This is a genomic window from Neobacillus sp. PVCKKU3 (assembly GCF_058323225.1).
Window position 1 is genome coordinate 115,344 of sequence record NZ_JBLVQN010000006.1, and the last position, 57,671, is coordinate 173,014.

General features: G+C 40.8%; 58 protein-coding genes and 1 riboswitch (2 of these 59 cut by a window edge). Of the genes, 32 read left to right on the forward strand and 26 right to left on the reverse strand.

All coding sequences use genetic code 11. The features are described 5' to 3' along the window. Positions 1-116, reverse strand: the 5' portion of a protein-coding gene (locus ACNQGS_RS06155; protein ID WP_213141124.1) for an inorganic phosphate transporter. Its footprint begins 886 nt before the window's first position; only the first 116 of its 1,002 coding nucleotides appear in the window; its start codon is at positions 114-116; its stop codon lies off the left edge, out of view. 11 nt (positions 117-127) lie between these two features. Further along, positions 128-745, reverse strand: a complete 618-nt coding sequence (locus ACNQGS_RS06160) for a DUF47 domain-containing protein (protein WP_491486566.1) — start codon at positions 743-745, stop codon at positions 128-130. A gap of 309 nt (positions 746-1,054) precedes the next feature. Between ACNQGS_RS06160 and ACNQGS_RS06165 the strand changes: the two genes are divergently transcribed. Continuing rightward, complete coding sequence (locus tag ACNQGS_RS06165; protein ID WP_213141333.1) at positions 1,055-1,309, forward strand: GlsB/YeaQ/YmgE family stress response membrane protein; 255 nt, start codon at positions 1,055-1,057, stop codon at positions 1,307-1,309. A gap of 38 nt (positions 1,310-1,347) precedes the next feature. On the opposite strand, the gene ACNQGS_RS06170 is transcribed toward ACNQGS_RS06165, so the two are convergent. Further along, positions 1,348-2,271, reverse strand: coding sequence for an RluA family pseudouridine synthase (locus ACNQGS_RS06170; RefSeq protein WP_491486567.1), 924 nt, complete (start codon positions 2,269-2,271; stop codon positions 1,348-1,350). A 127-nt stretch (positions 2,272-2,398) separates the two neighbouring features. Here ACNQGS_RS06170 and ACNQGS_RS06175 point away from each other — a divergent pair, with 127 nt between their 5' ends. Together ACNQGS_RS06175 and ACNQGS_RS06180 are read left to right on the forward strand one after the other, a co-directional pair. Next, positions 2,399-2,797 (forward strand): YhcU family protein, encoded by a 399-nt coding sequence (locus tag ACNQGS_RS06175; RefSeq protein ID WP_491486568.1) that lies wholly within the window; start codon positions 2,399-2,401, stop codon positions 2,795-2,797. A gap of 198 nt (positions 2,798-2,995) precedes the next feature. Further along, complete coding sequence (locus ACNQGS_RS06180) at positions 2,996-4,738, forward strand: phospho-sugar mutase (protein WP_491486569.1); 1,743 nt, start codon at positions 2,996-2,998, stop codon at positions 4,736-4,738. 117 nt (positions 4,739-4,855) lie between these two features. Here ACNQGS_RS06180 and ACNQGS_RS06185 read toward each other — a convergent pair whose 3' ends face one another. Continuing rightward, a complete protein-coding gene (locus tag ACNQGS_RS06185; protein ID WP_213141120.1) occupies positions 4,856-5,110 on the reverse strand; it encodes a YhdB family protein in 255 nt (84 codons plus the stop codon). A 198-nt stretch (positions 5,111-5,308) separates the two neighbouring features. Here ACNQGS_RS06185 and ACNQGS_RS06190 point away from each other — a divergent pair, with 198 nt between their 5' ends. The 12 genes from ACNQGS_RS06190 (at position 5,309) to ACNQGS_RS06245 (ending at position 18,956) form a co-directional block, all read left to right on the forward strand. Then, positions 5,309-6,718 (forward strand): SpoVR family protein, encoded by a 1,410-nt coding sequence (locus tag ACNQGS_RS06190; protein WP_491486570.1) that lies wholly within the window; start codon positions 5,309-5,311, stop codon positions 6,716-6,718. Positions 6,719-6,840: 122 nt separating this feature from the next. Then, positions 6,841-7,596: a GTP cyclohydrolase II gene (locus ACNQGS_RS06195; protein WP_491486571.1), complete on the forward strand. Its 756-nt coding sequence runs from the start codon at positions 6,841-6,843 to the stop codon at positions 7,594-7,596. Further along, positions 7,589-8,683, forward strand: a complete 1,095-nt coding sequence (gene ribD / locus ACNQGS_RS06200) for a bifunctional diaminohydroxyphosphoribosylaminopyrimidine deaminase/5-amino-6-(5-phosphoribosylamino)uracil reductase RibD (RefSeq protein ID WP_491486572.1) — start codon at positions 7,589-7,591, stop codon at positions 8,681-8,683. The genes ACNQGS_RS06195 and ribD overlap by 8 nt, the downstream gene beginning before the upstream one ends. 188 nt (positions 8,684-8,871) lie before the next feature. Next, positions 8,872-10,047 (forward strand): hypothetical protein, encoded by a 1,176-nt coding sequence (locus ACNQGS_RS06205; RefSeq protein WP_491486573.1) that lies wholly within the window; start codon positions 8,872-8,874, stop codon positions 10,045-10,047. 98 nt (positions 10,048-10,145) lie between these two features. Continuing rightward, complete coding sequence (locus tag ACNQGS_RS06210; protein ID WP_491486574.1) at positions 10,146-11,099, forward strand: NAD-dependent epimerase/dehydratase family protein; 954 nt, start codon at positions 10,146-10,148, stop codon at positions 11,097-11,099. Next, on the forward strand, positions 11,083-12,015 hold the full coding sequence (locus tag ACNQGS_RS06215) for a lysylphosphatidylglycerol synthase transmembrane domain-containing protein (protein ID WP_491486575.1): 933 nt from the start codon (positions 11,083-11,085) through the stop codon (positions 12,013-12,015). The genes ACNQGS_RS06210 and ACNQGS_RS06215 overlap by 17 nt, the downstream gene beginning before the upstream one ends. 2 nt (positions 12,016-12,017) lie before the next feature. Beyond that, positions 12,018-13,511, forward strand: a complete 1,494-nt coding sequence (locus tag ACNQGS_RS06220; RefSeq protein ID WP_491486576.1) for an alkaline phosphatase family protein — start codon at positions 12,018-12,020, stop codon at positions 13,509-13,511. Beyond that, on the forward strand, positions 13,471-14,232 hold the full coding sequence (locus ACNQGS_RS06225; protein WP_491486577.1) for a glycosyltransferase family 2 protein: 762 nt from the start codon (positions 13,471-13,473) through the stop codon (positions 14,230-14,232). The genes ACNQGS_RS06220 and ACNQGS_RS06225 overlap by 41 nt, the downstream gene beginning before the upstream one ends. Before the next feature lie 100 nt (positions 14,233-14,332). After that, a complete protein-coding gene (locus ACNQGS_RS06230) occupies positions 14,333-15,088 on the forward strand; it encodes a hypothetical protein (protein WP_491486578.1) in 756 nt (251 codons plus the stop codon). 39 nt (positions 15,089-15,127) lie between these two features. Further along, positions 15,128-16,051 (forward strand): FTR1 family iron permease, encoded by a 924-nt coding sequence (locus ACNQGS_RS06235; RefSeq protein ID WP_491486579.1) that lies wholly within the window; start codon positions 15,128-15,130, stop codon positions 16,049-16,051. Between the two features lie 68 nt (positions 16,052-16,119). Continuing rightward, positions 16,120-17,589: a hypothetical protein gene (locus tag ACNQGS_RS06240; protein WP_491486580.1), complete on the forward strand. Its 1,470-nt coding sequence runs from the start codon at positions 16,120-16,122 to the stop codon at positions 17,587-17,589. Positions 17,590-17,615: 26 nt separating this feature from the next. After that, the gene (locus ACNQGS_RS06245) at positions 17,616-18,956 is read left to right on the forward strand and encodes a UDP-glucose dehydrogenase family protein (protein ID WP_491486581.1); all 1,341 of its coding nucleotides are present in this window, start codon (positions 17,616-17,618) and stop codon (positions 18,954-18,956) included. A gap of 33 nt (positions 18,957-18,989) precedes the next feature. Here the strand turns inward: ACNQGS_RS06245 and ald are convergent, their stop codons facing one another. Both ald and ACNQGS_RS06255 read right to left on the reverse strand, forming a co-directional pair. Further along, on the reverse strand, positions 18,990-20,123 hold the full coding sequence (gene ald / locus ACNQGS_RS06250) for an alanine dehydrogenase (RefSeq protein WP_491486582.1): 1,134 nt from the start codon (positions 20,121-20,123) through the stop codon (positions 18,990-18,992). Between the two features lie 131 nt (positions 20,124-20,254). Further along, the gene (locus tag ACNQGS_RS06255) at positions 20,255-21,430 is read right to left on the reverse strand and encodes a PucR family transcriptional regulator (RefSeq protein ID WP_491486609.1); all 1,176 of its coding nucleotides are present in this window, start codon (positions 21,428-21,430) and stop codon (positions 20,255-20,257) included. Between the two features lie 216 nt (positions 21,431-21,646). Between ACNQGS_RS06255 and ACNQGS_RS06260 the strand changes: the two genes are divergently transcribed. After that, entirely contained in the window at positions 21,647-22,450 is an 804-nt protein-coding gene (locus tag ACNQGS_RS06260; RefSeq protein ID WP_491486610.1) for a 5'-nucleotidase, lipoprotein e(P4) family, read from the forward strand. A 104-nt stretch (positions 22,451-22,554) separates the two neighbouring features. On the opposite strand, the gene ACNQGS_RS06265 is transcribed toward ACNQGS_RS06260, so the two are convergent. From ACNQGS_RS06265 to ACNQGS_RS06280, 4 genes are all read right to left on the reverse strand, one after another. Continuing rightward, on the reverse strand, positions 22,555-22,923 hold the full coding sequence (locus ACNQGS_RS06265; RefSeq protein WP_491486583.1) for a cytochrome-c oxidase: 369 nt from the start codon (positions 22,921-22,923) through the stop codon (positions 22,555-22,557). A 148-nt stretch (positions 22,924-23,071) separates the two neighbouring features. Beyond that, on the reverse strand, positions 23,072-24,328 hold the full coding sequence (locus ACNQGS_RS06270; RefSeq protein WP_491486584.1) for a DUF445 domain-containing protein: 1,257 nt from the start codon (positions 24,326-24,328) through the stop codon (positions 23,072-23,074). A 132-nt stretch (positions 24,329-24,460) separates the two neighbouring features. After that, a complete protein-coding gene (locus ACNQGS_RS06275; protein ID WP_491486585.1) occupies positions 24,461-25,021 on the reverse strand; it encodes a DUF3939 domain-containing protein in 561 nt (186 codons plus the stop codon). A gap of 148 nt (positions 25,022-25,169) precedes the next feature. Continuing rightward, positions 25,170-25,466 carry a HesB/YadR/YfhF family protein gene (locus ACNQGS_RS06280; protein ID WP_491486586.1) on the reverse strand — a complete coding sequence of 99 codons (297 nt, stop codon included), beginning with the start codon at positions 25,464-25,466 and terminating at the stop codon, positions 25,170-25,172. Positions 25,467-25,700: 234 nt separating this feature from the next. On the opposite strand from ACNQGS_RS06280, the gene ACNQGS_RS06285 reads away from it, so the two are divergent. Next, positions 25,701-25,997 (forward strand): hypothetical protein, encoded by a 297-nt coding sequence (locus tag ACNQGS_RS06285; RefSeq protein ID WP_241114024.1) that lies wholly within the window; start codon positions 25,701-25,703, stop codon positions 25,995-25,997. A gap of 49 nt (positions 25,998-26,046) precedes the next feature. On the opposite strand, the gene ACNQGS_RS06290 is transcribed toward ACNQGS_RS06285, so the two are convergent. The 5 genes from ACNQGS_RS06290 to ACNQGS_RS06310 form a co-directional block, all read right to left on the reverse strand. Then, a complete protein-coding gene (locus tag ACNQGS_RS06290; protein WP_213116725.1) occupies positions 26,047-26,232 on the reverse strand; it encodes a hypothetical protein in 186 nt (61 codons plus the stop codon). A gap of 114 nt (positions 26,233-26,346) precedes the next feature. Further along, complete coding sequence (locus ACNQGS_RS06295; protein WP_491486587.1) at positions 26,347-27,702, reverse strand: hemolysin family protein; 1,356 nt, start codon at positions 27,700-27,702, stop codon at positions 26,347-26,349. A gap of 62 nt (positions 27,703-27,764) precedes the next feature. Continuing rightward, positions 27,765-28,199: a MerR family transcriptional regulator gene (locus tag ACNQGS_RS06300; protein WP_423801429.1), complete on the reverse strand. Its 435-nt coding sequence runs from the start codon at positions 28,197-28,199 to the stop codon at positions 27,765-27,767. 146 nt (positions 28,200-28,345) lie between these two features. Beyond that, positions 28,346-29,653 (reverse strand): hemolysin family protein, encoded by a 1,308-nt coding sequence (locus tag ACNQGS_RS06305; RefSeq protein ID WP_491486588.1) that lies wholly within the window; start codon positions 29,651-29,653, stop codon positions 28,346-28,348. A gap of 170 nt (positions 29,654-29,823) precedes the next feature. After that, positions 29,824-30,378 carry a GNAT family N-acetyltransferase gene (locus tag ACNQGS_RS06310; protein ID WP_491486589.1) on the reverse strand — a complete coding sequence of 185 codons (555 nt, stop codon included), beginning with the start codon at positions 30,376-30,378 and terminating at the stop codon, positions 29,824-29,826. Positions 30,379-30,543: 165 nt separating this feature from the next. Further along, a riboswitch (TPP riboswitch) is annotated at positions 30,544-30,651 on the forward strand. 72 nt (positions 30,652-30,723) lie between these two features. Here ACNQGS_RS06310 and thiT point away from each other — a divergent pair. From thiT to ACNQGS_RS06335, 5 genes are all read left to right on the forward strand, one after another. Further along, entirely contained in the window at positions 30,724-31,311 is a 588-nt protein-coding gene (gene thiT / locus ACNQGS_RS06315; protein WP_213141098.1) for an energy-coupled thiamine transporter ThiT, read from the forward strand. Between the two features lie 140 nt (positions 31,312-31,451). After that, a complete protein-coding gene (locus ACNQGS_RS06320; RefSeq protein WP_213116719.1) occupies positions 31,452-31,676 on the forward strand; it encodes a FeoA family protein in 225 nt (74 codons plus the stop codon). Further along, complete coding sequence (feoB, locus tag ACNQGS_RS06325; RefSeq protein ID WP_491486590.1) at positions 31,677-33,680, forward strand: ferrous iron transport protein B; 2,004 nt, start codon at positions 31,677-31,679, stop codon at positions 33,678-33,680. It begins immediately after the preceding gene. 19 nt (positions 33,681-33,699) lie between these two features. Continuing rightward, on the forward strand, positions 33,700-33,858 hold the full coding sequence (locus ACNQGS_RS06330; protein WP_491486591.1) for a FeoB-associated Cys-rich membrane protein: 159 nt from the start codon (positions 33,700-33,702) through the stop codon (positions 33,856-33,858). A gap of 127 nt (positions 33,859-33,985) precedes the next feature. Beyond that, a complete protein-coding gene (locus ACNQGS_RS06335) occupies positions 33,986-34,444 on the forward strand; it encodes a helix-turn-helix transcriptional regulator (protein WP_491486592.1) in 459 nt (152 codons plus the stop codon). 617 nt (positions 34,445-35,061) lie between these two features. Here ACNQGS_RS06335 and ACNQGS_RS06340 read toward each other — a convergent pair. After that, positions 35,062-35,976, reverse strand: coding sequence for a nuclease-related domain-containing protein (locus ACNQGS_RS06340; RefSeq protein WP_491486593.1), 915 nt, complete (start codon positions 35,974-35,976; stop codon positions 35,062-35,064). Between the two features lie 500 nt (positions 35,977-36,476). On the opposite strand from ACNQGS_RS06340, the gene ACNQGS_RS06345 reads away from it, so the two are divergent. The 3 genes from ACNQGS_RS06345 (at position 36,477) to fumC (ending at position 41,930) form a co-directional block, all read left to right on the forward strand. Continuing rightward, positions 36,477-38,234: an ABC transporter ATP-binding protein gene (locus ACNQGS_RS06345; RefSeq protein ID WP_491486594.1), complete on the forward strand. Its 1,758-nt coding sequence runs from the start codon at positions 36,477-36,479 to the stop codon at positions 38,232-38,234. Further along, positions 38,231-40,249, forward strand: coding sequence for an ABC transporter ATP-binding protein (locus ACNQGS_RS06350; protein WP_491486595.1), 2,019 nt, complete (start codon positions 38,231-38,233; stop codon positions 40,247-40,249). The genes ACNQGS_RS06345 and ACNQGS_RS06350 overlap by 4 nt, the downstream gene beginning before the upstream one ends. 301 nt (positions 40,250-40,550) lie before the next feature. Next, positions 40,551-41,930 carry a class II fumarate hydratase gene (gene fumC, locus ACNQGS_RS06355; RefSeq protein WP_491486596.1) on the forward strand — a complete coding sequence of 460 codons (1,380 nt, stop codon included), beginning with the start codon at positions 40,551-40,553 and terminating at the stop codon, positions 41,928-41,930. 73 nt (positions 41,931-42,003) lie between these two features. Here fumC and ACNQGS_RS06360 read toward each other — a convergent pair whose 3' ends face one another. Continuing rightward, positions 42,004-42,207, reverse strand: a complete 204-nt coding sequence (locus ACNQGS_RS06360) for an alpha/beta-type small acid-soluble spore protein (RefSeq protein ID WP_213116711.1) — start codon at positions 42,205-42,207, stop codon at positions 42,004-42,006. A gap of 512 nt (positions 42,208-42,719) precedes the next feature. Here ACNQGS_RS06360 and ACNQGS_RS06365 point away from each other — a divergent pair. Further along, entirely contained in the window at positions 42,720-42,890 is a 171-nt protein-coding gene (locus ACNQGS_RS06365) for a hypothetical protein (RefSeq protein WP_491486597.1), read from the forward strand. A 63-nt stretch (positions 42,891-42,953) separates the two neighbouring features. Here the strand turns inward: ACNQGS_RS06365 and ACNQGS_RS06370 are convergent, their stop codons facing one another. From ACNQGS_RS06370 to ACNQGS_RS06405, 8 genes are all read right to left on the reverse strand, one after another. Beyond that, positions 42,954-44,066 carry an ABC transporter ATP-binding protein gene (locus ACNQGS_RS06370; protein ID WP_213141090.1) on the reverse strand — a complete coding sequence of 371 codons (1,113 nt, stop codon included), beginning with the start codon at positions 44,064-44,066 and terminating at the stop codon, positions 42,954-42,956. A gap of 110 nt (positions 44,067-44,176) precedes the next feature. Next, positions 44,177-45,079, reverse strand: a complete 903-nt coding sequence (locus ACNQGS_RS06375; RefSeq protein ID WP_491486598.1) for a PucR family transcriptional regulator — start codon at positions 45,077-45,079, stop codon at positions 44,177-44,179. Positions 45,080-45,180: 101 nt separating this feature from the next. Then, complete coding sequence (locus ACNQGS_RS06380) at positions 45,181-45,372, reverse strand: hypothetical protein (RefSeq protein WP_213141342.1); 192 nt, start codon at positions 45,370-45,372, stop codon at positions 45,181-45,183. Between the two features lie 75 nt (positions 45,373-45,447). After that, positions 45,448-45,657: a YheE family protein gene (locus tag ACNQGS_RS06385; RefSeq protein ID WP_491486599.1), complete on the reverse strand. Its 210-nt coding sequence runs from the start codon at positions 45,655-45,657 to the stop codon at positions 45,448-45,450. A gap of 73 nt (positions 45,658-45,730) precedes the next feature. Continuing rightward, the gene (locus ACNQGS_RS06390) at positions 45,731-46,777 is read right to left on the reverse strand and encodes a YheC/YheD family endospore coat-associated protein (protein WP_491486600.1); all 1,047 of its coding nucleotides are present in this window, start codon (positions 46,775-46,777) and stop codon (positions 45,731-45,733) included. Continuing rightward, on the reverse strand, positions 46,774-48,138 hold the full coding sequence (locus ACNQGS_RS06395) for a YheC/YheD family endospore coat-associated protein (protein WP_491486601.1): 1,365 nt from the start codon (positions 48,136-48,138) through the stop codon (positions 46,774-46,776). The genes ACNQGS_RS06390 and ACNQGS_RS06395 overlap by 4 nt, the downstream gene beginning before the upstream one ends. Next, a complete protein-coding gene (locus tag ACNQGS_RS06400; RefSeq protein WP_491486602.1) occupies positions 48,116-49,219 on the reverse strand; it encodes a YheC/YheD family endospore coat-associated protein in 1,104 nt (367 codons plus the stop codon). Before ACNQGS_RS06400 ends, ACNQGS_RS06395 begins: the two co-directional genes overlap by 23 nt. 5 nt (positions 49,220-49,224) lie before the next feature. Continuing rightward, entirely contained in the window at positions 49,225-50,598 is a 1,374-nt protein-coding gene (locus tag ACNQGS_RS06405) for a YheC/YheD family endospore coat-associated protein (protein WP_491486603.1), read from the reverse strand. A 151-nt stretch (positions 50,599-50,749) separates the two neighbouring features. On the opposite strand from ACNQGS_RS06405, the gene ACNQGS_RS06410 reads away from it, so the two are divergent. The 5 genes from ACNQGS_RS06410 to ACNQGS_RS06430 all read left to right on the forward strand — a co-directional run bounded on the left by ACNQGS_RS06410 (position 50,750) and on the right by ACNQGS_RS06430 (position 56,472). After that, on the forward strand, positions 50,750-51,097 hold the full coding sequence (locus ACNQGS_RS06410; RefSeq protein ID WP_213141083.1) for a YlbF/YmcA family competence regulator: 348 nt from the start codon (positions 50,750-50,752) through the stop codon (positions 51,095-51,097). Between the two features lie 110 nt (positions 51,098-51,207). Continuing rightward, positions 51,208-52,077 carry a Cof-type HAD-IIB family hydrolase gene (locus tag ACNQGS_RS06415; protein WP_491486604.1) on the forward strand — a complete coding sequence of 290 codons (870 nt, stop codon included), beginning with the start codon at positions 51,208-51,210 and terminating at the stop codon, positions 52,075-52,077. 204 nt (positions 52,078-52,281) lie between these two features. Further along, on the forward strand, positions 52,282-53,793 hold the full coding sequence (locus ACNQGS_RS06420) for a coproporphyrinogen III oxidase (RefSeq protein WP_491486605.1): 1,512 nt from the start codon (positions 52,282-52,284) through the stop codon (positions 53,791-53,793). 138 nt (positions 53,794-53,931) lie between these two features. Continuing rightward, positions 53,932-55,548, forward strand: a complete 1,617-nt coding sequence (locus ACNQGS_RS06425; RefSeq protein WP_491486611.1) for a long-chain fatty acid--CoA ligase — start codon at positions 53,932-53,934, stop codon at positions 55,546-55,548. Positions 55,549-55,680: 132 nt separating this feature from the next. Then, positions 55,681-56,472 (forward strand): enoyl-CoA hydratase, encoded by a 792-nt coding sequence (locus tag ACNQGS_RS06430; protein WP_491486606.1) that lies wholly within the window; start codon positions 55,681-55,683, stop codon positions 56,470-56,472. 39 nt (positions 56,473-56,511) lie between these two features. Here ACNQGS_RS06430 and ACNQGS_RS06435 read toward each other — a convergent pair whose 3' ends face one another. After that, a complete protein-coding gene (locus ACNQGS_RS06435) occupies positions 56,512-56,697 on the reverse strand; it encodes a YhzD family protein (RefSeq protein WP_213141078.1) in 186 nt (61 codons plus the stop codon). A 124-nt stretch (positions 56,698-56,821) separates the two neighbouring features. Between ACNQGS_RS06435 and ACNQGS_RS06440 the strand changes: the two genes are divergently transcribed. Beyond that, positions 56,822-57,671, forward strand: partial view of an ABC transporter ATP-binding protein gene (locus ACNQGS_RS06440; protein ID WP_491486607.1) — the 5' portion only. Its footprint extends 50 nt past the window's final position; only the first 850 of its 900 coding nucleotides appear in the window; the start codon lies at positions 56,822-56,824; the stop codon falls past the right edge of the window.

Sequence of the window (57,671 nt, forward strand, 5' to 3'; positions counted from 1 at the left end):
GCTTTTGTTGAAACTGAGGTTGCGATCGCATTCGCCGTATCATGGAAACCGTTAATAAAGTCAAATGCGAGAGCCCCGATGACGATTAAGATTGTAAGTATTAAGACAGCACTCATATTATGACTCCTTACGCGTTTTTCATGATAATGGTTTCAAGAATATTGGCAACGGTCTGGCAGCTGTCGGCAACGTCCTCAAGGTTCTCATAAATCTCTTTATATTGAATAATACGGATTGGATCCTTCTCCACATTAAACAGATTTTTGATGGATTGCCGTAAAATATTATCGCACTTGGATTCAAAATCCTTAATTTTAATTGCATGTTCTCTTATTTGCGGAAGCTTTTTATTGGAAAGAAGCTCCACGGCTTTATCAATTTCAATAACACTGCCTCGAATAGCGTCCACAAACTGAAGCATGAAATCATCTGCCTGAGTGATGGAGTACATTTCAAATAATGCGGAAGTTGCTTCAAGACCATCTAATACATCGTCCATTACCATGGCAAGCTGAAGGATGTCTTCCCGTTCGATTGGTGTGATAAAAGCATCATTTAATTCTTTAATAACTTCGTGAACAAAGGAATCTCCCTTCGTTTCGATTTCCTTCATTTTTTCAGAGAAAATTTTTAAATCACTGACGTTTTTCAGTTTATATTCTGTAAAAAAATTTGCCCCTTCTTTAAGGTTGGAAGAAATATTGCTTAGCAAAACTGAGAATTTGTCATTTTTTTTAAATGCCATTAGAGATACCCTCCATTATTGTACGTGTTGTTCATCAACGGAATAATTTTATATGAAGAATGTCTAAAAAATAAATAATTTAAAAATAAATTTACAAAAACTTAACAAAAGAATTTTCAGATAATTATTTTGCGGATGTACTATTTTACTTTTGCCATGATGCCAAAAGTTATGTATGAATTTTTTCATAGCCATGAGTAAAAAAAGCAAAACAGGGTAATTTATAAGGTAACAGGCAGACATCCTTAGATGATTTGCTTGGCAGGCTCAAGAAAAAATCGAATGAATACTAAAAAAGGAGTGTTCTATGTGAGCTTTATTTGGGCATTAATTGTTGGCGGTATAATCGGTTGGTTAGCCGGCCTTATTGTAGGAAGAGACGTACCTGGGGGAATTATTGGTAATATCATTGCTGGTTTTGTTGGTGCATGGCTGGGGACTCTGGTATTGGGAAACTGGGGCCCTCATGTGGCTGATTTCGCCATCATACCGGCGATCATTGGTGCAGCAGTCCTAGTGCTTTTATTAAGCTTTATCATGAGGTCCTTCAGGAAAGCTGATTAATCATTATGAGGAAAGCCTCCCGAATTTTGGGAGGCTTTTTATAGTGAGTAAATATCAAATTCTTTAAAAATAATCGGGACATCCGTAAATGGACCATATACAACGATTTTTTCCTCTGTTAAGGGGTGGGTTAACGCCAGTTTTCCGGCATGGAGGGCCTGTCTATTAACGAGCGGTTTCCCACCGTAAACAACATCCCCAACTAAAGGGTGGCCTAGATGGCTTAAATGCACGCGAATTTGGTGCGTTCGCCCCGTATCAAGCCAGCATTTTACGTAGGATAAATTACGCTTTCTATCTTCCTTCACCACTTGATAATGCGTAATCGCGGCTTGCCCAGAGGGGGATACCCTTCTTTTAGTGGGGTGATGCCGATCTCGGCCAATAGGGGCATTAATCGTCCCTTTTTTTTGCCTCAACAATCCATGGACCAAGGCAAGGTAGGTTCTTTTGATTTCTCTTTTTGCAAGCTTTCCGTCCAGAAGTGCTCCAGCTAGTGCGTGTTTAGCCAGCAGGATGGCGCCAGAGGTATCACGGTCCAAACGGTGAATCTGACGGACATCCCTGATTTCCCCTTTCGCCTGCAAATAAAAGGCCGCTGCATTAATTAATGTATCGGTATCTTTTTCAGGGTCATTTGGATGAGTGTTCATAAACGGCGGTTTATTCATAATCAATAAATGGTCATCCTCAAAGAGGACATCGATATCCAGATAGTTGGGGATCGCATGCGGTTCCTCTTCGGTAAATAATTGAATTTGCAGTTTCGAGCCCTCTGAGAGAGGAGCCGTCCAGGAACATTCCTTGCCATTAACCTGAACCTTTTTCTCCATTCGAAACGCATGTGTTAACTTTTTAGGGGCTTCCCATTCATGACGGAAGATTTCTTCGATTGTCTTTCCTGCCCATTTTTTAGGAACGATAATTTGAAACCATTCCCCGAGCCGCATTGTTTTCAGCATAATATCTCCTTCTTATTCCAGCAGGGCAGCTAACAGTAATTACCACCCTAAATACAAACTAAGATATGTTATTCTTATCATATATAATACGACAGAAATAAGCGCGTGAGCAAAGGTGGGTTATGGAGTGAAGATCGTTTTTGCCTCGACTCCAAGTCAGGAAGAAAAAATTTGTGAGCTCGTGGGATATATTTATTCCAATATATTTCCGCTATATTTTACGGACGAAGAAATAAACCGTTTTGAAAAATTAAAAATATTGCATACCTCTAAACAACATTTTGAAGAATTCAGCACGTTAAAGGATGCGTTTCAAGTGATGGCCAGTATTCAAACATTAATATCGATACTGGAGTCACCTCAGCTTGACGACCAATACGAAGCTATTTTTAATAAAAATGCGGCAAACCTTCAGGAATTCGGATTGTTTTTTCCGTTTGAGTTTGAACAGTTTGCCGAAGCAAAAAGCATGAAAAATACTGTTCTCAGCATATACACGAAGGCAGATAACCAACTACTTATTTAATAGAGGAAAAAGCCGTTTTGCGGCTTTTTCTTTTTTTTATAAAAAAACCGCTCATTTTAAGGTAATATAAGTATTGGATTGCCGAAAATATTGTGTCTGCGAAAATTGTCGGGATTTTGACGCTGCGTTTTAAAGGAGTATCAAACACCCGTTTAGAACCAATATTAGGTATAGATAACATACTGGAGGGAACCTATAATGGATTGGAGAACTGCAGCTAAGAGCTGGTTAGAATTTAATGAATTGGATTCCGAATTAAAGAGCCAATTAGCATCGCTTGAGCAGGACGAAAAACTGCTTGAAGAGGCTTTTTATAAAAATTTAGAGTTTGGAACAGGCGGAATGCGCGGAGAACTTGGTGTCGGGACAAATAGAATGAATATATATACGGTCCGCAAAGCATCAGCTGGCCTGGCTGCATACATAGAAGAGCAAGGGGAAGAAGCAAAACAACGCGGTGTTGTCATTGCATTTGACTCTCGCCATAAATCACCGGAATTTGCGCTGGAGGCTGCCAAAACCTTGGCAACGCGCGGAATTCAAACCTATGTGTTTGATGATCTTCGCCCTACTCCGGAGCTTTCCTTCGCTTTACGTTATTTAAACGCATTTTCGGGAATTGTCATTACTGCCAGTCATAATCCACCGGAATATAACGGCTATAAAGTATACGGATCAGATGGCGGCCAGCTGCCGCCGGAGGCTGCTGATCAGGTTATTGCGAAAGTAAATGAAATTGACAATGAATTGGTTATCAAGGTCGATAAGGAAGAAACTTTAAGAACAGCCGGATTAATTAAAACGATTGGTGAAGAAATTGATCAAGCCTATATCGAAAAGCTAAAGACGATTTCCGAAAATCCGCAGCTTGCCGAAGATACAGATCTTCAAATTGTCTTTACACCATTGCATGGGACGGCTAATAAACCTGTTCGGGCTGGGCTTCAGGCATTAGGCTATAAAAATGTAACGGTGGTAAAGGAGCAGGAGCTGCCTGATCCCGAGTTTTCAACCGTTAAAAGTCCTAACCCAGAAGAACATGCCGCTTTTGAATTAGCCATTCGTGATGGCAAAGCAGTCGGGGCGGACCTGTTAATTGCAACAGACCCAGATGCTGACCGCCTGGGCATAGCTGTGCAAAATCCAGAGGGTGAGTACGTAGTCTTAACCGGCAACCAAACCGGAGCATTATTGCTTGATTACTTACTTTCTCAGAAACAGCAAAAAGGAACTTTGCCGCAAAACGGTGTCGTGTTAAAAACCATTGTCACCTCTGAATTAGGACGTAAAATAGCATCGGCCTATGATTTAGAAACGGTAGATGTTTTAACAGGCTTCAAATTCATTGCTGAAAAGATTAAGCAATATGAAGAAACAGGTGAACATACGTATTTATTTGGCTATGAAGAATCTTACGGCTATTTAATCGGCGACTTTGCCCGTGATAAGGATGCCGTTCAAGCAGCCCTTTTGGCAACAGAGGTTTGCGCGTATTATAAGAAAAAGGGATTGACCTTATATGAAGGAATGATGCAAGTTTTTGAAAAATATGGCTATTACCAGGAAGGACTTCGCTCTTTAACATTAAAGGGAAAAGAAGGAGCAGAATTGATTCAGCGTATTTTGGCTTCCTTCCGCAGCGAACCGTTAACGGGGCTTGGTTCCTTAAAAACTGCTGTAACAGAAGACTATTTAACAGGAAATAGAACGATTGATAACCGGGAAGAGAAAATTAATCTTCCGAAATCCAACGTGCTGAAGTATATTTTTGAGGATGGATCATGGGTATGCTTACGCCCATCGGGGACTGAGCCAAAGGTTAAATTTTACTTTGGTGTAAATAGCGGGACGCTTGCAGACAGTAAAAGCAAATTGCAAACCATTGAAAAGGACTTCATGGATTTGGTTGATCAAAAGGTTAAGCAAGTTCAAAACGTATAGTATTATTTATGAAAACACGGCTTCCAAAACGTTTTGGAGGCCGTGTTTTTTTTGGTGGAATTCATTGGTTTGATTTGGAAAAAGGTTCTTTAATAAAATCAGTATCCACTTGATGTTTCAGGAAAGACTATACATCGGTATCTCAGTTGGCGATTGTTCAAATGTTTCGTTAGCATGGTCAATGTAGCGAAGCAGGCTGTATAATTTGGTCTCGATAACGGAATAGTCGCGTTCAAAATTGTAGGCGTGCAGGAAATGTTCAATCTTCTTAGATAAGAACTGGTCTGTGGTTCTTACCATTAATATCAATAAATTATCCCATTCAGACCGGTGTGTATAAAACAGCGCCCGGTCATAATCCAATTTATTCATTTAATTTTCTCTCCTCCTTACTAGGAGTTGAGATTATTTTATGAAGTTTTGCGCTGAACTTTCACGCAAAAATTTGGACACCTTGTCCTCACAACGTTTTCAACATTTACCTGTATATTTTGTAATTGTTATTATCTTGTTTCATCAATCCTTCTCTTTCTTCATACATTGTGGTAAGAGGAAAAGGGGGAATGGCTGATGAATGAGGGAGATAAGAAGGCACTCGAATATGCGATCGATGAAATAACGGAAATCGCCAGCGGTTTTGGCTTAGATTTTTATCCGATGCGTTATGAAATTTGCCCTGCCGAAATCATTTATACATTTGGAGCTTATGGGATGCCGACCCGATTTTCACACTGGAGCTTCGGGAAGCAATTTCACAAAATGAAGCTTCATTATGATTTAGGTCTAAGTAAGATTTATGAACTCGTCATTAATTCGGACCCATGTTACGCATTTTTGCTGGATTCCAATTCGTTAATCCAAAATAAACTGATTGTTGCCCACGTTTTGGCCCATTGTGATTTCTTTAAAAACAATGTCCGGTTCCAAAATACAAAACGGGATATGGTCGAAAGCATGGCAGCTACGGCGGAAAGAATTCATCAGTACGAAATTCAATATGGAAAAAAAGAAGTGGAAAGTTTCCTTGATGCAATATTGTCTATTGATGAGCATATTGACCCTTCCTTGATGCGTCCAAAATTGGCATGGTCCTTGGAGGACGATGAGGACGAGGAAGAACGGCGGGCAGTTTCACCGTATGATGACCTTTGGGGCTTGGATAAAAAAGACGAAAAGGATTCAAAGCCGCCACGTCGAAAGAAATTCCCGCCAAGACCAGAGAAAGATATATTACTCTTCATTGAAACATATAGCCGCGAACTGGAGGATTGGCAGCGTGATATTCTTACGATGATGCGGGAAGAAATGCTGTATTTCTGGCCGCAGTTAGAAACAAAAATCATGAACGAAGGCTGGGCCTCTTTCTGGCATCAAAGGATACTGCGGGAAATGAATCTAACAAGCGGAGAATCCATTGAATTTGCCAAATTAAATGCGGGGGTCGTTCAGCCGTCGAAAACGGGAATTAACCCGTATTATCTTGGCTTGAAAATTTTCGAAGACATCGAGGAAAGATATAATAATCCGTCTGAGGAAATGAAAAGACGAGGTGTTGAGCCAAATTCTGGACGGGAAAAAATATTTGAGGTTCGGGAAATCGAATCGGATATTTCCTTCCTGCGGAATTATTTAACGAAGGATTTAGTGTATAGGGAAGATATGTATCTTTTCCAAAAGCAAGGCCGCGATTATAAGATTGTTGACAAAGAATGGGAGCATGTCCGCGACCAATTAGTGAATATGCGGGTAAATGGCGGATTCCCGTATATCACGGTGAATGATGGCGACTATATGAAAAATGGCGAGCTTTATTTGAAGCATTGGTTTGAGGGTGTAGAGCTTGATGTCAAATATCTTGAGAAGGTTCTGCCATATGTTCATCAGCTTTGGGGCAGACCGGTTCATATGGAAACAACCATTGAAGACCGGGCCATGTTATTTTCCTATGATGGTAAAGGAGTTCACCGTAAGTACTTATAAATATGCACGTAGTGACAAACGTGATATCATGTTAGAGGCTGAAAAGTTCAGTCTCTTTTTTATTTGTGTCATAAATGAAAATACATACCTTAATCCAAACTAATCTTAAGGGGGATTGAATAATGAAAGATACTAAATTGGATTCTAAAGTGCTTGATGTGCTTCAAGATAAAATTCAATTAATTAAAACAGAAAAGGGTGCCATCTATTTAGTTGGGCCGATTCGCCTTCCATTAAATTTATACGGTGAAACCGTTGTATTTCAGTGGTATTGTTGGCTGAATTGTAATGAGGTAACAGAGGATTTTGAACGGATTATTGATAAATTGTCTTCGGTTAATTTAGCGGAGCTTCAACAATCCAGTGTTCTTGTATATGGCGATTTCACATATGGTGAGGATGCCATCATGCGAATGCATTCGATTTGCCACACAGGCGATATTTTTGGCAGCAAAAGATGCGACTGCGGCTTTCAATTGAAACGGTCCATGAAAATGATTGTCGAACATGGGACAGGCGCCTTGTTTTATTTGGCCAATCATGAAGGGCGTGGAATTGGCTTATTTAGCAAGGCAATGGCCTATATCCTTCAAGAAAATAATTATGACACCGTCGAGGCGAATCATGCGCTGGGCTTTGTGGATGATTCCAGAAATTATAGCGATGCCATTCAGGTCCTGAAAGCATTGCGCACAAAACCGGTAACCTTGATTACTAACAATCCAAAAAAATTAGATGCTTTGAAAAACGCTGGTCTTCCTGTTTCTGGAAGGAAGCCGTTATGGGGAGATGTATCCGAGTATAACGAAAAATACCTGCAAACAAAGATAAACCGTTCCGGTCATTTAAAGGACGAGGGGACTTGTCCAAATGACTAATCACGAGTTTTATATGGATTTAGCATTAAAAAATGCTGGGGCTATGAAGGGACAGACAGACCCCAATCCATTAGTGGGAGCGGTGATTGTTAATGATAACCGGGTGGTCGGAATCGGCGCCCATTTGAAGGCCGGTGAACCACATGCCGAGATCCATGCCTTAAGGATGGCCGGTGAGAAAGCAAAAGGCGGAACCATTTATGTAACCCTTGAACCATGTTCCCACTACGGAAGGACAGGCCCTTGTGCTGTTGCTTTAGTGGAAGCAGGGATTAAAAAGGTGGTCATCGCAACCCTCGACCCGAACCCGGTGGTAGCGGGCAATGGCGTTAAAATTCTTAAAGATGCCGGAATTGAGGTTATAATCGGCGTTCGGGAAGCGGAATCCAACCGAATGAATGAGGTTTTTAATAAGTTTATCGTTCAAAAAACGCCATTTGTGACCATGAAAGCTGGATCCACCCTGGATGGAAAAATTGCTACACACACCTCTGACAGCAAGTGGATTACCTCCGAGGAAGCAAGACTCGATGTCCATCAGTTGCGAAATGAACATATGGCGATTCTTGTGGGAATTAATACTGTCATAAAAGATGATCCGGAATTAACGGCACGCATTCCGAATGGACGGAATCCGCTCCGGGTTATTTTAGATTCCACCTTAAAAATTCCGCTGGATGCTAAAGTGGTTACGGACAATCTTGCCCCAACCTGGATTTTTACCAGTGAACAATATGATCAGGAAAAGCGCAAAAGTTTAGAGGACTTGGGAATCAAAGTTTTTCAAACAAATGGGGTAAACCGTGTCTGCCCAGAAGAAGTTGTACGTATTTTGGGAGAAAATCTCATTTCCTCGGTGTTTATTGAAGGGGGAGGGGCGGTTCATGCTTCTTTCCTTGAAAAAAAACTGATTGATAAAGTGGTATTGTATTTTGCTCCGAAGTTAATCGGAGGCCATAATGCCCCGACATTTCTTGAGGGAACAGGCATTGAGAAAATGCGTGATGCAGTTGAATTAACAGACTGTTCCTTTACACCAATCGGAAAAGATTTTAAGTTCATTGGTTATCCAAAATATAATTTTTAAAAAGTTGACTGCCTTAATAGTTAGATAAGGGCAGTCTTTTTTATAAACCTAATAAAAAGTGTATATTTTGTGAAAACTAAAAAATGAACGTTGACATTGAGAATCATTCTCTCTATAATCAAAGTGTGAATGATAATCATTATCAAATAAATGGTTTACATAACCAAATTAATCGGGGGAGTTACAACATGTCACTAAAATTGAAACTTATTACATCACTTGCAGCCATCTCACTTATTCTTGGTGCATGTGGAAAAGCGGAAGAGACAGAAAACAAGCCAAAGGTTGAGAATACAGAAAAGCAGGCTGAAAAGAAAGAAGCTGCAGAAAAAGAAGAAGCAAACTATGCAGATACCTATAAAGAAGCTATTGCTGAGCTTGATAAAGCCAAAGAAGGCAAAGAAGTAGATTTTAATAAAGTAACAGAATTGTATAAAGCTAATTTACAAGAATTAGTTAAACAGCGTGATGCGGAATTCCAAGATACTCTGGATGAAAAAATTACAGCCTCTTTAGCAGCAGGTAAAGACGGATCCATGGACAAAGTGGTTGTAAGGCAAATTTTTGATAAATTAATGCAAAAGGTATTCTATACAACAATCAAACATGAATTCACGGAAATTGGTGAAAACTGGGGTAAAACAGAAGAAGTGAATAAAGAGGTTGAAGAAGCAAAAGAATTCTATGCCATTATCAAATCGACTGTTGAAAAGCGTGATGCTGCCTATGGAACAAACATGGTAAGCGCCATTGAGGGCGGCTTTAGCGAAGTAGAAAATGGTATTAAGAATAATGACCAACTGGCAGTAAACTTAGGTAAGCAAGTAATTGATAAGACGTTAATGAAGACCTTCTATCTTGCAACCGGTGCGCTTCCAAACGGCTACGCAACAAAAGCAGCAGCTGAAGCACAGAAGGATGCTGCTCTTGCAAAGGTTGAACAGGCTGAAGGATGGGCTTTCTTCCAATCCATTTATACTTACTTAAACAAGCATGCTGCTGCTGAAACTTTATTAATTGAAAAGCAATTTAATCTTGAAACAGATGCCAAAACAATTGATCCAGCCGCTGTTAATAAAGCATTTGTTCGTGGCTTTGCGAAAATTGCCATTGATGAATACAAAGAAAGTAAAGAAGCGATTGGTGAAGATAAAGGAGTCATCACTGGCTTAGAGGGAGCTCTATTTATAGATGTTATCGGTGATGATATCAAAGGTCTTATTGGCGAAGCTGAGTATAAGTCTTTAACGGAAAAAGCGCAAAAATATGTGGAAACGGCAAAAGCGAAAGATAAAGCTGCCGGGGAAACACAGGTTGACGAACTTATTGCTTCTCTTAACAGCATTATAGACAAAGCGAAATAATCTTGAAGGAGAAACCTTGGTTAAAGACGCAAGGTTTTTCCTTTTGTTTTCGGTTATGAGAAAATGGGAATATTACTCTGTTGTAGAGGTGTTTTTACTTGAAAATAATCGTCACTGGTGGAGCAGGGTTTATTGGTTCTCACCTATCAAGCAGGTTGATAAAAGAAGGGCACCAAGTGCTCATTATTGATGAATTACACCCGTATTACTCCGTTGAAAGGAAAAAGCGGCAGCTTGAAATGATCAAACATGCCGGGGAATTTTCCTTTTATCAGAAGAGCCTGATTCATCATGAAGGGGAAGTAAAAGACCTTTTTCATTTATTTAAGCCTGATACGGTCATTCATCTAGCTGCCATTCCAGGAGTCCCCAATTCGATTTTGGTTCCGAATGAGTATGTGGATTATGACATCAAGGCAACTATTAACGCATTAAGATTGGCTGGTGAAGCAGGTGCCAGGCAGTTTATTTTCGCTTCGTCATCGTCCGTCTACGGTGACCAGCAAAACATCCCGTTAAAAGAAGACATGGCTAATGGAACAGTCGTTTCCCCGTATGCGGCGGCTAAGTACGGCGCAGAAGCGTTTTGTCATGCCTACTCGACCATTTATGATTATCAGGTATCGATTCTCCGCTTTTTTACAGTTTATGGCCCATGGGGACGTCCGGATATGGCGATCACGAAATTTATTAAACAGTTGATGGCTGACCAGGAAATCGTCATATTTGGCAGCAGAACAGCCAGGGACTATACATATATTGATGATTGCGTTGCAGGAATCATTAGTGCGTTTCAGCAAAAGGATCAATACGCAATTTTTAATATTGGTTCAGGCAGCCCAATCCTGATTGAAGAGTTAATCGAGCAGCTGCGTGGTTTTTTCCCCGGAATGAGGGTCAAACATGATGACTTTCGTCAGGGCGATGTCCAATCAACATGGGCAGATATTTCGAAGGCTAAGGGCGAGCTTGGCTTTCACCCGTCTATGTCATTTACTGATGGACTGAGCAGAACAATTGAATGGGCAAAGGCGCATGCAAAAGAGATTTAAATACGTAGCAGGGGTCATTCTTTTTGGAATCTTTATTTATTTGTCCATCCGCTATTTTCATGTTGGAGAATTTTTAGAAGAAACGAAACGGTTCTTTTGGGAGAGCCCTTATCTGATTATTGGGGTGACGATTTGCTATAGTTTATCGTTTATACTCAGGGCCGAAGCCTGGAAATTGTATTTTGGGAATAGAGTCAGATTTAATAGCTGCCTCGAGGGAGTGCTCTTAAGTCTATTCGTTAACCATATTACCCCAATCAAGCTTGGCGATGCTGTAAGGATAGGCATTTTGTCTTTAAGAGAAAAACAGGTGAGCCCGGGGGAATCCCTCCAATCCGTGGTCGTCCTTCGCTCTATAGATTTGGCTATGCTCTTGTTTTTTTCTTTTATTGGCTTGATTGTTTTTGCAAAGGCGTTTGTTTTCCGGTATTCAATCCTGTTCATTGTTATTTCAGCCATTGCTTGTCTAGTAGGAGGCATCCTGTTGTGGAGGTTTCTCCCCAGGTTTGTTCACAGGCAAATCCAATTAGTTAAAACCAACCTATCAGGAAGGAAAGCCTTGCTTATTTTTCTTATGATTGCCGTAAGCTGGGCACTAGAAGGCGCGGTAATATGGGGCGTTACTGCTTCCATGGGCAGTGGACTTTCGATATTTAAGGCTATTTGGGTTAACTCGATTACCGTTGGCGGACAAATTTTTCAAATTACACCTGGTGGCATCTCTACATATGAATCTGTCATGACGGCTGCATTAACGACTTTTCATTTTTCTGTTAAAGACGGCTATATGGCAGCCATTGTCAGTCACAGCTATAAATTTGTCTTTTCTTATTTGGCTGGAATGTTGCTGCTCCTCCATTCCCCTGTGTCAAAAATCAAACAAATTAAAGAAATCCTAGTAAGGAGAGGATTATAAGAATGAAAAAAGCATCATCTTTTGAAAAAGCAGCAGCAAGATGCTGGAATCTTTTGAATGAAGGGAAGCCCTTTACACCAATTTTTACAGTTGGGACAATGGTGATTTACTCGGTTGCAAACTTTGGAAAGTCCGGCTTCCTAGCCGATTTTTTGCTAGGCTTGTTAGCCATTTTGCCATTGCTTGTGATCTATTACGTATTTGATTTTCCGTTATTTTTAAGAAATTATTTATGGATTCCGCTAGTTGCCTATCTTATTATTTGGAACAACGTGAATCTAGGATTACTCTTTACGGCAGTAGGATTATATTTTTTCTTTACCGTCTTTTTTTGGGGCACCTTTTATTATCATTTACGAATTGGAACCTCATGGCTTAATTTTACCCGCTTTTGGAAGCTTGTCTTGAAAAATAGCGATTCTACCAGTGGCAATGCCCAGGAACAGCTGCCAAAGTTTCTTTTATTATTATCCCTATGGAATTTTTCGCTTTCAGAACATACATGGTCAGGGGCTGAAATCGGACAGCTTATCCTGTTTTATGTAGGAGTCTTTCTATTTTCATGGATTCTTCACAAAAATCTCTTCGATTGGAAGCCAAAGGTTATTCCAACCTACACCTCTAATGTTGTGGCAACCTCAAGGGAAATCAATCAAAAAGTGATTGTGATGGTCATTGACGGGATGAGAAAGGAAAGGTTTGAGGAAGCGAATACACCGTTTCTTGATTTCTTAAGAAAAAATGGTACTGAATATGCCCGGATGGAAACGGTATACCCTGCTCGGACTGTTGTTTGTTTTTCGTCTATGTTTACCGGAACCTATCCATTTGAACATGGGATTAAATCCAATATGGTGTGGAAGCTGGGAATTAAGGTCGAAAGCGTCTTTGATAGTTTAAGAAAGGTTAGTAAAAAGGGGTCTCTTTTGGCAGTTGCCCATCTGGTGGATTCGTTTGGCAGTGATGTTGATACGTTCACGGCGGTCATGCATAACGATGTTGTCGATCGAAAAATTATCGAGAGAGCAAAGTTGATTATGGAGGAAAAAAATCCCGATTTGCAAATCGTCCAGTTGATCAGTACCGACCAAACCGGCCATAGCCGAGGAGTATTATACGACGAATATATTCAAAAGATTGAGGAAGCCGATGCGCTAGTCAAGGAGTATTATGATTGGCTGAAGGAAAAAGGAATGCTGGAAAATTACACGTTCATCGTTTGTGCGGATCATGGCCAGGCGGATGGTATTGGCGGGCACGGTCACCTCGATGAAGGAGAACGGTTTGTACCATTTTTCATGTACGGACCGGCCATTGAGAGCGGCAAGGTGGTCGAAGAAAAGCACAGCCTGGTTTCCCTTGCTTCAACGATTTCCTATTTATTAGGGGCGCCGTTTCCAAATAAAGCTCGTGGGCCAGTATTAAACGAAGCAATTAGGAAGGAAGTATTAATAAATGATGCAGCAAAAGGTGATCGTATTTCTTCCAGCTCATAATGAGGAAGAGTCAATCGCGGAGGTTATTAAAAAGATACCTAGAAATTTTAATCCACGTGTGCAAGTAGAAGTTTTAGTTGTAAATGATGGCTCCAGTGATAAAACGGTTGAACAATCCCTAAGGGCTGGAGCGGATCATATCTATACATTTGAAAAGAATCAAGGATTAGGGGCAGCTGTTCGAAAAGGATTGGAGCTTTGTGTAGAGAAAAAGGCTGATATTGGTGTCATGATTGATGCGGATAATGAGTATCCTGCTGAGCAAATTCCTGAATTAATTGAACCCATTCTAACTGGAACCAGTGACTATGTTATGGGGTCACGGTTTATGGGAACAATTAAAGGGATGAAGTGGAACCGGAGACTCGGAAATTATTGTTTTACGCTGCTTCAAGCACTCTTACTGCGGAAATGGATCTATGATGGCCAATCCGGCATGCGGGCTTTTTCTAGACAGGCAATGATGGAGGCAGAAATCATTCATGATTATAACTATGCCCAAGTGCTTACATTAAATTTAATAAGAAAAGGATTTCGAATGAAAGAAATTCCTATTCATTATCAGGTCCGAAAAGCAGGAGAATCATTTATTAAGTTTAAGGCTTATATGACCTCAGTCCTGCCGGCCATTATCAAAGAGATGACAAGGCCTGTTAAAAAGAGAAGGGTTTATCTTGAACAAGGCAGTGTTTTTCCGTTAATGAATAATAAGAAAGATTAATAAGTATTATAATTATGTTATTTATGTGAATTTCTAATTTATTGGATTGACAGCGAGGATGATAATCATTATCATTATCAGTGGAGGAGGAAATTTTTTAATGAAGAAATTTTCAGTATTGTTTTTCATTACTTTTTTAATCATAAATGCCCTTTCCATTCGCGGGGTGGAGGCCTATTCCTATGGTGACCCCAACGAAGAGAAGGTTGCTGAAGTTTACAAAGAAATGCTCGTAAAGCTTGATGAGAATCCTCCAAATTTTACAGCTGCAAAAAAGTCTTATGAATCGGTTCAAGAAGAAATTGATATGCATATGGGGCCTGAGCCTTCAAAGCTTATTCTGAAAAACTTGGCTGATGAAGATAAACAGGCGCTAACCGATAATATGGAAAAGCTTCTTGTCTTAAATATCGCGAGACGGCTTGATAGTATTGAAAATAATTTTTCAGAATATGAGACTACGAAAAGACTCCTTGCTAAAGGATTTGCTACATACGAAGCATTGTCACCAAAGGTTGAAGCTGAGCATCCGGAAAACGATAAGAAAATCAGAGCGGATTTTGATCAGGCACTTCAAGCATTGGGGAACCCCGGTTTGTTTGGCGTAGGGAAAAAGGAAGCCAGTCTAGATTCCTTTAAGCAAAATAAAGATGAGATTTTGGATACCTTAAAAACAGAATTTAAAATAAAAAGCCTTGATGTAGGACATTTTTCTGAGAGTGCTACAGAATCTAATGCTGGCGGAAAAAAGGATTGGACAGATGTTTCGAATATTCGAAATTGGATTCCGCTGATCTTAATTGCTGCAGTGATCATTGCAGTTGTCATATTTGTTGTTCGAAGAAGAAGGAAATAATAAAACGAAAAGACACCTTTGGAGAGAGGAGAGGCGGCTGTGGAAATTCAAGCGCTGCTGATAACATTTCGGGAAGTTTTAGAGGCATTGCTCATTGTCGGGATTATTACGACCTATTTAAAAAGAGTGAACCAAAAGCAATACACAAAATATGTCTGGTTGGGAGCAGGCCTTGCCGTCCTGGCGAGCTTCGGGGCGGCCCTGTTATTCCAGGTAGTGTTTACTGGATTTGCGGCAATGGGAAGCGAGATGTATCTGAAAATAGGGATTATGCTCGTTTCAACCGTCCTCCTCACGCAAATGGTGTTTTGGATGGCCAGTCATGCTCGTGATTTAAAAGGAAACATGGAAGGGAAAATGAATAAGTTTATTACGACCGGCAACGTTGTTGGCATGGTCATTCATTCCTTTCTGGTCGTCCTTCGAGAAGGAATTGAAACGGTATTTTTCTTTGCTGCAATTACCGGCGGTAACATTGGCGCTGCAATGCAGGGCTGGGGTGCAATAACTGGGGTGATCATTGCCGCTGTCGTCTCGTATTTCTTCTTTAAAGGAACAATGAGAATTCCATTAAGCACTTTCTTTAAACTGACGGGTGCATTTATTATTTTAATTTCCGCAGGGTTATTGGTACAGGCGATTTCGATGATGCAGGATTTAAACATTATCGGTAGTGTCATTCCACATGTATATGACCTTACCTGGTTTTTACCTGAGCATCCGATTGACTATAGCCATTATCTTCGTGATCATGGTACTGCGCCGCTCCTTTCTGGGGATTTTGGCATCTTTTTGAAGGCATTATTCGGCTATTCATCGATGCCTTCGATTGAAGAGGTACTTGCCTATATTGGTTATTTTGTCGTTATTTTATTGCTTACTTCATCAAAAAATGCTCCGGTAAAAGCAAAAAAGGAAGAAGCGGCCAAATCAGCCAAACTGCTTAAACCACAGGCAAAATAGTTCAGCGAAACTTAAAAGTACAAGGCGGACGCCTTGTACTTTTTCTCTTACCAAAAGCAGGTGATTATATGAAGTTAACAGGATTCAAGCGTGGATTTCTAATGGTGTTAAGCATGGTAACGATCATAACTGTGATTGCCTCCCAGCTTTATTTTTTAAATCCATTCGCCTCAACCTGGGATCAGGTGGATTTTTCCCTGGCGTTGATTCGTTTTGATTTAATGGCTATGCAGCCCCATTTTCCTGGATATCCCTTCTTTATATTGGGTGGAAAAATCCTTTATCCTTTTTTAGAAAATCCAGCAGAGGCCCTGACCATGTTTAATATCCTGGCTTATGCCAGCTCGCTATTTCCGATTTATCGGCTCTTTCGAAAATTACTGCCTGTCCACTTTTCATGGCTGGCAACGGCGATCATTTTTTCGCAAACCTATATTGTGATCATGGTCAATCAGCCGATGTCAGAAGGGGCGGCGCTCGCTGTCCTTTGGTGGTATGTTTGGGGTCTTACATTAGCTATGGAAAGACACAATTCCTCCCTTATTTTATTGCCATTAGGCATTTTAAGTATCATGCTAGGTATCCGTCTTTCCTATCTGCCGTTTGCATTGGGCATCTTGTTCTTGTTTTATTGGAAATGGAAAAATGGGCTTCTAACATTAAAAGAGGCCGGTTATTATGCTCTCTTTGGGCTTGTCTTTCAGGCCTGCTGGGTTGTCGCTCTGATCATCTCTGAAGGAAGTCTGACAGGTTTTATTAAGCTTTCTTTAGCCTTTACAAGTGGCCATTTCACAGATTGGGGCGGAGCAGTCGAAACATCTGAGATTAGTTTTTTAAAGAGATGTTCGATATTTTTATGGGATAATATTCTTTGGACAGGTATTGCCGCAAAAGATTACATAATTGCTGTTATTTATCTTTGCTTGTTTATAAAGATAGGAGTTAGCAGGAGACCCAAATTCGAGCATGAAGCAAGAAAGCTTTTTGTGAATTTAATTTATCTGTTGTTTTTCAGTTATTTTTTATGGGCACTGCTGGCACAAAATATTGAGAAACCAAGGCATATCCTCCCGCTTGCGGTTCTGCTTATTTTCTATCTTTGTTTTCAGCTGTTCGCAAAAAGGACTCCCTGGTTCATCACCGTCATAGCCGTTATTTTGCTTGGAGTTCAAGCTGTAAAAAGTGTGGAGTTATTAAAAGCGGAAGCGGCTGAACAGCCTGCCGTTTATCAAATGAATGCGTATATTGAAAAAATGAATGAACCGGTTATTCTATACACATGGGAGGAAACACGGGTATTGCAATATTTACATGCACCGTACACCCACAAAAGGATTAACACGTACCAATTATTTCAAATGGAAACAAAATACTATCAAGGAAGAACGGTGCTGCTGACGGATAAAGTAGTAAAAGGGTTTGTTTCACAGGGGGGTTCCGTTAAGGGGAAGTTAAAAAAGCTGAAGAGCTTCAAGTCAAGAGAGCTTTATGACCCAGTTTATAACGAAATAACCTTATATAAATGGATCGACCATTAATGGTTGTAATAGAAAGGACTTAAGCATTGAAAAAAATTGCGATTGCAGGAACAGGATATGCTGGACTAGTCACAGGGGTTTGTTTAGCGGAGATTGGTCATTCGGTCATTTGTGTTGATAAAGAATCGACTAAAGTTGAAATCCTCAAAAAAGGAAAATCAACGATTTATGAACCTGGCTTGGAAGAGATGCTAAAGAGAAATTTAGAGGCGGGCAGGATTTCATTTACAGCTAGTTCTTCTGAGGGCTATAAAGATGCGGAAATCATCATTATTACTGTGGGAACGCCAAAAACAAAAGATGGATTGTTAGATTTGCAATATATTAACCAAGTTTCAATCGAAATCGGCCAATCCATTGTTCGTCCAGATGTCATTATTGTAACGAAAAGTACCGTTCCAGCCGGAACTAGTGAAAAGATTAAGGAATGGATTAACTTAAACAGTCCCCAAAAGCTTAATTTCCACATTGCGGCAAACCCGGAGTTTCTTCGTCAAGGTTCAGCTATTCACGATATGTTTCATGGGGACAGGATTATTATCGGTTCGGAGAGTGAGTATGCCCTAAATTGCTTAGAGGATTTATATAAGCCATTTGGCATTCCAATTATGAAAACAGATACAAGCAGTGCAGAACTAATTAAGGTTGCTGCTAATGCATTTTTGGCCTTGAAAATTAGTTATGTGAACGCCCTTTCCAATTACTGCGAACAAATCGGAGGAAATATTGAAGATGTAGCAATGGGAATGGGGATGGACAATCGGATTGGGCTGTCGTTTTTAAATGCCGGCATCGGTTTTGGCGGCTCATGTCTTCCGAAAGATACCGAGGCACTTGTTAATATGGCCCAAAAGGCAGGAGAGCCAAACAAACTGCTGGAGGAAGCATTGCAGATTAATCGAAGGCAGGAATTACGACTATTTCATAAGGCACAGACAAGATTTTCTAATTTAAAAGGGAAGAGAGTAGCGATATTGGGACTTGCCTATAAACCTGATACAGATGATGTCCGTGAGAGTGCGGCAATCAAGCTGGCAAGGCAGTTGGTGAAGGAGGAGGCCTCAATCATTGCCTTTGATCCTGTGTCAATAGAGAATGCCAAATTGGAATTAGGGGAGCTCATTTCCTATACAAATTCACTAAATAAAGCACTTAGGGGGGCTGATTTGGCGTTGGTCGTAACGGATTGGGAGGAAATTAAAACGATTAACCTAAACACCTTTTCTGAACTCATGAAACAGCCGATTGTTTTTGATGGAAGAAATTGCTTTCATCTTGATGTCGTCGAAAAATATCCAATCGAATATCACTCAATTGGCAGACCCAGTGTATATGGAAAAATGAAAAAAGGAAATCCCGTAAGTTAAAAGGGGATTTCCTTTTTGTAAGCAGGCGTATGATTATTTTGAGGAAAGTTCCTTTTCTAATGCGATTTCAACAGGGACATAAGCATATCCCAAATCGTGGGCAACTGCCTCGTAAGTGATTTCTCCGTTTGCCACGTTTACGCCAAGTTTCAATGCTGGGTTTTCCGAAATCGCTTTACAAACGCCTTTACCCGCAATTTGAAGGGCATAAGGAACCGTAACATTCGTTAAGGCAATGGTAGAGGTCCTAGGAACCGCACCTGGCATATTGGCAACAGAGTAGTGAATAACTCCATGCTTCTCAAAGGTTGGGTTATCATGGGTAGTTACGTGATCAATTGTTTCGACGATGCCGCCTTGGTCAATTGCCACATCAACAATAACGGCCCCCGGCTTCATTGCATTCACCATTTCTTCTTTGACAAGCCTAGGCGCTTTTGCACCTGGAATTAACACTGCCCCAATTAACAGTTCAGCTTCAGCAACCGCTTCTCCAATATTATATGGATTGGACATTAATGTTTTAATTTGATTTCCGAAAATATCATCAAGCTGGCGCAGGCGGTCCGCACTTAGGTCAATAATCGTTACGTCAGCACCTAAGCCGATGGCCATTTTAGCTGCATTTGTTCCGACAACACCGCCGCCAATGATGGTTACTTTTCCGCGGTTTACTCCTGGTACACCGGCAAGCAGAATCCCTTGGCCGCCGTTATTTTTTTGCAGGAATGCGGCTCCGATTTGGGCAGCCATTCGGCCAGCCACTTCACTCATCGGCGTTAGCAATGGAAGTGTATTGTTTACCGATACGGTTTCATAGGCAATTGCAATGACGCCCTTATCTTTAAGTGCCTGTGCCAAAGCAGGCTCAGCAGCAAGGTGCAGATAGGTAAATAAAATCAGCCCTTGCCTGAAGTATTGATATTCACTAGCGAGCGGCTCTTTGACTTTCATAACCATATCCGCTTTTGTCCAGACCTGTTCGGCGCTATTAATAATTTCGGCGCCGGCTTTTTCGTACGATTCATTATTGAAACCGCTTCCAATTCCGGCGTCCTTTTCGATTAAAACCGTGTGGCCGGCATTAATAAATGAAATAACACCTGCTGGAGTAAGTGCTACTCGATTCTCATTATTCTTTATTTCTTTAGGTACCCCGATAATCATCTTGTTAATTCCTCCCTAATCTTCAATCAAAAATCCTATGGATAAAGTATAAAAGGTTTAGGGAAGAATTTCTTTGTCAGGAAAGAAAAATAATGTTTTAACTTTTTGGGGATTTTCACAAAAAGTTTTGTTTAAATCCCCTTGTATTTATTAAGCTTTAAATCAAGGTAGAGCATCATTTTTTGATTAGGGTCTTTAAAATTAATGTCGCCAATTTCGGAGATTCGCTTTAAGCGATAGGCCAAAGTGTTGGCATGGACATTTAAATCCTTCGCTGCATCGTTTATATTGTCATCAAAGTTTAAGAAACTCTCCAATGTTTCAATGAGATTGCTGTTATGTTTTTGATCATATTCGTGAAGCATTTTTAAGGAATAGTTCTCGTATTCTTCATTTCTTCTTTTTTCTAAAAGCAAATCAAATAACTGATAAATCCCCAATTTTTGATAGTTAATGATGTCTTTTGTTTCCTTAGGGAATTTGTTTTTTACCGTTATTACAGCATTTGCCTCGTCGTAAGCTTTGCTGATTTTTGAATAATCCTCATAAATGCCGCTGCAGGCGGGGGTAATCTCTTTAATTCCGAATCGGTCATCTAATTTTGCAGCAAACATTTTTGCAAATTGATCTAGTTCTTGGATCGGGTTTTCAAAATAATCAGCTGCGGCCAGTAAGATCAGCAGGTTGCAATCAATGGCATAAAGCAAAATTTTGACCCGCTGAGTTGTCTTTAATAAATAGGAAATAGCCTGTTCATCTTTGGTTGTAATGTTGTGCGGCAGTTTGTAAACCTGCACGGCAAAGAATTTAGCGGGAGTTATTTGTAGAGAATGGAAGTGCTCCATAATTTCCCTAGATGAGTTCAAATGCCGGGTTAACAGTTTCCAAAAGAATTCCTGGGTACGTTCTTCCTTTTTATTTTTTCTGGTCTGAAGCTGCAGCAGTTTGTTTTTGACTGCGTCCGCAGCATTTTTTAATAAGGTAAAATCCTCGTTTGTTAATGACCGATCGATTTCAAGGGCCCAAATGAATCCTAATACCTCATCCTGCTTCCAGATCGAAATCGCGACCCGATGACCAAGACCGATATCCTCCATGTTTTTTACCCGAATTGGTTCCTTGGTTTTAAGCAGGGCAGGAATGGTTCCTTCTTTCCATAATTGATTAATAACCTTTTCAGGTACTCTGCGGCCAATAATGGTGGAAATTCGTGCTGGATCCGTTCGCTCGTCATGGGTGCTATAGGCAAGCAGACGATGGTTCGCATCTTCAATCGTAATCGGGCATTTAAGCACCTGGCTGATCATGTCGGCAAATTCATCTAAACTATCAAAAGCAGCCTTAAAAGGGTCATATCGATTACCTTCCAATTTGTTGACCTCCATTTATGTAGGAAAACTTTTCTGTTATATAATGCTCTTTGTTTTATTTTACAAAATTACAAGATAAGGTTGAATGCTTAATTTTTTTCGCATACTAAAATTATATGCGTAAAGGAGGTATGTACATTGAGGAAACTGACCATGTTATTTGCTGCTGCTTTGTATTTATTGATTTTCCCAAATTCACTTGGCTTAGCGCAGACTGAAAAAAGTCCGCTTGAAAGCCTGTATGGGCAGAATACCATGTCAGTCTTATGGTTTCAAAAGTCTGGTGAGGCAAAGGCATTATATTATCAAGGGTACTACCTTGGGAAACTAAGACTGGATGAAATTCTTTCCAAAAAGCCTAAAAGGAATGGGTTAAAACCAGCGATCGTGCTTGATATTGACGAAACGGTACTGGATAACAGTCCATATCATGCCTGGATGGTTCAAACCGGAAAAGGAGACCCCATTGATTGGAGTGATTGGTTTAACAGGGCGGAAGCAAAGCCTCTGCCAGGTGCGCTGGATTTCCTGAAGTATGCCGAATCAAGGGGAGTGGAGATCTTCTATATTTCCAACCGCAAGGAAGCACACAAGGAAGTGACCATCAAAAATTTACAAATGGTCGGCGCTCCGAAAGCGGATAAGGAGCATGTTTTATTACAGCAGGAAAAAGAAATCGGCAAGGAAATACGGCGTGAACAGGTAGCGAAAGATTACGATATTGTCCTGTTATTTGGGGATAATCTCGGGGATTTTAAAGGATTTGATCAATTATCCGCTGCAGATAGGATGAAGTCAGTTGACAGAATAAATGCCGAGTTCGGCAGTAAGTTTATCGTCTTTCCAAATCCAATGTATGGGGATTGGGAAGGGGCCATTTACGATTATGATTTGAAGAAGGCTCCTGCAGACTATATGAAAATAAGAAAAGATAACCTTCAAAGCTTTGAACCATAATTTCATTTAAAAAGCGCTGCGGAAAAGCCCGCAGCGCTTTTTATTGAAATTTTAGAAGGACTATCAGAATAAATGCAGGAAATTTATTATGTTTGGCCAGAATATTAATTTGCTTTTACATTCTTAAGGATATTGATGGCAAAAAGGATGATACCGAGGACCATTAATGTTCCGCCAGCAGCAACACCTGGACCGGAAGACTCATTACCTGAAACCAGCAGTGCCAGTGAGATCATCATGACAGGAAGGGCAATATTATGAAGCCAGAAGTGAACTTTTGCTAATGTGGTTTCCGCGGCTTGAGGAAAGGCAACATAAATAAGACCGGCAAGCGTCATCGCTGTCCATCCTAATAAATTAATATGGACATGAACTGGAGTAAAATTAAAGTTTTCCGTCATCGACATGTACATTCCAAGGCATACTCCAATGACAAAGTAGCAAACAGAAACTTTAATAAACTTTACACCCATTTTCCTACCTACCTCCCTTAAAAATAATGACTATAGTAGTAAATATGTAGGACTATTTCATTGTAGAACTATCATTTTCGAGGACGAGAACGGATTTACTCTGGTACTAAAGTAATAAAAATAAAGCACCCCGAAAGGTGCTTTACATTTAAAACAATGCTTTTATTCCAACTAGCGCCAGCCCGATGAGAAAACCACACAATGCTCCATTGACCCGAATCCATTGCAGGTCTTTTCCTACATTGGTTTCAATCATGTGGATGAGCGTTTTATTATCCAGCTTTTCAAGATTTTCTTCGACCAGTTTGCCGACTTTGGAATGGTTTTTATCAACAAACCCGGCAATTTGCATTTTAATCCAAGCTTCAAGCTGTCCCATCTTTTCCTGATTTGAACCGAATTCACTTAGTCCGTCCTTTATGAAAGGAAGAAGATATTCATCGTAGAAAATAGGGTCTTCAACAAAATCCAGTGCTTTAGCTTGAGCATTCGCCAGGAATTCGTTGATTTTTTCTTCAGGTTCCCATTTTGTTATCAATTGGGATTTAAAGCGTTCCAATTCTTCATACATTTTTTCGTCACTTTTCAGGCTCTCAAGTTTCTGGTGAATGTGAATCAATAGGGTTTGCCTGTTTTGGTTAAAGGGGTCACGGAAGCTATCGACACCCTTAATGATTAGATTTTGGATGATATTGCCCAGCTTTTCCTCATTCACCAGATTGCTAAATGATCGGATCGCAAACTGCATAATCCCGTCGGCTGGAATATTTTCAATCATCTCCACAGCAATTCCGCCGAGACGATATTTAGTGCTATCCTTTTTGGCCCAAACATCAATTTCCTTCAGTACCAAATCAAGTGCTTTTTCATCATATTTTCTGACTGTAACCTGGTCAATCAGGAGAGGGAGATAATGCTTTGTATCTAAGCTATTCAGCTGAGATTTTAGCTCCTTTTCAATGACCGGGGCAATTTTTTGCAGGTTTACCATCTTAATTAAATGTTTAATAACCTTAATGCTATTCTTTTTTAGATTGTCTCCGTGTATTTCCTCATTGATGAGTGAAAAAATTTTCTCCGTGAACTGGAAATTGTTTATTTTCTGCTGGATACTTTCTTTCGTCAGCCAATCATTTTCCAGCATCGAGATGATTTTTGCGATAATTTTACTGCGATTTTTCGGCAAAAGTGCAGTATGCGGGATTGGCAGCCCTAGCGGATGCCGGAAAAGGGCCGTCACGGCAAACCAGTCGGCAAGGCCACCTACCAGCCCTGCTTCAAAACCGCCTTGGAGAACTGTTCTCCAAATGGATGGCGGCATGGGAATTGTAGCAAGAAATCCGGCTGCCATAATAATTAATGAAATGGTAGCCAGATGTCGTGTATTTGTTTTCTTATTAACCATTATTGTACCCCTCATTTTTTCATAAAGATAAAGTCATAATGCTATTATCTCAATATTGTAGAAAAAAAAGCAAAAAAAAACCTATCTAAAAATCCTATTCTTGTTGAGAAAGAAGAAAACCTTCTCGTAGGCTTAAGAGGAGGTTTTTTTCGCGGGCTTTTTGTGGGTAATCAGCCCATCTAAATCAGTAATATAGAATTGTATTTCTGGAGCTGATTTTAAATATTTGTCCTGGATTAGCTGATAATAATTTACTCTACGCTCCGGGTCAAACGGCAGCATCGGATATTCATTGTGCTCCTTGACATATAGGTCGACTGCTTTTTGGACAATGTCCATTTCCCCCGGGATATGCTTTTCGTGTTCTTCAAATATCTCATAGGTTTCCTTCGACATATAGTATTTTCTTTCAGGAATCCCGCCAAGAAGATGGGCAAGCTGTTTAAAATCGATGGAGTGATCCTCCTTGACAAGTATGGTTCTGTAAACCCCTTTAGGTAATCTGTTTGAAAAATCACGAACGCTATTTTTTATTTCTTCTAACGTTGCATCAATAATCGGATGTTGTATTTCCTCCGTTGTACCTTTGACTGGAACCTTATGTTCCTTTTTATGGCCAGTAAGTTTTAAGAATAAATAAATGGCAGCTCCGCCTATTCCAATCCCTAAAATCGTCCAAATTAAAATGTTCATGCCCCCCTTATTTTATATGGTTGTATTATAAAATTATTATATCCATCTCATAAAATTCTGCCATTTCTTGGTGATAATGTCGAGGGTTTTTGGATAAAACAAAAAGGTATCCATCTGGCTGGATACCTTTTAATATGCTTCTCGAAGATTAATTTACATCCTTGTATATCACGTGTAGCTCTTTAAGGAAATCATCAACGGATAAATAGGTTTCGGTATCCTCAAAAAACCATAAATCATTTTCTTCTATATAGAAGTTCATTCCATTAACTTCTTTCGAGAACCCAGAGTTTGATGGTGTTTCAATTGAAAATGCAAGACTATAGCCTTTGTGCTTTTCGCCAAAGCCGGCATATTGCGGGAACAGACGAACGCTAAAGGGCCTTGTGTATTCGAATTCTCCTGCAAACCATGTTACTGCTTTTTCATCAATAGAAATTAACATATTCAAACACCAACCTTTTCTATGAGGTGACAATTCCAAAGAATTATCCTTACTTACTAAAAGATTACGTTTTTTCTTGGAAATTGCCTATGATAATATTCACATGAAGCTATTTTTGGGGGTAATTGTAATAAAAAGTTCATTTTTAACCATTTGATTATAGAGTTACTGTTTTTGTAACATCTTTATGGTGAAAATGGTGATATGATAACCACATGAAAGGGGATGTTGTTGATGGAAAAGCAGTTTGAGAAATTAAATGAGAACGTAAACGACATGAAGTCACTAATAAATACATTTAACAAAACTTTAGAGAACATTGAACAAAGACTTTCAAGATTAGAGAAAATGGATAGTATAGAACATCGCGTCGCTGTTAACCAAATCGACTTATCCGATATTAAAGAAGTGTTAGAACGGATTGAGGAATCGCAAATACATGATATCCAGCATATCAATCGCCGCCTTGATTCCCACCTTATTAAAATTGCAAAAGTAGAAGAAGAAACTTTGATTTTAAAGTCAAAATAAAAAAAGACCAGTTCAACACTGGTCTTTTTCTATCCAGAGGCGAATGCGCTTACAGCTTTTTGAAGAAAGCTTTAGCACCAAGGTAAAGTGTTGCTAGTGCGAAAATGAGAATGGCAAGTGCACCGATAACATGAAATAATGATGACAGGCTAGCTAAAAATGAAATGGTCGGCATTTTAACTAAGGCGAAGCCAGCCAAAATACAGGCCAAGAAAAGAATAGCAGTTTGGTTCAATTTCATCCCCTCCTTGATAGCAGGATATGCAGGCAAGACAATGTTGGAATGAGTCAATTGTCCTGATTTAAAGGACAAAAAAAACAAACCTGTAAAAGGTTTGTTTAAATTATGTTAGTAAAGAACCTCCGAGTTGGATAAAGACACTTGCTTGAGGTTTGTTGGTTCACCGTCGTTTATACTTTTCATGACTTCTATATATTTTAAATGATGGTCTTCCATTTCAATAATTTTAAAGGTGTACGTTTCATGTGCAATAACGTCGCCTTCTTTGGCATCGTAATTCTCGGTTAAAATCCAGCCGCCGATGGTATCAACATCTTCGTCATTAATTTCGACGCCCAATAAATCATTGACTTCGCTCACTAAAACCTTTGAATCAATAATATAATGATTTTCCTTGATCTTGCGAATTTCAGGAATCTCATCCATATCAAATTCATCGCGAATTTCCCCGACAATTTCTTCAAGGATATCTTCTACCGTTACCAAACCTGAAGTTCCGCCGTATTCATCCATTAAAACCGCCATATGCATTCGCTCTTTTTGCATTTTTACAAGCAAATCATGAATAGGAATCGTTTCAATTACACGGATGATTGGACGGATATACCCTTCGAGAGTTTGTGCAGAAAGCTGTTCGTTTCCGATAAAATCAGTCATGACTTCCTTGGCATTGACAATCCCAACGATATGGTCCTTATCCCCATCGATTACAGGATATCTGGTGAATTTTTCTTCCCGGATCGTTGATAAAAAGGCATCGAGCGAGTCGTCCTTAGACAATGAGACGATTTCGGTTCGCGGTACCATAATTTCTTTTGCAATTCGATTATCAAAATCAAATATTTTATTTACATACTTGAACTCTGATTGGTTAATTTCACCACTTTTATAGCTTTCCGATAAGATAATTCGAAGCTCTTCCTCCGTATGAGCGATTTCATTTTCGGAAACAGGTTTAAGCCCAAAGATTCTCGAAATAATTCGAGCGGATCCGTTCAATACCCAAATAAACGGGTACATTATTTTATAGAAGAGAATGAGCGGGCGAGCTACCTTAAGTGTTATCCATTCTGCTTTTTGAATGGCCAATGTTTTAGGCGCAAGTTCTCCGACTACGACGTGTAAAAAGGTAATTGTTCCAAATGCAATCGAAATGGATAATATTTTTACAGCATTGTCGGGAAGATTCAATGAAATGAAGAGAGGACCAAGCAAATGTTCAATCGTTGATTCCCCAATCCAACCTAACCCAAGAGCCGTGATGGTAATTCCAAGCTGACAGGCAGAAAGATATTCATCTAAATTTGAAATCACTCTTTTGGCTGAAACGGCCTTCGAACTTCCTTCTTCGATTAACTGATCGATTCTTGAACTTCTAATCTTCACAATCGCAAACTCTGAAGTTACAAAAAAAGCAGTTAATGCTATTAAAATGGCTATTAAAACCAAATTAAATATGTCCAAATAAGTTCCCTTAACTCGTTGTTTAGACGAGTAAGGTAGTCACCTCCTGGTATTTTCAAAGATTAACTTGAAACCTTTAAAAGCGATTTCAATAATGCAGTTCTAAGCAGACTCAGGTTATTGGAAAGCTTCTCTTTTTGCTTCGCATCCAATTCTTCAAGAAAGGGGATGATGTCAAATAAATCATTATGGAGCTTGAGCATTTGCTGGGTCAGCGTACACACATGTTTTTCCACTTCTGAAGCCTGAATGCTGCCTTCTTTCCGTATTTCTAGTTTTCTCTTAATCTCGTCTAATGGATAATGCAGACTTTTGCATTCTTCGATAAACTTTAAATCATGTAATGACTCGTCAGTATAGATGCGGTAATTGGACTCAGATCGATCTGCTTTGAGCAGTCCAATAGACGTATAGTAGTCAATTGTTCTCTTGGAAACCATTGCTCTTTCCGCTAATTCGCCAATTCGATAAACAGCCCCATCATACCACCTCGACATATATATAAATTAACAATATTATAGAGAATTTAAACCGTACAGTCAAACGTTTCGGTTATTATAGGCATTGTTAACTATATTTTATGGAGAATTATAGGTAATATGAATATTAATGTCAAAATATTTAAAAAATAAAAAATGTCCCCTTATTCAGGAGACGCAGGTGATTTTTTTACTTCTATATAGCCGATATGGTGGCCGTCGATTTCTTTGATTTGAAAGGTGAAACCATCTCTTTCGAGTATATCGTCTTTTTGGACATCAAATTTTTGGGTCAAAAACCATCCGCCGATGGTATCAACATCATCGTCCTCAAGGGTTGTGCCTAAAATATCGTTGACCTCACTGATGAGGACTTTACCATCCAAAATAAAATGATTCTCCCCCTTTTTCTGAATAAGGGGTACTTCATCCAAATCAAATTCATCCCTGATTTCCCCAACGATTTCCTCTAAGATATCCTCGACCGTGACAACCCCGGCTGTACCGCCATATTCATCGGATAGAACCGCCATATGAGAGCGGTTTTTTTGCAGTTTTACTAAAAGCTCCTGAATCGGGATAGTTTCAATTACATGTATAACAGGCTTTATGTAAGTAGTAAGCGGTTCTTCGCCGCTGCATTTCTGCTGGATGCAGTCGGTCAGCACCTCCTTGATATTGACGACACCTAAAATGTTATCCTTATCCCCATCAATGACGGGATAACGGGTGTATCCTTCTTCCTGGACAGTTTCAATAATTTCATTAAGAGAGGCATCTTTGGAAAAGGTGATGACCTCTGTCCGTGGCACCATAATTTCCTTGGCGATGCGATCATCAAATTCAAAGATCCGATTCATGTAGCTATATTCCGACTGGTTAATTTCACCGCTCTTATAGCTCTGTGATAAAATTAGCCGTAATTCTTCTTCGGAAAGGACGATATCATTTTCCGAGGCAGGCCTAATTCCAAACAGGCCCGTAACAAAACGGGCTGAGTGGTTTAACGCCCATATGAACGGGTACATCAGCTTATAGAACAAAATCATTGGCTTGGCAACATGCAGGATAATTTCCTCCGATTTTTGTATTGCAAACGTTTTTGGAGATAATTCACCAATGACCACATGGACAAAGGTAATGACAATAAACGAAAAAATAACGGAAATTATATGCCCTAGTGAAGCCGGAATTTCCAGCCAATCCAAGATAGGTTTTAACAGCATTCGAATTGTTGGTTCGCCAAGCCACCCCAAGATTAAGGATATAATCGTAATTCCGACCTGAGTGGCCGATAAATATCCATCCAAATTGGAAATGACTTTCTTGGCGGCTTCGGCTTTTTTATTGCCCTCGGCAACCAATTGGTCGATTCTGGTTGTCCGTACTCTGACAATCGCAAATTCTGATGCGACAAAAAATGCAGTAAACAGTATGAGCAGAGCTATTATCAAGATATTTATCCAAATCATTGGGTACCTTACGATGCGTAAGGTATGCCACCTCACTTACAAAATAATCTATTTCTTCTTACGGCTTTCCCGTATTTGTATATAGTTTTATTATTTCAAAAAAATGCTTCTTGAGCAAATTAATGAAAAAATCAATAAAAAAGCCGCCATCTGGCAGCTGGTGAAAGAGTTTAAAACGAGGAGGGCTGCTGCCATTCGCGGGCTAGCATACTGTATACGATAATATCGTGGAAATAACCGTTCAAATGTTCTCCGTCCCTTAATATACCTTCTTTTCGCAATCTTAGTTTTTCGGGAATAGCGCGGCTTCTGGTGTTGTTTACGCCGCAGCGGATTTCAATCCGGTTTAAGCCTAAATCAAAAAATGCATAATTAAGCACGGCATGAACAGAGCGGATCATAATCCCATGACCTTCTGCATCCTTGGCTAAATAATAACCGATGCTGGCCATTTTATTGTACCAGTCAATTTGATGAAGTCCGATTGACCCGACAAGCTTTCCTTTATAAAGGATGCCAAGGTTGCAGGCGCTGCCCTCTGCCAATTGATTCAGCCAATGGGGGATCACAGTTTCAAATTGATAAGGATTGGTCATGCTATCGACCCAGGGAAGCCATGTTCGCAAATGGTCACGGTTCTCCTCGATAAGCTGATAAAGCTGTAAGGCATGTTGACGTTGAAAGACAAGAAGCTCAATTTCATGATCAACCTTTAAAGTAAACATAGGGCGAAACTCCCGGAATTTTTTTACTGTATACTATGCAAATTGGGTTTGGGCTGTGATGCTGTTTTTTTGGGAAAAAAACAGGTCCGGATTTGCAACGTGTTTGTAATATTTTCCTTGTCAAACCTTTTAAACAGTAGTATCATTCGTTATGTAAACAAGTAAATAGTCCACAGGGGGAGCTGCACATTAGCGGCTGAGAGTGAACGCTCGAGTTCTGACCCTATGAACCTGTTAGTTAACGCTAGCGTAGGGATGTGGTTTTGCCGATATTTGAAAGCAATGCAGACAATCCTTACGTCTTGCATTGCTTTTTTATTTTTTATAAATAAGGGGGAAAATGGTGTGAATCAAAAAGGAAGCAGTACACGTTTTATCACAGAGGTTGCCGTCTTTTCGGCACTTGCATATTTATTAGACTTAGCTGCTAGTATTTTGTCCTTGAAAATTTGGCCGCAAGGAGGATCAATCTCCATTGCGATGGTTCCGGTTTTTATTATGGCGTATCGCTGGGGAATTAAGGGCGGCTTATTAACTGGCTTCTTGTTGGGATTATTGCAATTCATTCTTGGTTTTGCGCAAATCTACACGATTATTCAGGGAATTATTGATTATTTTATTGCGTTTACGGTTCTCGGCTTTGCCGGAATTTTTGCCCGCCAGGTTAAGAACGCTCTTGAAGAGGGGAATAAAGGAAGCTGGATGGTTTATTCCGTGATAGGAACGTTCCTGGGAAGCCTGCTTCGGTATATCTGTCATGTTTATTCCGGAATTGCTTTCTTTGGCGAGTATGCTCCTAAAGGCCAGCCGGTAGCCGTGTATTCCTTGATTTATAATGGAACTTATATGCTGCCAAACTTTATCATCAGTGCCATAATCGTTGTTTTAGTCCTTGCGGCTATGCCGAAAAGAATGGTTGTTAAATATCAATAACATTTAATGAAGAAAAGCCAAGTGCTTTTCTTTTTTTCTTTTTTTGTCACAACTTTTTATATTTTTTTTAAAAATTTAGGTGTAAAATGACAATATAGAAAGATAATCATTCTCAATTAAAACGGATTGGGTGATAATATATGTTTACATCTTTGAAAGCAGGGGAAAAGGGGAAAATTGTTGATATTTCCCATGTTGGGAACCTTGTGAAAAGACGTCTGCTTGATTTAGGAATTACCGAAGGATCGGAAATATGTGTGAAATGCGTTATGCCTTTTGGAGGCCCGATTATGATTGAGTCCTGCGGCCAATGCGTCGGTATCCGCCGCAAGGAAGCCGTCCAGATTGAAGTGGAGAGAATATAAATGGAAATTGCTCTAATTGGAAACCCGAATACTGGAAAAACTTCATTGTTTAATAACCTCACAGGTTCCTATGAGTATGTGGGCAACTGGAGCGGAGTAACGGTTGAAAAGAAAGTTGGCGTTTTCAAAAATAATATTGGCAGATTAATAGATTTGCCGGGTGTCTACACACTAAACCCGCTTTCAAGAGATGAAGGAGTCGTCACTTCCTTTTTTCTAAACGATTCCGTCGATCGGCTATTGAATATATTGGATGCATCTCAATTAGAACGGAATCTACATTTAACTATGCAGCTGCTAGAGTTTGAAAAGCCGCTTTTAATTGGTTTAAATATGATTGATGTCGCTAGTCAGCGCGGGATTATGATTGATGCCGAGAAATTTTCGGAAAAACTGGGTGTCCCGGTTGTACCCGTCGTCGCCAGAAGCGGTAAGGGCTGTGATCAATTAGTTGATACTATTTCCACAAAGTCGTTTACGCCGGTGAAAAAGAACCTTGTAAACTATGGTGTGGAAGTGGAAAAAGCAATTGCCGACCTAGCTCAGGAACTGGCTGGGAAAACGGAGCATTCAAAACGCTTCTTGGCGATTCAGTATTTTGAAGGAAATGAATACGTAAAAAATTACGTAACGCGAATTGTGGATGGCGAAAAACTTGAAGCTATTTCAGCTAAATTGGAAGAGTCCATCAAAAAATCGTATGACGTAAAAACATTACCAAACTTTATTTATATGAAAAGAAAAGCAGCGATTGAAAAAATTATTGCTGAAACAACGAGTAAACGTGATGGTGTCGTGCCATTATCTGAAAAAATTGACAGCATTGTCACCAATAAATATCTTGGTATGCCAATCTTCTTATTGCTTATGTATTTAATGTTTATGCTGACATTTGATTGGCTGGGGACGCCGATGTCGGATGCACTGGATGGGTTATTGACAGGACCGGTCGCGGCTGGTATTGAAAAAGCCCTGACGGCTGTTCATGCGTCTTCCTTTATTCATGCGCTGATTATTGAAGGATTAGTTGCGGGGGTTGGCGGTGTTCTTGTTTTTGTACCGCAGATTTTTATTTTGTTCTTTTTCATATCGTTATTAGAGGATTCCGGCTATATGGCCCGCGTCGCGTTGGTTATGGACAGAATTATGGAATCGGTTGGGTTGAACGGGAAAGCATTTATCCCAATGATGATTGGGTTTGGCTGTAATGTTCCGGGCATCATGGCGGCAAGAACGATCGAAACACCGCGCGAACGGCTGTTAACAATCTTGCTGACTCCGTTAATGTCTTGCTCAGCACGTCTGCCTGTGTATGCCTTATTTGTCGGGGCATTTTTTGCGACCCATAAAGCTTTTATTGTCTTAAGCTTATATGTATTAGGGATTGTAGTCGCGTTAATCTTAGCAAAAATCTTTTCATCGACCATGTTAAAATCGCAGACTTCCTTATTTGTCATTGAATTGCCGCCATATCGGCTGCCGCAGTTTCAATCCTTATGGAGAAGCACCTGGGATAAAGGCAAGGGTTTTGTTCGTAAAGCAGGTACGTTTATATTTGCCGGTTCTGTTTTCATTTGGATTTTATCCTATGCAGGGCCGGGCGGCCTGAAGGTGGAAATGGATGACAGTTTCCTTGCGGCAATCGGCGGTGTCATTGCCCCAATATTAGCCCCGATTGGCTTTGGAACATGGCAGGCGGCAGCATCCTTAATTACCGGCTTCCTTGCCAAAGAAGCAATCATTTCGACCATGAACATTATTTATTTTGTGCCGACTGATTCGAGTCTGCAGGGGCTGCTGGCAAATTACTATACACCGCTTGCTGCATACAGCTTTATGGTCTTTATTTTATTGTACATTCCATGCTTGGCCACTACCGCAACTATTTATAAAGAAACAGGTTCAAAAAAATGGACAGCCTTCGCGATTCTGTATGCATTAATCATTGCCTATGTTTTATCACTGATTATTTATCAGGGCGGCAAGCTGTTTGGTCTGGTATAAACAAAAGGAGTGAAATTCTATGATTGCTAGCATTGTTATTGGAGTTGCTATTTTTGGATATGCCGCTTATGCGCTTGTAAGATTTATAAACCGCTCGAAGCAAGGAAAATGTGCTGCATGCGAATTGAACAAATCTTGCTCCGGCGGATGTAGTGTACCTCCAGAAATCAGTAAGTAAATATCTAATTATCTAACTGCTATCTATATGGGATAGCAGTTTTTTTTATGTGAATACCCTTATTACTTTTAAAATTGGGAAAACTTGTGTAAAATTACACTAGATGTTATTGAAGGAAGGGCTTTGTATGACCAGAGATGAAATTATTCAGATTGTTTCAGAGAAATTGCGGCTAATCCGGACTGAAGCAGGCTACACTCAGGATAAAATGGCAGATATTATTGGTGTTTCTAAGAAAACCCTTGTACAGATTGAAAAAGGAAGAGTTCTTGCCAACTGGTCAACGGTAGTTTCTGTTTGTGCCTTATTTCGTGAAACAGAAACAGTCCAATTTTTATTTGGAAACGAGCCCCTTGAAGTACTTGAAACGGTAGCAAGAGAAGGCATTGATTACCGGAAAGCCAAAACACTTGGCGGCCGGGTCTGGTGGCGGGTCGTTGTAAAGAAGAACGGATTCGTCCTCCAGCAGAATATTCTAAGCAAGCATTTTCGGATCTTAGATGGGGGAAATTACCGTATTTTCAGCAGCTTTGACGAAAAGCTTTCTAAGCAGCGGTTCAAGGAATTGTCTAAAAGTGAAGACTAAATACATGAAGATGGGATGGCTGTGGATGGCTGTCTTTTTTTCTTTTTATGGAAATCGTTGCCTCGATAGTTATGAAAGGGCTTCATAACGTCCGGACATGAGGGAAAAGAGTAAGTTGGGTCGTTATGAAAGCTTCATAACGCCCGAGTGAGAATGGAAAAGGGTAGTTTGGTAGTTATGAAAGCATTATAACACCCGGGCAAGAGGGAAAAGAGTAGGGTTCGGTAGTTATGAAAGCTTCATAACGCCCGGGCAAGAGCGAAAAGAGTAAGTTCGGTAGTTATGAAAGCTTTATAACACCCGGGCGTGATAGGAAAGGAAAGGATTGGTAGTTATGAAAGGCTTCATAACGCCCGGGAGTGATGGGAAAGGAAAGTTTCGGTAGTTATGAAAGCTTTATAACGCCCGAGTGAGAATGGAAAAGGGTAGGTCGGTAGTTATGAAAGTTACATAACGCCCGGGAGTGATGGGAAAGGGAGACTTCGGTAATTATGAAGGCTTCATAACGCCCGGGCGTGATAGGAAAGGCAAGGATCGGTAGTTATGAAAGCTTTAAATCGCCAAAGCGTGAGTGGCTAACACCGAAACCACATTGGAACTGCTCCAATAAAAACACTTCAAACATAATAGGTATACTTTTTCTTTCCACAAGCTTTATAATTTTCAACAAGAACTCGATGAATTAGCTTTTTCGACACTCTATCCCCACACCACTCGTAAACCAAATTCACCGTAATCCGCATCTCCGGAAAAAGCAAAATCAACTCCCTCACGCACCGCAGCACCACAGATTCCAATCGCTCCTCACACCCACAAGTATTACAAACCATTTTCCTCTCCCCAACAGAAACCGAAAATGAGTTGCACTTCGAACAATAAGGACCCTTTTTTAGCTCTTGATAACTATAAGCGGGCTTTGGAGGATTTGGATAATCACCTTGATCCAGAGAAATTAACAGATCTGCCAGTCTCTCATGGCCACCATTCAGGGTTGATGGGATATTTTCTAATTTTCTTATGAAGCGATTGATTTGTGTTGGGAGAATAACATGATTGTTTTGGGGAGCGTTGTATAAAGTGAAGGTGGGGCTAATATGAACAACATAGGATTCAACCGGCAGATTAAATTTGTACTCTTCGAGAAGCTGCCGCAGCTTTGACTCACTGCGAATTAATTGAAGGATAGGGTCGTCAATTTCGGTATCATTTTTACAAAAACGGTCGGGATCAGACTTATAAATATAGTCTCCTTCAAAATTTTTAACGTCAATCAGGTAAATCGTTTTTTGAAAAATAATCACCGTATCGATCTGAAAATGCTTTTCTTTCAATTTAAAGAGTAAGCCATTTAATACAATGCAGTTATTCTTCAATTCTTGGGTAATTGCATCAAACATCACTTCTCCTTGATAGCCTTTTTCAAGAGCGTAGTACTTTCTACCGTCTTTGTCAGAAAGGTTCATCCGCGGGTTTAAGGCCCGTAATTCCAGTAACTCCTTTGGTTCGTGGCGTGATTTTTTTGGTGTAGGCATAGTCCATATCCTTTCAAATTTATTAAATATCCAACCCTATTTTACTCCAATTTATAGACAGGTAGTTTCAAAGTGTATGAATATTTTGTTAACAGCAGCCGATAAGACAATTCCGAAAAATGGGAATTGACAATTAAAAAGTATGGTGTTAATCTTACAAAGTAAGAAAAAAAAGGAAATGGAGGGCTGCAAAATGATTATTTTAAACCACTTAACTAATCAATCAACTAAATATGTTAACGCAGCCACCCCTAAAGGGATTTCCTTGTAATCTACACTTCACTTTTGTATTTACAAACACAGGCTGCGTTACTTTGTGATGCGCGGCGTGTGTTTTTTATTTTTAAATAAGAGGCATACTGCACAGTTGCGGCAGTATGTCTCTTTTTTTATAAAAAAAGGAGGAATTAGCATGCTGAAAAGACTCAATGTAAGGCTCGCACACAAAATAGGAGATCTAGAAAGCGGATAGATTAAACAGAAATAGGGGGAATAACAGCATGTTTTCCGTATTGAAGAAATTAAGCTGGTTTTTTAAAGAGAATTGGAAGCGCTACCTAGTAGCGGTCACTTTACTTATATTCGTGGGATTATTAGATGTCATACCGCCCAAATTAATTGGCTTGGCGATTGATGATATTCATTCAGGGGCGATGACAAACGAGAAAATCTTCATGTATCTTGTCTATCTCACCATCATTATGGTTTCATCCTACGCCATCACTTATATCTGGCAATATCAATTGTTCGGCGGTGCCTTTTTAATCGAAAGAAAGCTGCGCTCAAAGTTCATGGGCCATCTTTTAAAAATGACGCCGGCCTTTTTTGAAAAGAATCGTACCGGGGATTTAATGGCTCGGGCCACAAACGATTTAAAAGCTATTTCCATTACAGCCGGATTCGGGATTTTAACGCTTGTTGATTCAAGTGTCTGGATGCTGACGATTCTGTTTACGATGGGCTTTTTCATCAGCTGGAAGCTGACCTTAGCGGCGATATTGCCCCTGCCGATCATGGCTATCCTGATGCAAATGTACGGCAAAAAAATACACACTCGCTTTACCCAAGCACAGGATGCCTTCGGCGAATTAAATGATCGCGTTCTCGAATCAGTTGCCGGAGTAAGAGTCATCCGTGCCTATGTCCAAGAAAATGCGGACCGCGAGCGGTTTCATGAATTGACCGAAGATGTTTATCAAAAAAATATAAACGTCGCCAGAATCGATTCGTTATTTGATCCGACCATAAAAATACTGGTTGGCCTCAGCTATTTAATTGGGATTGGATACGGGGCAACGCTCGTCTTTCATCAGGCTATCACTTTGGGGGACCTCGTTTCCTTTAATGTTTACTTAGGGATGATGATTTGGCCGATGTTTGCGGTCGGCGAACTGATCAACGTAATGCAGCGGGGGAATGCCTCGCTCGACCGGGTCCATGAAACACTCAGCTATCAGGAAGAGGTCCAAAACCCATCCCAGCCAATAAAGATAGCAAGCCCCAACCCAATCCATTTCGAAAAAATAACGTTCCGTTATCCATCTTCGAAAAAGGATAATCTGCAAAATGTCAACGTCAAACTGCTTCAAGGCCAGACCCTTGGGGTTGTCGGTAAGACTGGCAGCGGAAAAACCACTTTTATCAAGCAATTGTTGAGGCAATATCCACTTGGAACAGGGGGACTTTCAATCGGCGGGGCCTCCATTGAGGACCAAACACTAGAACAAGTACGCCAATGGATTGGCTACGTTCCGCAGGATCATGTTCTTTTTTCGAGAAGTGTAAAGGAAAATATTTTGTTCGGCAGTAAGGATGCATCTCAGGACGACCTAGAGACCGCCATTGACCTAGCGGCTTTTCGCAAGGATTTGCAAATGCTCCCGGAAGGTCTCGAGACACTGGTTGGGGAAAAGGGAGTCGCGTTATCGGGCGGGCAAAAGCAGCGGATTTCGATTGCCCGTGCGCTCATTAAAAATCCGGAAATACTGATTCTCGATGATTCCTTATCTGCAGTAGATGCGAAAACGGAGAAGAAAATCATCGGCAATATCCGAACAGTAAGAAACGGGAAAACAACGATTATCACTACGCACAGAATGTCTGCAGTCCAGCATGCCGACCATATCATTGTCCTTGATGAAGGGGCCATTATTGAGGAAGGAACCCATGAACAGCTGCTGGAGCGGGACGGCTGGTATAAAGAGCAATTCTTGCGCCAGCAGGTCGAAGCCAAAATTGAAGAGGAGGTGTCAGCATGAAGGTTGGCAGACGCTTAATCAATTACGCTTTACTTTATAAAAAAATCATTATCGCCGCCCTGCTCATGCTGACCATCTCGGTCATAACGGATTTGGCCGGACCATTTATCGCAAAGAACATCATCGATCAGCATATTTTAGGGATTGAGTCCGTCTGGTATGAAACAGCAGCAAAAGACGATAAAGCCGTTAGCTATAACGGAACGTTTTATAAACGGGAAAAGTATTTTACAAACGGCGAGGAAAAGGGAGACAAAGTCCGGATCCTCCAGGTAGGAACAAAGTTTGTGTTTATCGAAAATGACCTTGAATTTGATGGGAAAAGAAGTCTCGAAGGCAGCAAACTAATGATCACAAGAGGCAAAGATCAAGCGGATTATCCAGCAAAAATTATCAAGGGGCTCGAGCTAGTAGCATTTTATCAGCCAGAAATACCGGGGATTTTAAAACTGCTGGCAGTTTATTTTGGACTCTTGGTGGTATCTGCGGTATTTCAATATGGTGAGCACTTCCTGTTGAAAAAATCAGCAAACCGAATTATTCAAAAAATGCGTGAGGATGTGTTTCATCATATTCAAAGACTTCCAGTCCGCTATTTTGACAACCTTCCGGCAGGCAAGGTCGTTGCCAGAATCACAAATGACACTGAGGCGATTCGTGAGCTTTATGTAACCGTATTGGCAGCCTTTTTTACAAGCGCCATTTATATTACTGGCATTTACTCAGCATTGTTTATTTTAAATGCAAAGCTCGCGGCAATTTGTTTGCTGCTCTTGCCCAGTTTGTATATTTGGATTTTGATTTACCGGAAGTATGCTTCCAGATATAATCGGGTGATTCGTTCGCGGAACAGTGAAATCAATGCGATGGTTAATGAATCGATTCAGGGGATGAATATTATCCAGGCCTTCAACCGGGAAAAGGAAACGATGAAGGATTTTGAAAATCTGAACCATGGCCATTTTACTTACCAAAACAAACTGTTAAACCTGAATGCCTTAACAGGTCACAACCTGGTGGGGATTTTAAGAAATCTCGTCTTTGTGGCATTTATCTGGTATTTTGGAGGCCAGGCACTTTCACCTTCAGCTGTGATTTCTTTAGGAATGCTGTACGCTTTTGTCGATTACATCAATCGGCTGTTTCAGCCCGTCCAAGGCATTGTCAACCAATTAGCTAATCTGGAGACAGCGCTTGTCGCTGGGGAGAGGGTATTTACGCTGATGGATGAGCCGGGGGAAAATGTCAGTCAGGATCGAATTTCACGGATAAAAGGCAATGTCACATTCGAAAATGTTTCTTTTGGTTACAAAGACGGTGAATATGTTTTAAAGAATATTCAATTTGAGGCAAAGCCTGGGGAAACGGTGGCCCTCGTTGGCCATACCGGCTCAGGGAAAAGCTCCATCATGAATCTGCTTTTCCGATATTACGACTGCCAGAGAGGACAAATCTTGATTGACGGAAAAGATATCGAATGCTTCCCGCGGCAAACGATCCGGCAGCATATGGGGATTGTCTTGCAGGACCCGTATTTATTTACAGGAACAATCGCCTCCAATGTGAGTCTTAATGATCCGTCCATTACAAGCGAAAAAGTCGAAAAAGCATTACGAGATGTTGGTGCGGAGAAAGTATTTAAAAACCTTGAAAACGGTTATGATGAACCGGTTATTGAAAAAGGCAGCACTTTATCAAGCGGGCAGCGCCAGTTAATTTCCTTTGCCCGCGCCCTTGCTTTTAATCCGGCTATTCTCATTTTGGATGAAGCCACCTCCAGCATTGATACGGAAACAGAAGCGCTGATCCAAGAGGCGATGGATGTCTTGAAGAAGGGGAGAACAACCTTTATCATCGCCCACCGTCTGTCGACGATTCGAAATGCAGATCAAATTCTCGTCCTAGACCGCGGCACTATCGTTGAACGCGGGAATCATGATGAATTAATGGCGCTTAAGGGAAAATATTATCAAATGTATGAGCTTCAGCTTGGAAGCACAGATATGGCAGGTTAAAAGAAAAAGTTCACAAAAAATTCATTTCTTTACTTTAAAAGTGTAATTTTAATCACTTGTCATCCTTTCACCCCATGATATTGTAGTTTTAATTCAAATTTAAAATGGGGTGGAGAATCAATGTCAGATTACACAGTTGTTCTAACCATTGGCAGTTTTTTAGTTTTAACGTATTTCATTGGCTATACACTTATTTCAAGACATTGAGGCTGCGGACAAAGTTCCGCAGTTTTTTTATTTATAAAACCGAATAGTTTGGGAATACATATGAAAGGATGAAAAATAGTGAGGTGGAAGAATGATGGAGAAATTTAGAATCGAGCATGATACTCTGGGTGAAGTCCGTGTTCCTGAAGATAAATTTTGGGGAGCACAGACGCAGCGGAGTAAAGAAAATTTTAAAATTGGGATGGAAAAAATGCCGCTCGAGCTCGTTTATGGTTTGGTTTACATTAAGCAGGCGGCTGCGATTGTTAATTATCAGCTCGGTAAATTGAGTGAGGATAAAATGAACGCCATCAAAAAGGTGTCTGAAGACATTTTAGCCGGACAACATGATGAACATTTTCCATTGGCTGTTTGGCAGACAGGAAGCGGTACACAGTCCAATATGAACGTCAATGAAGTCATTGCCAATCGCGCAAATGAATGGTTAAAAAGTCAAAATAGCACCGAAAAGATTCATCCAAATGATGATGTTAATATGTCGCAGAGTTCAAATGATACGTTTCCGACGGCAATGCATATTGCTGCCTTTATAAAAATTACCGAAAATCTTATTCCGGCAATACAGGAATTAAAAAATACGCTGATAGAAAAGGAAAAAGCCTTCGTAAATATCGTAAAAATCGGCAGAACTCATCTGCAGGATGCAACACCGCTTACTTTGGGGCAGGAAATCAGCGGCTGGAGGTATATGCTCGAGAATAATGAGCGAATGATTACAGAGGCATGCCAGCACCTGCTTCAATTAGCGATTGGCGGAACTGCAGTCGGTACGGGAATCAACGCTAGTCCGGAGTTTGGCGCAAAAGTCGCTGAAGAGCTCCACAAGCTGACTGGTTTCCCATTTCAAACATCAGCAAATAAATTCCACGCTCTGACAAGCCATGATGAAATCGTTTATGTCCATGGGGCTTTAAAAGCATTGGCGGCCGATTTAATGAAGATTGCCAATGATGTCAGATGGCTTGCAAGCGGCCCGCGCAGCGGCATCGGCGAACTGACGATACCGGCCAATGAGCCTGGCAGCTCAATTATGCCAGGGAAAGTGAATCCAACACAAAGTGAAGCATTGACGATGGTTGCCTGCCAAATCTTTGGGAATGATGCATGCATTGGCTTTGCCGCAAGCCAGGGCAATTTCGAATTAAATGTATTTAAACCGGTGATTATTTATAATTTAATCCAATCAATCACGCTTTTAACCGACAGCATTCGTTCCTTTAATGTCAACTGTGCTGTTGGCATTGAAGCAAATGAAGAAGCCATTAAAGAGCATGTGGGACGTTCGTTAATGCTGGTTACCGCCTTAAACCCTTATATCGGCTATGAAAAAGCAGCAGCAATCGCCAAACTTGCCTTTAAAGAAAATAGCACCCTGAAGGAAGCGGCAATTAAAACGGGGTATCTGACCGCTGAGCAATTCGATGAGTGGATTAAACCAGAAAAAATGGTGTAAACAAAGGAAAGCCCCCTCCAAAGGAGGGGGCTTTTAGCCATATTATGAACTTTTATCAATAAGGTTTACTTAATTAGCGTTGGAAACCGCCAAGTTGAGATTCAGCCATAGCGACAAGACGCTTAGTGATTTCTCCTCCAACAGATCCGTTAGCACGAGAAGTTGTGTCAGCTCCAAGATTTACGCCAAATTCTTGAGCAATTTCATACTTCATTGAATCAAGTGCTTGTTGTACTCCTGGTACTAAAAGTTGGTTAGAGTTGTTGTTGTTAGCCATAGTTAGTTAACACTCCTCTTTTTAGTTTTGGGGTTAGTATGGAGTTGAACCATAATGGGATTATTACCATAGCCTCCTAGGCCTAACCCATGATAAGTAAACTGTCTAGCTTCAGCGCCTAGGGGCTCGGGGTCATAAGCCAATCCGTCCTGAAGGTTAAAAAACAACCTTCATGCCGGCTCGTCTTATGCCTGTCGCCCCTGAACGAGGCGCTTCCGCTTTTCTTAGTTGGATGAACCGGAGTTGCACCGGTTGTAACCCTGTCTGGCTTCATCCATCGCTGTAAGTGATTTTTGTTTTTCTTGGTGGGGTGCTGCTTGTAATCTTATTATGACTAAATCTAAAAAGCTTATTCGAAAATTTTAAGTGGAAATTTATTCCCTATTATAGAGGTTACAAAGTGACGCAAACTAAAGAAAACAAATTAAAGGGTGAATGAGATGACCGTATGCCCAGTATGTAACGGCTTGAGAGAAGTATATTTATTATGTAGGGATTGCGGGGAGCCAATGTTGGAAAGCGGCAGACTTCAAGATTACTACGACGATTACAGTCCCTATATGGAAATTGATTTGATGAAAATGGAGGATGGATATGCTGATACCCATTCTGAGCATAAATGCCCGCATCTGTATCGCTGCCCTGCCTGCCATAAAGATGATGTTATCTTTATTAAAGAATAATCAAAAGGTCCTGACCACATTCTGCGGTATAGCAGGGTGGTCAGGACCAAAAGGAATCATATTTTATTTTTCGCTTTGTGGGCGGATACGTAGCTCTGTTTCCGTATCGAAGAAGTGGGCCTTGTTTAAATCAAATGCCAACTCTAATTTATCGCCAGGTCTTACATCGCTGCGAGAATCAAGGCGGGCCACATAATCTTGGCCTTCGATGCTGGAGTAAATCATTAATTCTGCACCAGTTAATTCGGCAACATCAATATGGGCAGCGATCTTTGTACCTGTGGAAGCTTCAATAAACAATGGCTCATCATGAATATCTTCAGGGCGGACACCAAGGATTAGCGATTTGCCGACATAGCCTTGTTCGCGAAGGAATTTCATTTTTCCTTCCGGAACAGCAATGGAGGTTTTACCAATGATAAATTTGCCGTCTTCTAATTTTCCGTTGAAGAAGTTCATCGCTGGTGATCCGATAAAGCCGCCAACAAAGACATTTTCAGGCTTTTCATAAACTTCTTTTGGTGAACCAACCTGCTGGATGATGCCATCCTTCATAACGACTAATCGGGTTGCCATTGTCATGGCCTCAGTTTGGTCGTGCGTTACATAAATAGTTGTTGTATTTAAGCGGCGGTGAAGCTTGGCAATTTCAGCGCGCATTTGGACACGAAGCTTGGCATCCAGGTTTGATAATGGCTCGTCCATTAGGAATACCTTTGCATCACGAACGATTGCACGGCCTAATGCAACACGCTGGCGCTGACCGCCTGATAACGCCTTCGGCTTACGAGTTAAATAAGCTTCAAGGCCAAGGATTTTAGCAGCTTCTTTCACGCGGCGGTCGATTTCATCCTTAGGAAACTTACGAAGCTTTAAACCAAATGCCATATTATCATAAACGGTCATATGCGGATAAAGCGCATAGTTTTGGAATACCATTGCAATATCGCGGTCTTTTGGTGCTACGTCGTTTACGCGTTTGCCATCAATGAGAAAATCCCCTTTTGAGATTTCTTCAAGACCGGCAATCATTCTAAGTGTCGTTGATTTTCCGCATCCGGATGGGCCGACAAAGACGATAAATTCCTTATCATCAATGTGTAAATTGAAATCTTTAACTGCCGTTACCTTGTTGTCGTAAATTTTATAAATATGGTCTAATTTTAATTCAGCCATGTTCACAGCCTCCTTGTGGTTGTTTGTACTTTAAGTTTACAAGGAAAGCGCTTTAATCGATATGGTCAGGCTGCACAAATATTGAAAACGCTTTTTTGGGCAGATTGACATTATCCTTCTTGTTCAAATAGCAGGCATGCTAAAAACACGATAAACGCACCGTTAAAATCCTTTAATACTATTCCTGTTTTATCCACAAATTTATCAATCCGATATTGCAGTGTGTTTCGATGAATATATAACTTTTTAGCTGTAAGGCTGGCATTTAAATTGGTTTCAAGAAATACTTTTATCGTTGAAAACATTTCCGGATCATCACCAAAAAGCGCAAAAACCGCTTCGGGAACCATATTTTTTATTTCAGCTGGCAAGCGGGCAGAAAGGTAAGCCGGAAAAATTCTTTCAAAAGAAAAAATCTTGGAATTGTGCACTTTCACTAGAGCAAACTGGAATAATTCTCTTTCCTCTTGGAAGAAGGCCCTTAACTGCTCAGAAAAAGGCTGAACTTTTCCGATGAAAAAAATGACACTTTCATAAAAATCACTTTCCAATGTTTCTGAAATGGCCAGCAATTCTTCTTCGGAAAGAGAAATTTGTTTTTGTTCCTCTATAACCACACCTTTGGAGTGACTTTCCCAAAGAAACACGGCCTCATCCGAAAAGAAGCCTTTTAACGCAGATTCCATTTCCTTTTGATCTGTATCATCGCCATTTAAATGAAAATGGATAAAGCGAAATGACGTGTCCTGCTTTTCTGAAGGGAGAACCCCATTTAAAAATAAAAACTCATACCAGGTGTTTACTCTGGACGACACGGCTGAAGACTGCCATTCCACTAGTTCATACAAAGTCTTTAGAAGGTGGAGCTCTTTATCACTAATTTCCTTTTTGGGAATACCCAGCCATTCATCGGCGGACTGGTCGTAAAAAAGATAAAGCTGTTCAGAAGGCATATTTGGCCTTTCGGAAAACAGCAGTGAATTTTCATATACAGTAAGTAATTTTCTTAGCATCGTTCATTTCCCCATTAGATTTCTTAGAGCCTATTATACCAGTTTCAATTTGTTTCCACAGAAAAATTGCCGAACCCTCTAAACTGGCTCGGCAAATGTTATCATGTATTTTCATTTGGCGGTGATTCTTCTATAAGATCGCGCGCTTCTTCAATATTTGTTGAATCATAACGGGCATGGACAGACCCTCCGGACATTCCTTCATTAATCATTCTGTCAATATCCATGTAAGCCATGTCTCTGCCTTCATATGCAGACCCTTCAGTGATAGGCTGTTCATTTTTTTTAGTCACGTTCAACCATCCTTTCCTTCTAATTCGTTTTTAGTTTGTACAGAAAGGATGGAGTTTCATGCAGGGAATCGTCGATTATTCATATACATGGTAAAGCATTAGCTCGTGAATCTGGCTCGTCAATGCCTTCAAATCTTCTTCGGCAGGTGGATTTGAGGTCCATTCAAGGTTTCCTGTTTGGTGATAAACTCCTGTAAATCTCTGTTTTTTAAAATAGAAGGAAATATTCCAGCCGGGAATATTGGTATTTTCAAAAAGCGGCTTATATTGAAAATGCATGATCACCTTATTGTCCTCCTCTAACACCTAGTATTACTTATAGCTTACCTTGTTTTGAATATTATGCAAATAAAATTTTTTATGGGCAGGAGTTTGTTAAGTGGAGGAAAATACGGCATAGCTGGTCAATTTTTTTCTCTTCAATTTGAGATTCATCAAACCGCATTGGTTTTGAATTCACCTCGTAAATATAATATTTTCCACTTTTGCTCATGCCGGCATCAATGGAAAATTCACCGAAAAAGCCAAGCTGTTCCGATAAAGCTTTCCCAATGTGCGGGATAATCATTTGAAAAAATTGATCATGTTCGTTCGTTTGCAATAAAGAGTAGGGAAGAAGTCTTCCCCCCGATGGAATATGGGTGGTGACTCCTTGTTCCTGGGATTGCCGGATGCCGACGCCGGTTAGTGAATAATCCTCTTTTTCCGCGTGGGCAATAATCCGAAAATCATAGCGAAACCCTTCATATTCAGCAGAATTGATATCAATCTGTGCCAAATAGGTTTTCGATAAGAGCAATTCGCTCCAATCCTGCCAAAAATCTTCGAAAGATGGGTAGCAAATGCTTCTTTTTCTTGACTCAAATTGGATGTATGGCGAGGATAAATGCCTGACGCGAAAAACGCCCTTTCCCTTTGAAGAGGCTGCTGGCTTTAGATAAACACTAGAATTTGCTTTCAATAATAATTCAAGGTCTTTTTTTTCTTGGAGGAGAATCGTCTTTGGTACGTAATCTTGGAGGACAGGATGGTTTTCCATTAGTTGATAAAGCTCGTATTTATCTATAAAACCTGGGTTGAAATAGGGAATTCCTTTATCCTTTAAATGCCGAAAGAAGCTTTTACATTCTTCGGTCTGTTCTGTTTTTCTGAAGGGAATTCGGTTATACACCAAATCTGGGTAGGGGAAAGAGTTCTTTATCCAGCGATTTTCATCGGGTGAATAGCTGAATCCTTCAATATATTCCGCTCCGGCCCCTTCAAGGGTAAAAATAAAGCTTATTCCATTAAGTGAAATAAGCTTTTTTTGTAGTTTGATAAAAAGTTCCCCGTTTCCAGCAACTGTTCCATCGGATTTAAGCGCGGTCATGATGCCAATCACCGGCCCTGCTTGTTTGTCGATCATTGATAAAGTTCCTCGGGATGCAGTAAGGATTGCTCGGTTAGAAAAACGGCGAAGGCGAGGGACAATTTGCGTGTCAATAAATCAAATTCTTTTAATTCCGGGTGGCTGAAAATCGAACGGCCGGGTTTGGAATTAGCCTCGAACAGCCAGACATTGCCGTTCCGGTCAATGCCCAAATCAAAGCCAATTTCGCCGATAATTCCTTCGACATTTCGGTCTAATGCATGACTTAAGGAAAGGGCAGCATTGGAAAGCTTCTCTTCGAACATGCCGGCATCTTCAGCAGGAAAGATTTCGCTGATCGTTTTAATTTCTCCGCCACTTCTCTTATGAGTGGTCGGGCTTCCCGGACCGGCTATTTTTGCTGCAAGCGCGGAAACATGCCAGTTGCCTGTTTCGTCCTTGTTCGTATGGATGCGAAAATCAACGGGCCGCTGCTCGTTGCGAACTAAATGAATCCCCTGTTGGACAACCATTTTTTCCAGCGATTGCTTCGCGAATACCCGCTCAAACAATTTCTCCAAGCTGTGGAATTTTTGTAACCTGTTTGCCCCGTCGTCATCTTGATAACGGCAGTAATAGTCGTTTGTGTTTTTATCAAAAATAATTTGATGAATGCCAAAGCCAAGACTGCCATTTTTCGGCTTTATATACACATGCCCGTATTTTGAAAGCATCCTCTCGATTAAGGAAAAAGAGGTAAATGGATGGGTCTCAGGAAGGTATTTATCAACCGAATGATCTTGGAGAAGCCGTTCGTAAATATCTAACTTGTTGAAAAAGCCGGGATTATACCAAGGGATTAAATATTCCTGTTGAAGCCGTTTTTTTACTTTAACTAATTTGGGAATTCCTTCACTCCTTCGGTTTGGCAGACGATCATAAATGACGTTAGGGAAAGGGACCTCCCGCTGTTCCCAATCTCCATCGTGGAAAAAATAACCCTCAATCGTGCCCTGTTCCCAATCAATATGCTGCTCTCCGAACACAAAAGCGAGGGCGCCAACGTTTTTATTTACGGATAAAAGCTTTGAAAAAAACTGTGTTCTCTCGCCGAGGAGCTGATCAGGAAGCAGTGTAAATCCAGCTGTAAAAATGCCAACAAGAGGACCGATGTACAGAGTTTGACTATCTAAAAAGACATGGAGCGGCAGCTTAAATTCCGGAAATTGGAGTTCTTTTTGAATCACCCTGCTCATCACAATCCGATCTTTTCGGTCTGGATGGGGCAGAAATTCCACTGCCATTGAATTTGAACCAAAAGCAATTCGCTTAGGCCCATTTTCTTGAAGGAGGGAAGGAGGGCAAAAAACAATCAATTGATCATTTTGGACGACCTCAATGAGATAACGTTTTCTCATAGATGTTCTTCCTTTCTTGGTCTTTCGATTCCGACAGGTATTTTGCGTAAAGCAGCGGTGCATAGTACAGCTTTTCCTTAAGATTGGGGCGGGTTTGCAAAATAACCTTCCTGCCGGGCTTTGAATTCATATCTAAAATCCAGATCGAGCCGTTTTTGGCGATACCAATATCGACACCGATTTCAAAGAGCGGCAGGAAGCTTCTTTCAAGAAGGTGTGGTAATTCTGTAAGAATGCTGGTTAATTCCTGCTGAATAAATTCCCTTCTCGCTACAGGCAGGGAAGCTGACCATTCTGAAAACGCTGTTGCCATCCCGCCTGCACTTAAATTCGATAAAATCCCGCCGCTGGTACCGATTCGCACTCCGCGCCCAATTTCTCCCCAATTGCCATGCTCATTTTTTTGCAGGAGAATCCGGATGTCAAAGGGCTGCAATTCACTGTTGGTTAATTCAAGATAAGGCTGCATGAGATATTGATGCCGCGCAAGCAAGCTCTTAAGCCACTGCGAAAATTTTCCTTCGTTTGGAAAAATCCTTGATATAATCTGTTTTTGTTTTTCCGTTTTAACATGAATCGATTTGTCATTTTTCTTCAAGGAATAAATGCCATAACCCTGTGAACCGTTAATAGGTTTTATGACAATCTTTTTTCCACTGTTTAATTCTTTTAAAATTCCAGCCGTATCGATTACCTGCTTTGTCGGCGGCAGATAGGCAGATAGCTTCGTGTCTTTCAGCGCCTGATAGAGGTCTAGTTTATTAGGCAGACCATATCCTAAAAAGGTAATATCCCTCCTGCTTTTAAGCCACGATACAATCGGAAGGCATTGTTTCGATTGTTCATCCTCCCCGTAGAAGCACCGGTCATAGAGGATGCGGGGGATGGGGAATTCGGCATTGACCCAATCCTTTTGTTCAGCGTCAAATTTTTTCCCTTGAACCTGAAGTGTATTTGGATTGATATTGGTTGGAACGAAGCGAAAAGCTTCGATACCTAAGTCTTTTGCATGTTCGGCCATTTCCGTTATATAGGGGGCCTCTGTTTCTAGGGTTAAGGACATAATGCCAAATGTAATCAAGTGAATTAAACCTCCTTTTCATTCAGGGTTTCAAAGGCCAGGCTTGTGCAAAAGCGAATGATTGCTTTTGCAGACGGTCTGATTTTCCCTGAATCATCTTCAAATACCTTCGATGGTTTTGAGTTTACTTCAATCAGCCAGGGCTTCCCCTTTTCATCAACGCCGATATCGATCCCCAGTTCGCCGGTAATTCCGGCGGACAGCGCACTGACCTTTTCGGCGGTTTCCAACGATAGCTCTTTTATTAGCTTCAATGTTTGCAAAGCGGTGTTTGGGGACATTTTGGAACGTAAGGCAGTTACCGGTTTTATCGTATGGCCGCCCCTGGCAACATTGGAGACAAATTCCTGTTCAGCCCCGATTCTTGCCACAATCGAGGTAATTTCCCACTTTTTTTCATAATTTCGATGGACTAATACCCTGAAGTCCATGGCAGCTGATTGATAGTCAATAAAAAAAATACCCTCCTGAACAATACAAATTCGGTTTTGCAGCAGTAATTTTATTTCTTGATAGATTTCATGTGCTGCTAGGGCTGGTAATGCATCTGCCTGAGATTGGCCTGAAGTTTGGAGGGTAAATTGGTCTTCTGCAATTTTTTCCAGTTTAATAATATTTTTTCCCTGGCTGCCATGAATCGGTTTTATAAAAATGGTTTCATAGGTTTGCAGGAAGGAATGTAAAGTATCCCTTGAGAGCAAGGCTGTCTCGGGAATGTAGGATGACAAATGATGTACATTTTTCAACTGGTCGTATACTTCCCATTTTGACAGAAAGCGATCATTGAAGATGGGAATGGCCAGTTGCTCAAGAATCTTTCGAAATTCAACAAATTCTTGTTTGTTTTCCAGTATTCGAGAATGGATCCGATTGTAAATAACATCGGGGGCAGGTGGGCTTGTTCCTATCCAGCTTCCGTTTTCAAAATAATAGCCGTGCTGTAAAAAATGTTTAAAAGAAAACACATAAAGAAAACCGCCATTTTCTGACACCACCTGATGGAGGTCCTCACAAAACTTATGAATGGAACGGAAATTAGGTTCTTCACCATCCTTCGGTGAAAAATCTGTCAGCAATCCGATGACCGGACCAAGCTTAAGAGTGTTGGACTCAGAAAAGTATTTTGCTTGTAGGTTAACCTTTCGGACAGGCAAGCAAAAATAGGTAAAGAATTCCTCCGGTACATGCAGTTCCCGGGGAAGGGTATCGATGATTTGGATATTGGCACGAATTGTTTTTGTGCCGACCATGATTTGTAATTCGCGGTGTTTCTCCATTTGCAGGTAGTGATACAGCCTGCGGGACATTTTAATCAAATGAGAATTCGTTGCTTCGGATTTCTCTGGTAAAATTGTTACGCTCGTTAATGAACGGGACATAATCACTCCTCATTCTTTATTAAATAGGCATCCGCTGATGTAGTATCCTATGTAAAACCAATAGGGATGGTGATTTGAACATTCTCGCATTCCCTTGAATAGTTTGATATAGTTGGGAAGTATTGTTAACCAAAAAGGAGTGAGCCCGCAAATGGCAGTAAATTTATATGATTCCGCCTATGCTTTAGAAAATGCGATCCGTCAAAGTGATGAATTTAAACAACTACAGCAAGCTTATCAAGAGGTAAATGCCGACCCGGCAGCGAAGCAGCTGTTTGATCAATTTCGCCACATCCAAATGAATTTGCAGCAAAAACAAATGATGGGACAAAACATTTCCGAGCAGGAAATTCAGCAGGCCCAAGCAACTGTCGGAGTTGTTCAGCAAAATCCGAAAATCGCCCATCTTATGCAGGTGGAACAGCGAATGAATAATGTAATCGGTGAGTTAAACCAGATCGTCCTAAAGCCATTGGCTGATTTATACGGACAAATTTAATTTTTTAAGAAGCTGCCAAGCCTACACTTTTACAAGCACTGTTCTATAAATTGGTGAAAAATCATAAAAGTGATATAAAGGGAATTTCACCAAGAACAGGGGGCAGCATAATGATTTATCGCTTACTTGCGTTAAATATTGATGGCACACTCTTACAAAGCAATGGCAAAATCCATAAATCGACAAAGGAAGCCGTAGAATATGTTCAGCAAAAGGGGATTTATGTCACACTCGTTACATCACGGAGCTTTCACTCAGCCAAGAAGGCAGCGAAAGCCTTAAAGATATCGTCACCGCTCGTCACCCATCAGGGGGCATTCATTGCGCGGGAGGAAAATAAGCCGGTATACGTGAAGCGGATTAATGAGGAAGTAACCTATGATACCATTCGTTTGCTCGAGGCGCTGCCGTGTCAAATCCGTTTGGTTCACGAGAATTTCTCGATTGCCAATAAATATAAACTGCACCAGCAATTATTAGCAAAAACAGTTTTTACCACAGGCGACCCTTTTGTTTATTCACAGCAATTTGTCGAATCCCTCAGCGAATATTTGCATGATCAGCCGGCAACTCCTACGAAGATTGAAGTCTATTTCGAAAATAAACGCGATTTAGAGGATGCCAAAACCGCCATTGAAAAAATGTTTACGGAAATCACTCCGATTAAACTTGATTCATTGCGGCTCGATCTTGTTCCAGCAGGAGTTTCCAAACTTAATGGGTTAGCGTTTCTAGGCAGCCAGCTCGGTTTCCAGTTAAAAGAGATGGTCTATATCGGTGACAGCCTTGATGATATCCCGTTAATTGAAGCGGCTGGTCTAGGTGTTTCGATGTGGAATGCTCCTTTTGAGGTGAAGAAAGCATCGGACTGGGTAACAAGGTCGGAAAACGAACATGGCGTTGCTTATATGGTGAAGGAACACTTCAGAAAGCAGCAGCCAATCGAATTTTTAAGGAAAATGAAGATTATCAAAAATTAATCTTGAAAAAAGATATCAGGGCCGGTCTCTGATATCTTTTTTGCTAATAAGAAAGTATAAATTCAACTACGCCTCTGTCTTCGTCCTGGCGGACTCGCCAGTCGGCGAGTTTTCATTTATATGCTCCAATGATTTCCACTATATTGACCTTATTTTTGTGATTTTGTACACTTAAAGAAGTTTATTTTTGAAAGGTGATAAAGCTTGCGAATTTCGATACTAGGCTTAGAGGATGAAAGATTCAATCGGCCATTAACGCTTATTGCGAATTTATTTTTTGAAGAGTCACAGATTTTGACATCTCAGACGGATGATGCTGATATAGAGATTTTATTTCATTTACAGGTTGAGGAGAAAATAGTTGTTTCTGCTGAATTAAAGGATGGGAACGGAAAAGTCCTATCTGCTGAATATCAGCGGGATTTTAAGGAAGCCGATTCTGAAAAAGAACGGTTTAAGCAGATTAAAAACGCCGTTTCCCACGTTTATTTAACGGTTCTCCAGGACTTGACCGGCATTACGCAAAAATGGGGGATTTTAACGGGTGTGAGACCGACTAAGCTGCTTCACAAAAAACTGCAGGAAGGCATTCCAGCTGAAGTGGCCCATCGGCAATTAAAGGATGAGTATTTAATTACTGATGAAAAAATTGCACTGATGCAGCACATCGTCGACCGACAGTTGACGGTTGTTCCAGACCTTTACTCACTCGAGCGGGAAGTGAGCATTTATATTGGCATTCCGTTCTGCCCGACCAAATGCGCCTATTGCACGTTCCCGGCTTATGCTATTAACGGGCGGCAGGGATCTGTTGATTCCTTCTTAGGCGGCCTTCATTATGAAATGAGGAAAATCGGCGAGTGGCTGAAGGAAAAAGGGGTGCGGATTACCACCGTTTACTATGGCGGCGGCACACCAACAAGCATTACCGCTGAAGAGATGGACATGCTCTATGAGGAGATGTACAACTCTTTTCCTGATGTCACTAAAATTCGGGAGATTACTGTGGAGGCGGGACGTCCAGATACGATTACCCCGGAGAAGCTTGACGTTTTGAAAAAGTGGAAAATTGACCGGATCAGCATCAATCCACAATCGTATACACAGGAAACATTGAAGGCAATCGGACGGCATCATACGGTTACGGAAACGATTGAAAAATATCACTTGGCTCGGGAAATGGGGATGAATAATATCAATATGGACCTTATCATCGGCCTTCCCGGTGAGGGTCTGGAGGAATTCACCCATTCATTGAGTGAGACGGAAAAGCTGATGCCGGAGTCGGTGACGGTTCATACTTTATCCTTCAAGCGTGCGTCTGAAATGACGAAGAATAAGGAAAAATATAAGGTGGCAGACCGTACTGAGGTTGAAAAAATGATGAATCTGGCCGAGGACTGGACCGCTGACCATGGCTATGTCCCTTACTATTTATACCGTCAGAAAAACATCCTGGGCAACCTGGAAAATGTCGGCTACTCCCTGCCGAATCAAGAAAGTATCTATAATATCATGATTATGGAAGAGCAGCAGACCATTATCGGACTTGGCTGCGGGGCATCGAGCAAATTCATTGACCCTGTCACTGGGAAAATTACACACTTTGCCAACCCAAAAGACCCGAAATCCTATAATGACGGATTTGAGGCATACACAGAGGAAAAGATCAAAATATTAGATGAGTTATTTTCAGAAAAAGGATCTCCTGCTTAATATGAAGCAGGGGATTTTTTGTTGGTAACGTGTTCTTAATAAAGGATTATTTTCCCCAATGTCGAATATTTAAGAGGAACCGCCTCATAGGATACTATGGGGTTAATACGTATTTACTAAAAGGGGGAACAAGCTGTGATGCAAACACCTTTAACAATGATGCAAATGCTAGAAAGGGCTGAAAGGTACTTTCCAAAGAAGCAGGTTGTCTCAAGAACCACCAGCGGCATTCAAAGGCTTACTTACAAAGAAATTGGCCAAAGAACTAGAAAGCTTTCCGATGCCTTGACCAAGCTAGGCGTTGAAAAAGGTGATAAGGTAGGAACATTGGCCTGGAACCATCACCGCCATCTTGAAGCATACTTCGCCATACCGTGTATGGGCGCTGTCCTTCACACGATTAACATCCGTCTTTCACCACAGCACATCAGTTATATCATCAACCATGCCGAAGACAAAGTACTCCTAATCGATTCTGACATCCTCCCGCTTATTGAAAAATGTAAAGATGAACTTAAAACCGTAAAAGCTTTTATTATCATGACAGACGAAAAAGAGGTCCCTCAGACCACACTCTCACCTGTATATCATTACGAAACACTATTAGCCGAAGCAAACCCAGAATTTCAATATACCACTCAAATTGATGAAAACGACCCAGCCGGGATGTGTTATACTTCCGCGACTACTGGAAATCCAAAAGGAGTCGTATACTCTCACCGCGGAATTTATCTGCATAGCATGGCGATAGGCTTAGCTGACACTTTAGCGCTTAGTGAAAAGGATGTTGCCCTTGCAGTTGTCCCAATGTTCCATGCAAATGCATGGGGAATGCCGTTTGCGGGCGTTTGGTTTGGAACAACGTTAGTCCTTCCGGGACCAAATTTTACACCAAAGCTGCTAGCTGAATTAATTCAGCAGGAAAAAGTGACCATCACAGCAGGGGTTCCAACGATTTGGATGGGACTGCTGAAAGAACTTGAAGAAGGCAGCTATGATCTAAGCAGCCTAAGAGGAATCCTATGCGGCGGTTCTGCAGCGCCTAAAGGAATGATTAAAACATTTGAACAAAAATACAATATTCCATTTATGCACGGCTATGGGATGACTGAAACAAGCCCGCTTGCTGTATTCTCCTCATTAAAAAGCTATCAAGAAGAGCTGGATTACGAGGAAAGATTGGAATTAAGAGCTAAACAAGGAGTTCTTGTCCCTGGACTAGAGATGAAAATACTGGGCCAGAACGGTGAAGTCGCATGGAACGGCACGGAAATGGGCGAATTATGCTTAAGAGGACCATGGATTGCTTCCGAATATTATCAGGATGAACGGACGAAGGATGCTTTCCACGATGGCTGGCTGCACACCGGGGATGTCGCTACTATTGACGAAGAAGGGTTTGTTAAAATAGTTGACAGAACGAAGGACCTGATTAAGAGCGGCGGGGAATGGATCTCATCTGTTGATTTGGAAAATGCTTTAATGGCCCATGAAGCAGTGTTTGAAGCGGCGGTTGTGGCGGTTCCCCATGAAAGGTGGCAGGAACGCCCAATCGCCTGCGTTGTACTGAAGGATGCCTATAAAGGAAAAATAACTAAAGAAGAGCTATTTGAATTTCTTCAGCCTCAATTTGCAAAATGGTGGATTCCGGACGATATTTTATTCATCGAGGAAGTTCCAAAAACCTCTGTGGGGAAATTTTTGAAAATGGCTCTTCGTGACCAGGTGCAAAAGGAAGTAAGTCAAAAAGGTTAATGGACGAGGGCAAGGGGGCCAGCCCTTTGTCCTTTTTGCCCGTGGAAAATTCAATCTATTACGAAAGTTTGTTTTTATTCGGTTTATTTATCTATATAATGGAGATGAACAAGTTTTTTGGGGGGATTGGAAATGGCTTTGAATTTTGTTACGGATAAGGTGAACTTGAAGGTAGAGGGCCGGGTCGCCACATTGGAAATGAATCGGCCGGAGGCGCTTAACGCAATGGACGTGGATATGATAAAAAGCCTTGTCAGCAAACTGAAAGAAATCAGCGAATCGGATGATGTGGATATCCTGATTTTAACTGGAAAAGGAAAAGCGTTTTCAGCTGGGGGAGATATTAAAACAATGCTATCTGATATGGACGAGAATGGATTTCTTCCGCTCATGGATTGTATCAGTGAGCTGGTGATCACCTTATACAGCATGCCAAAATTAACAATCAGCGCGATTACCGGTGCGGCAGCGGGCTTAGGGTTTAGTTTAGCGTTAGCAACCGATCATATAATTGCTGAAAAATCTAGCAAACTGGCAATGAATTTTATCGGCATAGGGCTGATCCCAGATGGCGGTGCCCATTTCTTCATGGAAAAAAGATTAGGAGAAACCAAGGCCAAGCATGTTATCTGGGAGGGTAAAATGATGAGTGCGGAGGAAGCGCATTCAATCGGTCTTATTCAGGAAGTAGCTGAAGGCGATCTGCAGGATGCTGTACATACTAGAGTGGCAGATTGGCTGCAAAGACCTGTTCAAGCGATGATCAAAACGAAAAAGATATTGGCTGAAAAGAATCGCCCGCAGCTCTTAAAAATACTGGAGCTAGAGAAATACGGCCAGCAGAAAATGCGCGAAACCGAAGACCATAAAGAGGGAATCAAGGCGTTTATTGAAAAAAGAAAGCCAAATTTTATCGGAAAATAAAACAAGAGGCTGTCATAGGACAGCCTCTTATTGCTGATTTTAAGCATGGAAAAGTAGCAGCTTGCCTGCAGGAGATGTGCAGCGGTGCGTTTTATCTAGTAAATTTTTCTCTGATAATAGTTTTTCCCCCTGCGCTTTTGCAGCATCATCGTTTTCTGCTTGGAAGGCTTCGTCTAAAATCTTTTCTCCATTTGCTTCAAACGCCGTCAATTTATAAGTTTTCATTCCACATACCCCTTTTCAAAAAAATTCTTACTATTATTTTTGCATAATTCTATAAATTGTGCAAAGAGAAAGTTAAACCCATAATATGGTATATTTATATTGTAAGAGGAAAGGAGTAGGTAAAATGGTACTTAAACTGGAACGGGTTACCAAACGTTTCGGAGAATTTACTGCTGTCAGCGATTTATCTCTGACGATTCCGGAAAAAGAAATGTTTGGTTTTCTGGGGGCGAATGGCGCTGGGAAAACAACAACGTTTCGAATGATTTTAGGGTTACTCGATGCAAGCTCCGGTAACATAACCTGGGACGATCAACCACTCAATTATTCTACCAGCCATCTGGTGGGCTATCTCCCTGAAGAGAGAGGGCTGTATCCAAAACTAAAGGTCCGGGACCAGATTGTTTATTTAGCTAGATTAAGAGGAATGCCTAAAAATGGGGCTTTAAGGGAGCTAAGAAGCTGGCTCGAAAAATTTAAAATACCCGAATATGAAAATAAAAGAGTTGAAGAGCTTTCGAAAGGAAATCAGCAGAAAATTCAATTCATTGCTGCTGTGATCCATAAACCAAGGCTGTTAATATTGGATGAACCGTTTAGCGGACTGGACCCTGTCAATGTCGAGCAGTTAAAAGAGGCAGTTCTAGGGCTAAAGGAAAACGGAACAACCATTGTCTTTTCCAGCCATCAAATGCATCATGTCGAGGAACTGTGCGAGCATCTCTGTATTCTGCAAAATGGAAGTCCAGTGGTTCATGGCTCATTAAAGGAAATAAAGCGCGCCTATGGGAAGAAGAACCTCATTATCCATGCGGATTTTTCCTTGGAGTCCATCAAAGACTTTCCTGGTGTGGTAAAGATGAAACCGACAATGGAAGGGATGGAATTACAGATTGAAGGGGAACAGGTCGCGGAAGGAATCCTCAAGGAAATTGCCGGGAAAGGCTTGTTGCGAAAATTTGCCCTTGAGGAGC

Coding starts and splice junctions, on each gene's coding strand:
- ACNQGS_RS06435 (WP_213141078.1), bottom strand. CDS start 56,697: ATGAAAACTTATAAATTGACGGCGTTTGAAGCAAATGGAGAAAAGATT.
- ACNQGS_RS06280 (WP_491486586.1), bottom strand. CDS start 25,466: ATGTTAATTTCTATTGATGAAAAAGCAGTAACATGGTTTGCAGGAGAA.
- ACNQGS_RS06310 (WP_491486589.1), bottom strand. CDS start 30,378: ATGTTTACTTTAAAGGTTGATCATGAAATTGAGCTTCTTGTCTTTCAA.
- ACNQGS_RS06320 (WP_213116719.1), top strand. CDS start 31,452: ATGTTTACATCTTTGAAAGCAGGGGAAAAGGGGAAAATTGTTGATATT.
- ACNQGS_RS06160 (WP_491486566.1), bottom strand. CDS start 745: ATGGCATTTAAAAAAAATGACAAATTCTCAGTTTTGCTAAGCAATATT.
- ACNQGS_RS06230 (WP_491486578.1), top strand. CDS start 14,333: ATGAAGAAATTTTCAGTATTGTTTTTCATTACTTTTTTAATCATAAAT.
- ACNQGS_RS06410 (WP_213141083.1), top strand. CDS start 50,750: ATGGCAGTAAATTTATATGATTCCGCCTATGCTTTAGAAAATGCGATC.
- fumC (WP_491486596.1), top strand. CDS start 40,551: ATGGAGAAATTTAGAATCGAGCATGATACTCTGGGTGAAGTCCGTGTT.
- ACNQGS_RS06390 (WP_491486600.1), bottom strand. CDS start 46,777: ATGATCGACAAACAAGCAGGGCCGGTGATTGGCATCATGACCGCGCTT.
- ald (WP_491486582.1), bottom strand. CDS start 20,123: ATGATTATCGGGGTACCTAAAGAAATAAAGAATAATGAGAATCGAGTA.
- ACNQGS_RS06215 (WP_491486575.1), top strand. CDS start 11,083: ATGCAAAAGAGATTTAAATACGTAGCAGGGGTCATTCTTTTTGGAATC.
- ACNQGS_RS06305 (WP_491486588.1), bottom strand. CDS start 29,653: ATGATTTGGATAAATATCTTGATAATAGCTCTGCTCATACTGTTTACT.
- ACNQGS_RS06425 (WP_491486611.1), top strand. CDS start 53,932: ATGCAAACACCTTTAACAATGATGCAAATGCTAGAAAGGGCTGAAAGG.
- ACNQGS_RS06255 (WP_491486609.1), bottom strand. CDS start 21,430: ATGATCAGCCAGGTGCTTAAATGCCCGATTACGATTGAAGATGCGAAC.
- ACNQGS_RS06190 (WP_491486570.1), top strand. CDS start 5,309: ATGAATGAGGGAGATAAGAAGGCACTCGAATATGCGATCGATGAAATA.
- ACNQGS_RS06270 (WP_491486584.1), bottom strand. CDS start 24,328: ATGGTTAATAAGAAAACAAATACACGACATCTGGCTACCATTTCATTA.
- ACNQGS_RS06260 (WP_491486610.1), top strand. CDS start 21,647: ATGTTATTTGCTGCTGCTTTGTATTTATTGATTTTCCCAAATTCACTT.
- ACNQGS_RS06375 (WP_491486598.1), bottom strand. CDS start 45,079: ATGCTAAGAAAATTACTTACTGTATATGAAAATTCACTGCTGTTTTCC.
- ACNQGS_RS06350 (WP_491486595.1), top strand. CDS start 38,231: ATGAAGGTTGGCAGACGCTTAATCAATTACGCTTTACTTTATAAAAAA.
- ACNQGS_RS06395 (WP_491486601.1), bottom strand. CDS start 48,138: ATGAGAAAACGTTATCTCATTGAGGTCGTCCAAAATGATCAATTGATT.
- ACNQGS_RS06360 (WP_213116711.1), bottom strand. CDS start 42,207: ATGGCTAACAACAACAACTCTAACCAACTTTTAGTACCAGGAGTACAA.
- ACNQGS_RS06405 (WP_491486603.1), bottom strand. CDS start 50,598: ATGTCCCGTTCATTAACGAGCGTAACAATTTTACCAGAGAAATCCGAA.
- ACNQGS_RS06220 (WP_491486576.1), top strand. CDS start 12,018: ATGAAAAAAGCATCATCTTTTGAAAAAGCAGCAGCAAGATGCTGGAAT.
- feoB (WP_491486590.1), top strand. CDS start 31,677: ATGGAAATTGCTCTAATTGGAAACCCGAATACTGGAAAAACTTCATTG.
- ACNQGS_RS06415 (WP_491486604.1), top strand. CDS start 51,208: ATGATTTATCGCTTACTTGCGTTAAATATTGATGGCACACTCTTACAA.
- ACNQGS_RS06335 (WP_491486592.1), top strand. CDS start 33,986: ATGACCAGAGATGAAATTATTCAGATTGTTTCAGAGAAATTGCGGCTA.
- ACNQGS_RS06205 (WP_491486573.1), top strand. CDS start 8,872: ATGTCACTAAAATTGAAACTTATTACATCACTTGCAGCCATCTCACTT.
- ACNQGS_RS06340 (WP_491486593.1), bottom strand. CDS start 35,976: ATGCCTACACCAAAAAAATCACGCCACGAACCAAAGGAGTTACTGGAA.
- ACNQGS_RS06170 (WP_491486567.1), bottom strand. CDS start 2,271: ATGCTGAAAACAATGCGGCTCGGGGAATGGTTTCAAATTATCGTTCCT.
- ACNQGS_RS06240 (WP_491486580.1), top strand. CDS start 16,120: ATGAAGTTAACAGGATTCAAGCGTGGATTTCTAATGGTGTTAAGCATG.
- ACNQGS_RS06300 (WP_423801429.1), bottom strand. CDS start 28,199: ATGTCGAGGTGGTATGATGGGGCTGTTTATCGAATTGGCGAATTAGCG.
- ACNQGS_RS06330 (WP_491486591.1), top strand. CDS start 33,700: ATGATTGCTAGCATTGTTATTGGAGTTGCTATTTTTGGATATGCCGCT.
- ACNQGS_RS06345 (WP_491486594.1), top strand. CDS start 36,477: ATGTTTTCCGTATTGAAGAAATTAAGCTGGTTTTTTAAAGAGAATTGG.
- ACNQGS_RS06225 (WP_491486577.1), top strand. CDS start 13,471: ATGATGCAGCAAAAGGTGATCGTATTTCTTCCAGCTCATAATGAGGAA.
- ACNQGS_RS06430 (WP_491486606.1), top strand. CDS start 55,681: ATGGCTTTGAATTTTGTTACGGATAAGGTGAACTTGAAGGTAGAGGGC.
- ACNQGS_RS06195 (WP_491486571.1), top strand. CDS start 6,841: ATGAAAGATACTAAATTGGATTCTAAAGTGCTTGATGTGCTTCAAGAT.
- ACNQGS_RS06185 (WP_213141120.1), bottom strand. CDS start 5,110: ATGAATAAATTGGATTATGACCGGGCGCTGTTTTATACACACCGGTCT.
- ACNQGS_RS06265 (WP_491486583.1), bottom strand. CDS start 22,923: ATGGGTGTAAAGTTTATTAAAGTTTCTGTTTGCTACTTTGTCATTGGA.
- ACNQGS_RS06275 (WP_491486585.1), bottom strand. CDS start 25,021: ATGAACATTTTAATTTGGACGATTTTAGGGATTGGAATAGGCGGAGCT.
- ACNQGS_RS06285 (WP_241114024.1), top strand. CDS start 25,701: ATGGAAAAGCAGTTTGAGAAATTAAATGAGAACGTAAACGACATGAAG.
- ACNQGS_RS06370 (WP_213141090.1), bottom strand. CDS start 44,066: ATGGCTGAATTAAAATTAGACCATATTTATAAAATTTACGACAACAAG.
- ACNQGS_RS06180 (WP_491486569.1), top strand. CDS start 2,996: ATGGATTGGAGAACTGCAGCTAAGAGCTGGTTAGAATTTAATGAATTG.
- ribD (WP_491486572.1), top strand. CDS start 7,589: ATGACTAATCACGAGTTTTATATGGATTTAGCATTAAAAAATGCTGGG.